At 71.4% G+C, this 40,988-nt stretch carries 43 protein-coding genes, 3 tRNA genes, 1 rRNA gene and 1 riboswitch; of the genes, 23 read left to right on the top strand and 24 right to left on the bottom strand.

The features are described 5' to 3' along the window. Window positions 1–197: 197 nt before the first annotated feature. Window positions 198–314 (top strand): 5S ribosomal RNA (rrf, locus tag CPCC7001_RS07275). Between the two features lie 194 nt (window positions 315–508). On the opposite strand, the gene mtnC is transcribed toward rrf, so the two are convergent. The 4 genes from mtnC to CPCC7001_RS07255 form a co-directional block, all read right to left on the bottom strand. Further along, a complete protein-coding gene (mtnC, locus tag CPCC7001_RS07270) occupies window positions 509–1,270 on the bottom strand; it encodes an acireductone synthase (protein ID WP_006911547.1) in 762 nt (253 codons plus the stop codon). Further along, complete coding sequence (mtnB, locus tag CPCC7001_RS07265) at window positions 1,267–1,878, bottom strand: methylthioribulose 1-phosphate dehydratase (protein ID WP_050757091.1); 612 nt, start codon at window positions 1,876–1,878, stop codon at window positions 1,267–1,269. The genes mtnC and mtnB overlap by 4 nt, the downstream gene beginning before the upstream one ends. A gap of 107 nt (window positions 1,879–1,985) precedes the next feature. Continuing rightward, complete coding sequence (locus tag CPCC7001_RS07260) at window positions 1,986–2,834, bottom strand: DNA-formamidopyrimidine glycosylase (RefSeq protein WP_006909695.1); 849 nt, start codon at window positions 2,832–2,834, stop codon at window positions 1,986–1,988. 230 nt (window positions 2,835–3,064) lie between these two features. Then, on the bottom strand, window positions 3,065–3,274 hold the full coding sequence (locus tag CPCC7001_RS07255; RefSeq protein ID WP_006911758.1) for a photosystem I reaction center subunit IV: 210 nt from the start codon (window positions 3,272–3,274) through the stop codon (window positions 3,065–3,067). A gap of 152 nt (window positions 3,275–3,426) precedes the next feature. On the opposite strand from CPCC7001_RS07255, the gene CPCC7001_RS07250 reads away from it, so the two are divergent. Together CPCC7001_RS07250 and CPCC7001_RS07245 are read left to right on the top strand one after the other, a co-directional pair. Then, complete coding sequence (locus tag CPCC7001_RS07250) at window positions 3,427–4,467, top strand: hypothetical protein (RefSeq protein ID WP_006910730.1); 1,041 nt, start codon at window positions 3,427–3,429, stop codon at window positions 4,465–4,467. A 126-nt stretch (window positions 4,468–4,593) separates the two neighbouring features. After that, window positions 4,594–6,141 (top strand): ATP-dependent DNA helicase RecQ, encoded by a 1,548-nt coding sequence (locus CPCC7001_RS07245; RefSeq protein ID WP_369699359.1) that lies wholly within the window; start codon window positions 4,594–4,596, stop codon window positions 6,139–6,141. 1 nt (window position 6,142) lies between these two features. Here CPCC7001_RS07245 and CPCC7001_RS07240 read toward each other — a convergent pair whose 3' ends face one another. The 5 genes from CPCC7001_RS07240 to CPCC7001_RS07220 form a co-directional block, all read right to left on the bottom strand. Beyond that, on the bottom strand, window positions 6,143–7,708 hold the full coding sequence (locus CPCC7001_RS07240) for a LysM peptidoglycan-binding domain-containing protein (protein WP_006909421.1): 1,566 nt from the start codon (window positions 7,706–7,708) through the stop codon (window positions 6,143–6,145). A 74-nt stretch (window positions 7,709–7,782) separates the two neighbouring features. Then, entirely contained in the window at window positions 7,783–9,210 is a 1,428-nt protein-coding gene (locus CPCC7001_RS07235) for an aldehyde dehydrogenase family protein (RefSeq protein WP_006909506.1), read from the bottom strand. A gap of 54 nt (window positions 9,211–9,264) precedes the next feature. Beyond that, window positions 9,265–9,954, bottom strand: coding sequence for a methyltransferase domain-containing protein (locus CPCC7001_RS07230; protein ID WP_006909455.1), 690 nt, complete (start codon window positions 9,952–9,954; stop codon window positions 9,265–9,267). Between the two features lie 102 nt (window positions 9,955–10,056). Further along, window positions 10,057–10,128: transfer RNA gene (locus CPCC7001_RS07225), tRNA-Thr, on the bottom strand. A gap of 10 nt (window positions 10,129–10,138) precedes the next feature. Continuing rightward, window positions 10,139–10,220 (bottom strand) — tRNA-Tyr (locus CPCC7001_RS07220). A 55-nt stretch (window positions 10,221–10,275) separates the two neighbouring features. Here CPCC7001_RS07220 and aroQ point away from each other — a divergent pair. Both aroQ and CPCC7001_RS07210 read left to right on the top strand, forming a co-directional pair. Further along, complete coding sequence (aroQ, locus tag CPCC7001_RS07215; RefSeq protein ID WP_006911540.1) at window positions 10,276–10,719, top strand: type II 3-dehydroquinate dehydratase; 444 nt, start codon at window positions 10,276–10,278, stop codon at window positions 10,717–10,719. Beyond that, entirely contained in the window at window positions 10,716–11,336 is a 621-nt protein-coding gene (locus CPCC7001_RS07210) for a tRNA-(ms[2]io[6]A)-hydroxylase (RefSeq protein WP_006911607.1), read from the top strand. The genes aroQ and CPCC7001_RS07210 overlap by 4 nt, the downstream gene beginning before the upstream one ends. Before the next feature lie 16 nt (window positions 11,337–11,352). On the opposite strand, the gene CPCC7001_RS07205 is transcribed toward CPCC7001_RS07210, so the two are convergent. Further along, entirely contained in the window at window positions 11,353–11,928 is a 576-nt protein-coding gene (locus CPCC7001_RS07205) for an acireductone dioxygenase (RefSeq protein ID WP_006909954.1), read from the bottom strand. Here CPCC7001_RS07205 and cobI point away from each other — a divergent pair. Further along, window positions 11,927–12,694, top strand: coding sequence for a precorrin-2 C(20)-methyltransferase (gene cobI, locus CPCC7001_RS07200; protein ID WP_043368760.1), 768 nt, complete (start codon window positions 11,927–11,929; stop codon window positions 12,692–12,694). The two genes, CPCC7001_RS07205 and cobI, sit on opposite strands and share 2 nt — an antisense overlap. Window position 12,695: 1 nt before the next feature. Here cobI and dusB read toward each other — a convergent pair whose 3' ends face one another. Further along, a complete protein-coding gene (dusB, locus tag CPCC7001_RS07195; protein ID WP_006910840.1) occupies window positions 12,696–13,724 on the bottom strand; it encodes a tRNA dihydrouridine synthase DusB in 1,029 nt (342 codons plus the stop codon). Between the two features lie 24 nt (window positions 13,725–13,748). Here dusB and CPCC7001_RS07190 point away from each other — a divergent pair, with 24 nt between their 5' ends. The 7 genes from CPCC7001_RS07190 (at window position 13,749) to proC (ending at window position 19,090) form a co-directional block, all read left to right on the top strand. Continuing rightward, the gene (locus CPCC7001_RS07190; protein WP_006910229.1) at window positions 13,749–14,240 is read left to right on the top strand and encodes a DUF1823 family protein; all 492 of its coding nucleotides are present in this window, start codon (window positions 13,749–13,751) and stop codon (window positions 14,238–14,240) included. A 47-nt stretch (window positions 14,241–14,287) separates the two neighbouring features. After that, window positions 14,288–15,652: a ribosome biogenesis GTPase Der gene (der, locus tag CPCC7001_RS07185; RefSeq protein WP_043368758.1), complete on the top strand. Its 1,365-nt coding sequence runs from the start codon at window positions 14,288–14,290 to the stop codon at window positions 15,650–15,652. Window positions 15,653–15,663: 11 nt separating this feature from the next. Further along, a complete protein-coding gene (locus tag CPCC7001_RS07180; RefSeq protein WP_006910650.1) occupies window positions 15,664–16,611 on the top strand; it encodes a CbiQ family ECF transporter T component in 948 nt (315 codons plus the stop codon). A 23-nt stretch (window positions 16,612–16,634) separates the two neighbouring features. Next, on the top strand, window positions 16,635–16,901 hold the full coding sequence (locus CPCC7001_RS07175) for a PipX family protein (protein WP_006910746.1): 267 nt from the start codon (window positions 16,635–16,637) through the stop codon (window positions 16,899–16,901). Window positions 16,902–16,932: 31 nt separating this feature from the next. Continuing rightward, a complete protein-coding gene (locus CPCC7001_RS07170) occupies window positions 16,933–17,631 on the top strand; it encodes a YggS family pyridoxal phosphate-dependent enzyme (RefSeq protein ID WP_043368756.1) in 699 nt (232 codons plus the stop codon). A 23-nt stretch (window positions 17,632–17,654) separates the two neighbouring features. Then, window positions 17,655–18,206, top strand: coding sequence for a cell division protein SepF (locus CPCC7001_RS07165; protein ID WP_006911558.1), 552 nt, complete (start codon window positions 17,655–17,657; stop codon window positions 18,204–18,206). A 65-nt stretch (window positions 18,207–18,271) separates the two neighbouring features. Then, a complete protein-coding gene (gene proC / locus CPCC7001_RS07160) occupies window positions 18,272–19,090 on the top strand; it encodes a pyrroline-5-carboxylate reductase (protein WP_006910184.1) in 819 nt (272 codons plus the stop codon). Here proC and plsY read toward each other — a convergent pair. From plsY to CPCC7001_RS07135, 5 genes are all read right to left on the bottom strand, one after another. Then, on the bottom strand, window positions 19,087–19,761 hold the full coding sequence (plsY, locus tag CPCC7001_RS07155; RefSeq protein ID WP_006910222.1) for a glycerol-3-phosphate 1-O-acyltransferase PlsY: 675 nt from the start codon (window positions 19,759–19,761) through the stop codon (window positions 19,087–19,089). The genes proC and plsY overlap by 4 nt on opposite strands. A 34-nt stretch (window positions 19,762–19,795) precedes the next feature. Further along, window positions 19,796–20,758 (bottom strand): DUF3086 domain-containing protein, encoded by a 963-nt coding sequence (locus tag CPCC7001_RS07150; RefSeq protein ID WP_006911816.1) that lies wholly within the window; start codon window positions 20,756–20,758, stop codon window positions 19,796–19,798. Then, window positions 20,751–21,218 carry a DUF3119 family protein gene (locus tag CPCC7001_RS07145; protein WP_043368754.1) on the bottom strand — a complete coding sequence of 156 codons (468 nt, stop codon included), beginning with the start codon at window positions 21,216–21,218 and terminating at the stop codon, window positions 20,751–20,753. Before CPCC7001_RS07145 ends, CPCC7001_RS07150 begins: the two co-directional genes overlap by 8 nt. A 136-nt stretch (window positions 21,219–21,354) precedes the next feature. Next, on the bottom strand, window positions 21,355–22,131 hold the full coding sequence (locus CPCC7001_RS07140) for an ABC transporter permease (protein ID WP_006909917.1): 777 nt from the start codon (window positions 22,129–22,131) through the stop codon (window positions 21,355–21,357). Further along, on the bottom strand, window positions 22,128–23,534 hold the full coding sequence (locus CPCC7001_RS07135) for an MFS transporter (RefSeq protein ID WP_043369716.1): 1,407 nt from the start codon (window positions 23,532–23,534) through the stop codon (window positions 22,128–22,130). The genes CPCC7001_RS07140 and CPCC7001_RS07135 overlap by 4 nt, the downstream gene beginning before the upstream one ends. An 80-nt stretch (window positions 23,535–23,614) precedes the next feature. Here CPCC7001_RS07135 and CPCC7001_RS07130 point away from each other — a divergent pair. Then, a tRNA-Gly gene (locus CPCC7001_RS07130) sits at window positions 23,615–23,685 on the top strand. Here the strand turns inward: CPCC7001_RS07130 and CPCC7001_RS07125 are convergent. The 6 genes from CPCC7001_RS07125 to CPCC7001_RS07100 all read right to left on the bottom strand — a co-directional run bounded on the left by CPCC7001_RS07125 (window position 23,686) and on the right by CPCC7001_RS07100 (window position 29,408). Beyond that, complete coding sequence (locus CPCC7001_RS07125) at window positions 23,686–24,294, bottom strand: HupE/UreJ family protein (RefSeq protein ID WP_006909528.1); 609 nt, start codon at window positions 24,292–24,294, stop codon at window positions 23,686–23,688. Between the two features lie 27 nt (window positions 24,295–24,321). Further along, window positions 24,322–24,462, bottom strand: a riboswitch (cobalamin riboswitch). Then, window positions 24,453–25,448, bottom strand: coding sequence for an ArdC family protein (locus CPCC7001_RS07120; RefSeq protein ID WP_043368753.1), 996 nt, complete (start codon window positions 25,446–25,448; stop codon window positions 24,453–24,455). Its footprint overlaps the riboswitch before it by 10 nt. Window positions 25,449–25,489: 41 nt before the next feature. Continuing rightward, the gene (locus CPCC7001_RS07115; RefSeq protein WP_006911603.1) at window positions 25,490–26,053 is read right to left on the bottom strand and encodes a pyridoxamine 5'-phosphate oxidase family protein; all 564 of its coding nucleotides are present in this window, start codon (window positions 26,051–26,053) and stop codon (window positions 25,490–25,492) included. Beyond that, window positions 26,050–26,307, bottom strand: a complete 258-nt coding sequence (locus CPCC7001_RS15775; protein ID WP_006911239.1) for a hypothetical protein — start codon at window positions 26,305–26,307, stop codon at window positions 26,050–26,052. Before CPCC7001_RS15775 ends, CPCC7001_RS07115 begins: the two co-directional genes overlap by 4 nt. Before the next feature lie 41 nt (window positions 26,308–26,348). After that, window positions 26,349–28,538 (bottom strand): PhoX family phosphatase, encoded by a 2,190-nt coding sequence (locus CPCC7001_RS07105; protein WP_006909445.1) that lies wholly within the window; start codon window positions 28,536–28,538, stop codon window positions 26,349–26,351. 165 nt (window positions 28,539–28,703) lie between these two features. Continuing rightward, window positions 28,704–29,408: a DoxX family protein gene (locus CPCC7001_RS07100; RefSeq protein ID WP_006911249.1), complete on the bottom strand. Its 705-nt coding sequence runs from the start codon at window positions 29,406–29,408 to the stop codon at window positions 28,704–28,706. A gap of 192 nt (window positions 29,409–29,600) precedes the next feature. On the opposite strand from CPCC7001_RS07100, the gene CPCC7001_RS07095 reads away from it, so the two are divergent. Next, the gene (locus CPCC7001_RS07095) at window positions 29,601–29,813 is read left to right on the top strand and encodes a hypothetical protein (protein WP_006909497.1); all 213 of its coding nucleotides are present in this window, start codon (window positions 29,601–29,603) and stop codon (window positions 29,811–29,813) included. Window positions 29,814–29,870: 57 nt separating this feature from the next. Continuing rightward, window positions 29,871–30,017: a chlorophyll a/b-binding protein gene (locus CPCC7001_RS07090; protein ID WP_006909149.1), complete on the top strand. Its 147-nt coding sequence runs from the start codon at window positions 29,871–29,873 to the stop codon at window positions 30,015–30,017. Window positions 30,018–30,121: 104 nt separating this feature from the next. Here CPCC7001_RS07090 and CPCC7001_RS07085 read toward each other — a convergent pair whose 3' ends face one another. Beyond that, entirely contained in the window at window positions 30,122–32,191 is a 2,070-nt protein-coding gene (locus tag CPCC7001_RS07085; protein ID WP_006911234.1) for a glycogen-debranching protein, read from the bottom strand. 124 nt (window positions 32,192–32,315) lie between these two features. Here CPCC7001_RS07085 and CPCC7001_RS07080 point away from each other — a divergent pair, with 124 nt between their 5' ends. From CPCC7001_RS07080 to CPCC7001_RS07060, 5 genes are all read left to right on the top strand, one after another. Further along, window positions 32,316–33,029, top strand: a complete 714-nt coding sequence (locus CPCC7001_RS07080) for an MBL fold metallo-hydrolase (protein WP_006910089.1) — start codon at window positions 32,316–32,318, stop codon at window positions 33,027–33,029. Window positions 33,030–33,191: 162 nt separating this feature from the next. Beyond that, window positions 33,192–33,467 (top strand): HU family DNA-binding protein, encoded by a 276-nt coding sequence (locus CPCC7001_RS07075; protein WP_006911342.1) that lies wholly within the window; start codon window positions 33,192–33,194, stop codon window positions 33,465–33,467. Between the two features lie 51 nt (window positions 33,468–33,518). Continuing rightward, on the top strand, window positions 33,519–34,496 hold the full coding sequence (gluQRS, locus tag CPCC7001_RS07070) for a tRNA glutamyl-Q(34) synthetase GluQRS (RefSeq protein ID WP_043368752.1): 978 nt from the start codon (window positions 33,519–33,521) through the stop codon (window positions 34,494–34,496). A gap of 93 nt (window positions 34,497–34,589) precedes the next feature. Next, a complete protein-coding gene (locus CPCC7001_RS07065; RefSeq protein ID WP_043368750.1) occupies window positions 34,590–34,808 on the top strand; it encodes a hypothetical protein in 219 nt (72 codons plus the stop codon). Window positions 34,809–34,958: 150 nt separating this feature from the next. Next, window positions 34,959–37,775, top strand: a complete 2,817-nt coding sequence (locus CPCC7001_RS07060; protein ID WP_006911471.1) for a bifunctional acetate--CoA ligase family protein/GNAT family N-acetyltransferase — start codon at window positions 34,959–34,961, stop codon at window positions 37,773–37,775. Here the strand turns inward: CPCC7001_RS07060 and CPCC7001_RS07055 are convergent, their stop codons facing one another. Beyond that, window positions 37,776–38,720: a histone deacetylase gene (locus tag CPCC7001_RS07055; RefSeq protein WP_043368749.1), complete on the bottom strand. Its 945-nt coding sequence runs from the start codon at window positions 38,718–38,720 to the stop codon at window positions 37,776–37,778. Window positions 38,721–38,812: 92 nt separating this feature from the next. On the opposite strand from CPCC7001_RS07055, the gene CPCC7001_RS07050 reads away from it, so the two are divergent. After that, window positions 38,813–39,349 (top strand): NAD(P)H-dependent oxidoreductase subunit E, encoded by a 537-nt coding sequence (locus CPCC7001_RS07050; RefSeq protein WP_006910346.1) that lies wholly within the window; start codon window positions 38,813–38,815, stop codon window positions 39,347–39,349. An 8-nt stretch (window positions 39,350–39,357) separates the two neighbouring features. After that, window positions 39,358–40,988, top strand: a 1,631-nt coding sequence (locus CPCC7001_RS14435; RefSeq protein ID WP_304411993.1) for a NuoF family protein, incomplete at its 3' end; no start/stop codon positions are given.

Genomic DNA, 40,988 nt, shown 5'->3' with positions numbered 1-40,988 from the left:
TTGATTGCTTGAAATCCAGAGGATGCTGATCACAGAACCGAATCTGATTCCTGAAAGGTATGACCTGAAAGGGATGAGGGGTTGGGGATGGGATCAGGATCTAACCTATGCAGTTCTCAGGGTTCACGCCCAGGGTTCACGCTCAGGATTCAATCTGAGTGACGACCTGCTGAGTGACGATCTGAGAGAACGACTATCCTGGTGTCCATGGCGCAGTGGAACCACACCGATCCATCTCGAACTCGGTTGTGAAACGCTGCAGCGCCGACGATATTTGGGGGGTAGCCCCCTGAGAAAATAGGTCGATGCCAGGTAAAACTCTTTTTCTCGGCCACTTCACGACCACGGCGTGGTTGTGCGCCGATGGCATGGCTGCTCGGTGATGGATCAGTGATGGAAGGACCACGGGTGTGGCCGCCATCACGGTCCGTCTCAGGGTCCGCGCCAGGTCATCGGTACGGGCAGCGATGACAGCCACCTGCGGGTGGCTTTTTTTGTGACCGTTGGGTCAGCCTGGCCCTTGGGGGATCACAAGGTTGGCGTAGCTCTCCACGCGATCAAAGTCTTCAGCATCCCGAGCTGGATTGCCCGGGCGGGAGCTGAACAGCACCTGAAGGCCAGCCTGCCGGGCGGCAACACATTCCTCCAGTGCATCGCTGATGAACAGGATTCGCGAGGGTTCGGCGTCCATCGCATTGGCAATGCCGCTGTAGCTGGCCGGTTCCCGTTTGGCGCCGCTTCGGGTATCGAACCAGTGGCTGAAGCAGCCGCGCAGGTCGCCGCCGCTGCTGTGCCCATAGAGCAGCTGCTGCGCCTTCACGGACCCCGACGAATACACCGCCAGGACCAGACCCTGCTTCTTCCAGCGCTGCAGAGCCTGGGGCACGTCAGCAAACAGCGGTGCCCGGAGCACGCCTGCGGCGTAACCCTGCTCCCAGATCAACCCCTGCAGTTGCTTGAGGGCTGGGAGCTTTCTGTCGTGTCGGATGAGGAGCTGGAGATAGTCGATCACCAAGGCGTCGCTTTGGTGGCGAAGCCGCTGGGCCGCTGGGTCGGTGTCGATGGCCCAGGCGGCATCGGTCTCGGCCAACAGTGCCGTCACATGGCTGTCCTGGCGGTGCTCGCGGAGAAAGGTCTCCAGCTGGGCGGCGGCATAGGGGAACAGCTCCTCCGCCACGAAGCTCACGGGGCAGGTGGTGCCTTCGATGTCCAGGAGCAGGTGGGTGATGCCTTCGCAGGTGATCGGTGAGCCTGGGGGGGAGATGGTCATGGGTGCAGTTGCGGCCGGTTGAGCAACCCCTCCAGCAGCAGCTGCCGCCAGTGCTGCTCCAACAGGAACTCGTGGATCTCGAGATGGCGCCGTGCCTGGGCCAGATCCTGACCCCAGACGTAGAGCCCATGGCCCGCGATCAACAGCCCCATGGGTGCTTCGGCCAGAAGCGGCCTGGCCCTGGCGCTGAGGCTCCGGAGATCCTGGTCGTTGGCCAGCACCGGCACCTCCACCTCCATGGCGTGGGTGTGCACTCCTTCGATCCCCTTCAGCATCTCGAGGTCGCGGAGCCTCAGCCGGCCCACTCCCTCCCGCGCAGGCCCGTAATGCTGGGAAAGCAGCGTGCCGGCCTGGGAGTGGGTGTGCAGCACCGCACCTGCCGCCGTGGCCTCCACGATCGCCAGGTGCAGCAGGGTTTCGGCACTGGCCTTTCCCATGCCTTGGATCACGTCTCCACGCCCGTTCACCGTGATCAGGGCCGCGGGCGGCACCGTGCCCTTGTCCACCCCACTGGGGGCCATCAGCAGCGTCAGGGGATCGCGGCTGAGCACGCAGCTGAAGTTGCCGCCGGTGCCATCGCACCAGCCGCGGCGATGGATGGCCGCCATCGCCGCGCTCAAGGCGTGGGCCACAGCAGAGCGCTCTGGTGCGTCAGGGCTCAGGGAAAGCTGGGGATGCACGGATGTGGCCAAGAACAACGGGGCATGCCTGTGGCTCAATGCTGGCAGTTCGGGCACCAGTGGCTGCTGCGGCCCGCCAGCTTGTGGCGCTGGATCGGGGTGCCGCAGCGCCGGCAGGGCTCTCCACCGCGGCGGTACACCAGGGCGACCCCGCCGTAGTTGCCGTTGGTGCCGGTGAGATCGCGGAAGTCGCTGAAGGTGGTGCCCCCGGCTCCGATGCTGATCTCGAGCACCTCCACCAGGGCCTTCACGAGGCGGTCCAGCTGGTGCGGCCGCAGCTGGCCGGCGGGCGTGTGGGGGCGGATCCCCGCGGCGAACAGCGATTCGTCGGCGTAGATGTTGCCCACGCCCGCCACCACCGCCTGATCCAGCAGGGCGTTCTTGATCGGGCGGCTGGACCCGTTCAGCCGCCCTTCCAGGTACGAGGCGGTGAAGGCCGGACCGAGCGGCTCCGGGCCCAGGTGCCTCAGGCCGCCCATCACCATCTCCGGAGGCTCGCCTGGAGGGATCCACCACATCTGACCGAAGCTGCGGGTGTCCACGAAGCGCAGCTCCTGGCCCTGGTCGTTCCAGAGCTGCACACGTGTGTGGGCGCAGGAGGGCCTGGGGGCCTCGAGCCACAGGAACTGGCCCGTCATGCGCAGGTGCACCCCCCAGTGGCCGCCGTCGCGGCCGTCGCCACGCTGCAGCTGGCTGATCAGATACTTGCCGCGGCGCCGCCAGTGCTGCACGGTGCAGCCCTGGAGTGCGGCGGCGAAGGCCTCGGGGTCGTCGGGGCTGGCCACCGCCCTCGGTCTGTGCACCTGCACCCGCGCGATCGCGAATCCCTGGGTTCGCTGCTCCAGCCCCCGGCGCACCGTTTCGACCTCAGGCAGTTCCGGCACGGCGTGCGGCTGGGGATCGGGGCATCGTCGCGCAGCGGCGGCCGGATCGTCCTTCGGGGCCCATCCCTTCAACACAACAAGGCCCCGGCTGGATTCAGCCGGGGCCCTGGAGCTGCTCGGGGGAAGCTGAGGCAATCCGGGAGCGGAGATCTTCCGACCTGGTCGATGCCGTAGGCGGGAACTCGTATCAGGCTCGATCAGGCCCATGCCTCGGTCGGGCAGCTGAAGGATCAGGCCTTCTCGAGCTCGGCTTCGGCGAAGTTGTTGGTGTTGATGCCGCCCTCGGAGCCGCTGTAGCCGTTGTAGTTCACCTTGTCGAAGCGAACCACCACGGGGTAGCGGATGCCAGAGGTGTCGACCGAGGCGACGGTGCCGACTTCGTTGAACCAGTAGGACTCAGGGCGCTTGATGCGTACTTTGTCGCCGCGGGAGATGGCCATCGCTGCGCTGTGGATCGGAGGCTGCCGTAGGGAAGATACCCGCCTTCTCCGGGCCTGCCGGGGCCGGCGTCACGATTCGTCGCCCTTGTCCGGAGCCCGGGAGGGAGCCGGGTGCGTGGGAGCATCGGCGCTGTTGCCGCCGGCGAAGGCCCATGGCTTCCTCGGAGCTTTCCCCACCCCCCGCCCTTCACCTGGAGCTGCCGGATCCGGAGAGCGACACCATCAGCACGATGGAGTTCCTGGCCCGGCTGGAGGAGGCCTGGGCGGTGTGCGACCGCTTCGACCTGCAGACCGAGATCTGGCGCGGACGGATTCTGCGGGCCGTTCGGGACCGGGAGAAGCGGGGCGGCGAGGGGCGCGGCACGGGCTTTCTGCAGTGGCTGCGCGAACGGGAGATCAGCAAGACCCGCGCCTACACCCTGATCCAGCTGGCGGAGTCGGCCGACGATCTCGTGGGCGGGGGGCTACTGGAGGAGAGCAGCGTCAACAACTTCTCCAAGCGCGCCTTCCTGGAGACGGCCCAGTCGGACCCCGAGGTGCAGCAGATGATCTCGGAGGCGGCCAACGACGGCCAGCAGATCACCCGCAAGCAGGTGCGCCGCCTCAGCGATGAGTTCACCGCCGCCACCAGCCCGCTGCTGCCGGAGGAGATCCGGCAGCGCACCGCCGAGAACCTGCTGCCGCCGCGGGCCGTGGCTCCCCTGGTGAAGGAGCTGGCCAAGCTGCCGGAGGAGCAGCAGGAGGACCTGCGCCGGGTGCTGCGCGAGGAGCCCGAGCTCGATCGGGTGCGCGACGTGACCAGCACCGCCCGCTGGCTCAGCAAGGCGGCCGAGGCCGCGCTGGCGGTGCGGGCCTTCCAGCAGGGGGAGCTCGATTTCGAGCGGGCCCTGCAGGAGGCCCAGCGCCTCGATGCCCTCGGCCTGCTGGCGGATGCGGTGGGACAGGCCCAGGTGCTGGAGGCGGCCGTGCTGAAGCTCCACACCAGCTGGCGCCGCCTCGGCGGCCTGCAGGAGCGGCTGTGGGTGGAGAGCGGCAGCAGCACTCCCCATCTGCGGGAGCTGCTCACGGCCCTGCAGTCCCTCAGCGGCAGCGTGCTGCGGGTGTCCCTGGGCGAACTGGCCGGTGGCAAGCGGGTGCGGCTGCAGCTGGTGGAGGAGAGCCCCGAGCAGCTGCAGGCCCCGCCCCTGCCCTGAGGGCGCGGGGGCCCTCGCCCCAGCCCGGCCGACACCAGATCTGGGGGCCGCTATCCTCAGCCTGCGCTGGTGGTGGTGATTGTGGCCGATCCCGCGTTCCACCCGGTGTCCTTGCAGAGGGTGCCGCTGGAGCCCCCAGCGGAGTCTCCCCACGCCGATGGGGGTGCACCGAGCCTGCTGGAGGACGCCCTGCGGCGCCACTTCGGTTGGTCGGCCTTCCGGCCGGGCCAGCGTCCGGTGGTGGAGGCCCTGCTGGCCGGCCAGGACTGCCTGGCGGTGCTTCCCACCGGAGGTGGCAAGTCGCTCTGCTTCCAGCTGCCCGCCCTGGTGCGCCAGGGTCTGGTGCTGGTGGTGTCTCCCCTGGTGGCCCTGATGCAGGACCAGGTGATGCAGCTGCAGCGCCGGGGAATCCCGGCGGCCTGTCTGCACCGGGGACTGGGCGCCAGCGAGCGCAAGAGCCTCCATGGCGCCCTGCGCGACGGTCGCCTGCGCCTGCTCTATCTGGCGCCGGAACGGCTGCAGGTGGAGGCCACCCGCCAGTTGCTGGAGGAGGTGCTGGACACCGGCCGGCTGGTGGCCCTGGCGGTGGACGAGGCCCACTGCATCAGCGCCTGGGGCCATGACTTCCGCCCCGACTACCGGCGGCTGGGCCAGTTGCGGGCGCTCTGCCCGGGAGTGCCCCTGGTGGCCCTCAGCGCCACCGCTGCTCCGCGGGTGCGGGCCGACATCATCCGCCTGCTGCAGCTGCGCCGGCCCCTGGTGCAGGTGCGCTCCGCCCGCCGCACCAACCTCACCTATGCGATGCGCCGCCGTCCAGCCGATCCGTTGCCCGCGGTGCTGGACGCGGTGTCCCGTGCCCGTGGCGCGGTGCTGATCTATGCCCGGACGCGGCGGTCCGTGGAGCAGTGGGCCTCACGGCTGCTGGCGGCAGGACTGGAGGCCATCGCCTACCACGCGGGGCTGGATGCGGAGAGTCGGGTGCTGGCCCTGGAGCACTTTCAGCGTCAGCCCCGGCCGGTGCTGGTGGCCACGGTGGCCTTCGGCATGGGGGTGGACCGTCCGGACGTGGGCCTGGTGCTGCATCTGGATCTTCCCCCCAGCGCGGAGGGTTACCTGCAGGAGTCGGGCCGGGCGGGCCGGGACGGCCTGCCGGCCGAATGCCTGGTGCTGTTCGATCCTGCCGATCGCACCTCCCTGGGCTGGGCGATCCGCGGTGCGGCCGGAGGGGCGGCCTCCACCGGATCGCCCGAGGCTGACGGGGCCGCTCAGCAGCGGGTCGAGCTGGCCCAGCGGCAGCTGCGCCGGATGGAGGCGGTGGCCGAAGGCGACGCCTGCCGGGAGCAGGCCCTGCTGCTGGCGGTGGGGGAGCTGGTGCCCCCCTGCGGCCGCTGCGACCGCTGCCTGGAGGGAGGGCGCCGCCGCGACTGGTCCATGCGGGCCAGTCGGGTGCTGGCCTCCCTGGAGGACCGGGGTGGCCAGGACCTGCGCAGCCTGGCGGCGGACCTGGCCGATGGGGCGTCAACCCGGGAGCAGGAACGGTGGGCCTGGCTGGCGCGGCGGTTGGTGCAGGAGGAGCTGCTCAGCGAGAGCGACGACGGCGCCCAGCGGCTCTATCTGCGCCCGCGGGGCCGGCACTACCTGCGCCAGCCCTGGCCGCTGCGCTGGGTGGCCTGACTCAGCTGCCCTTGGCCTTGCAGAGATCGGTCACCAGCTTCTGCTCGTAGTCGCGCTCGGGGTCATCCCAGGTCTTCCACTGCCCCGACTGGCCCGTGGCGTTCACTTTGCGGGCACTGCAGTTGATGGCGAGATAGAGGGGCTCCCCCTCGCTGTTGAGGGTGGGCGCCACGTAGCTGCCTCCCATGGGCTGCCAGTTGGCCCAGTCCACCTGCAGCGGGCCGTAGCTGCGCCAGTCGTGGTTGCTCTCCTTGGAGGGCGCGGCGGGGGTGCTGCTGCTGACGGGTTTGGTGCTGACGGTGCGGCTGGCCACCGTGGTGACCCCTGAGCCCTTGCCGGGGCTGGTGGTCGCACGGGGGGTGGCCGACGTGCTCTTGGTGGATGGGGCCACTCCGCGGGTGGCCTGGGCGAGGCGGCCTGGCTCTGAGTCGGGCTCCCGTGCAGGGGTGGCTTTGGCCGTGGTGTCCACGCTGGGCTTGGGCTTGGGCTTGGGCTTGGGCTCGGCTTTCGGCTCGGGCTTGGGGGCCACCCTGGGTTCTGCAGCGGCCACCGAGGATGGCCTGGTGGCGGTGGCGGCCACTGGTTTCGCGGACTGCGCCGCGGTGGCTGAAGCAGCCTGGGTCGCAGGGGCTGGAGCGGTCTGGGCCGCAGCGGTGGTGGGCTTGGGCTGCGCCGCCACTGCCGGGGTGGTCGGGGCTGGGGTCGTTGTGGCGGGCGTTGCCGTGGGTTGCGGCGCCGGCCTGGAGGCGGGCTTCGGATCCGGCTTGGCCGCAGGTTTGGTGGCCGTGGGCTTCGCGGGCGGCGTTCCCACCAGCTTGAGGCGGGTACCCGCGTGCACCACGTCCGGATCCTCCACGTTGTTCAGGGCCACCAACCGCTCCACCGAGGTGCCATAGCGCTCGGCGATGGCACCCAGGCTCTCCCCAGGGCTCACCACATGCTCCTTGGCGGAGGCGGCCGAACGGGGTGCCGCCGCGCTGCCGGGCCGCGAAGGAATCCGCAGCCTCGAGCCGGCCAGCAAGAGATCGGGGTTGCTCAGGCCGTTGATCTGGATCAGCCGCTCCGGTGTGGTGTCGAAGCGGGTCGCGATGTCGGAGAGGGTTTCGCCGCTCTTCACGGTGTAGGGCGCAGTGGGCATCGCCCGCGCTGTGGTCGCGGCCGCTGCGGCGCTGCGAGCGCGGCCAGGAATCACCAGCCGCTGCCCCACCATCACCAGATCGGCATTGCCGAGGCCATTGGCCTGCTGGAGCTGACTCATGCTCACCCCTTCCCGCTCGGCGATTTCCGAGAGGGTCTCGCCGGGCTGCACGGTCACGCTGGCGCCTCGGCTGGTCGTGGTCCTGCGCGCACCTCCAGGAATCACCAGGGTCTGGCCGGCTTCCACATGGTCGGGATTGCTGATGCCATTGGCCTGCATCAGGCGGGTGAGGCTGACGCCATGCCGTTCGGCGATTTCCGAGAGGGTTTCGCCCGGGCGGACCGCCACCTGGGCATGAACGGGGGTCGGTGCCAGGGACGGGAGCGGCAAGGCCACCGCCAGGGCCAGGGCTGCGAGGGCGCGGCGCATGGGCGGTCCAGAGAGCTGCCGCCAAGGTAAGGGGTGCATCTGACTCGATCCAGCCCCCAGCGCCCTGATCGAAATCAGCCCAGCAGCCGCTTCACCAGGCCGAGCTTGCCGGCATAGGGGGGGTAGCGCACAGGCAGGTCGAGCCAGAAGGGGCGGCTCAGCACGCTGCGCCGATGGGAGAAGGTGTCGAAGCCCGCCCGGCCGTGATAGCGGCCCAGGCCGCTCTCCCCCACGCCCCCGAACGCGAGGGCCGTGACCCCGGCCTGCATCACCACGTCATTGACACAGACACTGCCGGAGCTGGTGGCGTTCAGCACCCGCTCGCGGGCTTCGCTGGAGCGGCTGAAGAGATAGAGGGCCAGGGGCTTGGGACGGGAGCGCACCTGGCGGATGGCTCCGTCCAGGTGCTCCACCGTGAGCACCGGCAGCAGGGGGCCGAACAACTCGTCCTCCATGAGGGGATCGTCGGGATCGTCCACGGCCAGCAGGGTGGGAGCGATGCGCCGCCGCTCGGGATCGCACTGGCCGCCATGGAGGATCTGGCCGCGCCGGCGGGCCCCTTCCAGCAGCTCCGCCAGGCGGGCGTACTGGGCCTCATTGACGATGGTGCCCAGGTCGGGTGAAGCCAGCGGATCAGGCCCGTAGAACCGCGTGAGCTCCTGGGAGAGGCCCTCCACCAGCGCCTGCCGCACCGGGGCCTCCACCAGCAGATGGTCCGGAGCGATGCAGGTCTGCCCGGCATTGAGGCCCTTGCCCCAGGCCAGCCGCCGGGCCGTGACCGCCAGGTCAGCGTCGGCGAGCACGATGGCGGGGCTCTTGCCTCCCAGTTCCAGAGTCACCGGCGTGAGGTGGCGCGCCGCGGCCGCCATCACCAGCCGGCCCACCCGGCCGCCGCCGGTGAACAGGATGTGGTCGAAGCGGTTCTCCAGCAGGGCGGCGGCCGTGGCCCCATCCCCGGTCACCACCTGCACCACGGCGGCGGGGAAGTGCTCGGCCACGGCCCTCGCCAGCAGGGCCGCTGTGCGGGGGGCATGTTCGGAGGGCTTGAGCACCACCGTGTTTCCCGCCGCCAGGGCGCTCACCAGGGGGTGCAGACACAGCTGGGCCGGGTAGTTCCAGGGGCCGATGATCAGCACGCAGCCGAGGGGTTCCGGCTGCACCCAGGCCCGGCCGGGGCGCAGGGGCAGATCCACCGGCACCCGGCTGGGCGCCATCCAGCGGCGCAGGTGCCGTCGGGTGTGGCGCAGTTCCTGCCGCACGGCCACCAGCTCGAACTGGGCCTCCATGGCGGGTTTGCCCAGGTCGGCGGCCAGCGCCTCGCGGATGGCCTGCTCCTGGCTGTCGAGCAGCTGCCCGAGCCGTTCGAGCTGCTCGAGCCGCCAGGCGAGGCTCCTGGTGGCCCCTTCGCTCACCGGTTCACGCATCACCGCGATCGGCACGCTGAGCAGCGCGCTCGGGGCGGCGGCGGGGCTGTCCACGGTCACGGGGTTGGAAGCTGGCATGGGGGCAGTCTCACGGATCTGCGGGGGCGACTGCGGCCCCGCCGCAGCCCGCGCTCAGCCGGCGGGGCGCCGGCTGATCACCGCGAAGAAGGGATCGCCGTGGCCGCCCAGCCAGCCCAGCGGCCCCCGGGCCCGGGTGGCCTCGGCGATCAGCTCGGGCGGATCCCAGCCCTGGGCGAGCAGCACCCGCGCCACGTAGGCCAGGTGGTCGCGATCGCCGCCATCGGTCCAGATCTGGGGTGCCTTCTGAAAGAACATCCGGTTGGAGAACGCCACGATCACCTGACCGTGGGGACGCACGACCCGCAGCAGCTCGGCAGCCACGGCCTCGGGCTGTTGCAGGTACTGCCAGCCGGCCACGATCAGGGCGGCATCCACGCTGGCTGTGTCGAGCGGAAGCCGCTGGTGCTGGTTCAGGTCCTGCACCCAGTGGCTGTCCAGGCGGGGGTTGGCCTCCAGCTCACGCCCGTTGAGGCCGTGGCCGATCACCCGGTCGTAGCGGATCTCTTCGGGCAGGTGGCTCACCCAGCTGCTCATCAGGTCGAGCACCGTGGCGCAGGGGGGAATCCGCTCGCGGTAGAGCTGGGTGAGCCGGGTGCGGAAGGCTTCGTCCAGGTGCTGGACGAAGCGTGGTTCCGCATAGAAGAGGGCGTCGTCACCGGCATCGAGCTTGAAGCGCTCCGCGTCGCTGAGCACCGGCACTGCCAGGGCCGGCCTGGACCCGGATCCATCGGAGAGCGCCATGGCCGCGGCAGCGAAGGCGGCTGCAGTGTGGCGCGCCGGTGGAGCCGAACGCGGCCATCCCTGAGCCGAGTGCCGCGGCCCCGGGGTGCCGCCGGAGAGAAGAGCCCTTGACGAGACTTGAACTCGTGACCTCTCCCTTACCAAGGGAGTGCTCTACCGCTGAGCTACAAGGGCGTGTGGTGGATGGGCCGGGTTGGATTTGAACCAACGTAGGCAGAGCCAGCGGATTTACAGTCCGCCCCCATTAACCACTCGGGCACCGACCCGAACCACACCGCACGAACTTACCAGCCGACCACCCCGGCCCCTGACGCCCTTTCAATGCAGCTGCTCGCCCTCCACGGCCCCAACCTCAATCTCCTGGGTCTGCGCGAGCCCGGCCTCTACGGCAGCGCCACGCTGGAGCAGATCGACGCTTCCCTCGCCGAACGGGCCGCCGCTTTGGGGGTGGATCTGGCCTGCTTCCAGAGCAACCACGAAGGGGCCCTGGTGGACCGCATCCACCAGGCCCGCGGCCAGGTGGACGGCATCCTCATCAATGCGGCCGCGTACACCCACACCTCGGTGGCGATCCGTGATGCCCTGCTGGCGGTGGCCATCCCCTATGTGGAAGTGCATCTGAGCAACGTTCATGCCCGCGAAACCTTTCGCCATCACTCCCACCTGGCCGACAAGGCGGTGGGGGTGATCTGCGGCTTCGGGGCCGGCAGCTACCGTCTCGCCCTCGAGGGCCTGGTGGCCCACCTGCGCGCCATGGCGTCATGACCCTCTCCGCTCCGGCGGCGCCCGGGAGCGGCGTCGCCCGCATCCGCTGGCTGGCCCGCCCGAGCAGCGCGGCCTGGCTGGAGCAGGCGCTGGCCCATCCCGAGCTGGTGCTGATCGACCATGCCCACTGCGAGCGCAAGGCGGCCGGCGCCGCGCTGCAGCTGATGTTCCGCTACCCCGGCGATCACGCTCTGGCGGCCGTGCTCAGCCCCCTGGCCCGGGAGGAGCTGGAGCACTTCGAGCAACTGCTGGCCCTGTTGCAGCGCCGGGGCATCGCCCTGCGCCCGCTGGCGGCCCCTCCCTACGGGGCTGAGCTGGCCCGCGCCGTGCGGCGCCAGGAGCCGGAGCGCAGGCTCGACAGCTTCCTGGTGGCCGGTCTGATCGAGGCCCGCAGCCATGAGCGCATGGCCCTGCTGGCCGAGCACAGCCCTGACGCCGAACTCAGGGCCCTCTATGGCGCCCTGCTGGCCAGTGAAGCCCGCCATTTCGGCCTCTACTGGGTGCTGTGCGAGCAGCGCTGGCCACGGCAGCGTGTGCAGGAGCGGCTGGAGCAGCTGGCTGCGCTGGAGGCCTCACTGCTGGCCAGCCTCCACCCCCAACCGCGCATGCACAGCTGACATCCCCGTTGCACCCTCAGCCGGCCGTGGCGGTGAGGGCATCCAGCAGCGGATAGCGCTCGGCGATGGCATCGCCGGTGAAGCGGGCCACCCAGCCCTCGGGATTATGGAAGAAGCGCAGGGCGCAGAACCGGGGCTCCGGCCCCATGTCGAACCAGTGGCGGGTGCCGGCCGGCACGGCGATCCAGTCGCCGGCTTCGCAGAGCACCTGCAGCACCTCCTCGCCGATGTGGAGGCAGAAGAGGCCGCAGCCCTCCACGAAGAAACGCACTTCGTCCTCGGCGTGGATGTGCTCGGCCAGGAACTTCTGCCGCAGGGCCCCGCGCTCCGGATGGTCGGGCGTGAGGCGGATGGCATCCACGCTCGGGTAGGCGCCGCCCTCCTGCACCCGCGCCACCTCGTCGGCGTAGGCCGAGAGGATGGAGGCCTGCTCGGCACCGGCCTCGAGGCGGGCCCGGGCCGGCCAGCGCTGGAAGCGGATGCCGCGCGCGGCCAGCTCGGCGGCGATGCGCTGCGGATCGCTGCTGCGCAGCAGCGGTTCGGGCGGATCCTGCGGGGTGGCAGGGTGCCGGTAGAGGGCCAACAACGTCATGGCGTCCGCGCCGCTTGCTCCAACCTTAGAAACGGCCCCGCCCGGACTCGTGCTGGTGGGGGTGGGGCCGGGGGATCCCGACCTGCTCACAGTGGCGGCGGTGCGGGCCCTGCAGGCCGCGGCGGTGGTGGCCTTCCCGGTGGCCCGGGAGGGCGGGGAGGGGATGGCCGCCGCCATCGCCGCCCCCTGGCTGGGGGAGCACCAGCGCCGCCTGCCGCTGCTGTTTCCGATGGTGGCCGAGGCCGCTCCCCGGCTCGCGGCCTGGCAGGCCGCGGCCGACACCCTCGCCGCCGAGGTGGCGGCCGGCCAGGCGGTGGTGCTGCTCTGCGAGGGCGACGTGTCGCTGTTCGCCAGCAGCAGCTATGTGCTGCTGGCCCTGCGCCGACGCCACCCGGCCTGCCCGGTGCGGCTCATTCCGGGGATCCCGGCGGTGGCCGCGGCGGCGGCGGCCGGCGCCTGGCCCCTGGCACTGCAGCAGGAGGGGCTGCTGATCCGCCCCACCCCCGACACGGAGGCCGAACTGGCGGTGCTGCTGGCGGCCTCGGCCGCCTCGGCCACGGTGCTGGCCCTGCTCAAGCTGGGCCAGCGCTGGCGCTGGGTGCGGCCGCTGCTGGAGCGTCGCGGCCTGCTGCAGCAGGCCCTCTTCGCCCAGCGGGTGGGCTGGCCCGACCAGCGGCTGGCTTGCGCCGATGCGGTGCCGGCGGCGGAGCAGCCCTACTTCTCGCTGCTGCTGATCCGGCAGAGCTGGCCGGCGGTGCTGCCCTAGGTCAGAGCGACTGCCGGGCCCGCTCCAGCAGCGCCAGGGCTTCCGCCGGGGTGGGGGCCCGCATCAGGTCGTGGCGCAGCTGGGGAGCGCCGGGAAAACCTGTGCAGGTCCAGCCCATGTGCTTGCGGGCGATCAGCAGACCGTGGTCGCCCTTGGCGGCCACCAGGGCCTGCAGCTGTTCGGCGGCCAGGGCGATGCGCTCGGCCGCTCCCGGGGTGGGTGGAATCGGCTGGCCGCTTAGGGCGGCGTCGATCTGGCCCACCAGCCACGGGGCGCCCATGCTGCCCCGCCCCACCATCAGACCGTCGCAGCCGGTGGCCGCCAGGCAGTGCAGGGCGCCCTCCGGGGTGTTCACATCGCCGTTGGCGACCACCGGGATGGTCAGAGCCCGTTTCACGGCGGCGATCGCCCCCCAGTCGGCCCGGCCCCGGAAGCCCTGCTCGCGGGTGCGGCCGTGCAGGGTGAGCAGCTGGGCGCCGGCGTCCTGCAGCTGGCGGCACCAACTCACCGGATCGGCATCGCTGCCGCACCAGCCCAGGCGGGTCTTCACCGTGACCGGGATGGCTACGGCCGCTGCCACCGCCTCCACGATGCGGGCGGCCAGGTGGGGGTCGCGGATCAGACCACTGCCGCCGCCCTTGCGGGCGATCTTCTTCACCGGGCAGCCCATGTTGATGTCGATCAGGAAGGCACCCGCGGCTTCGGCGCGGCGGGCGGCATCGGCCATGGCGGCGGGGCGGTGGTCGAACAACTGCACCCCGATCGGCCCGCTCTCGCTGCCCAGCTCCTCCACCTTCTGCACCCCGTGCCCCAGCTCCAGGCTGGTGGCGTTCACCATCTCGGTGAACAGCAGGGCATCGGGGGCCCAGCGCCGCACCAGGCTTCGGAAGATGCGATCGCTCACTCCGGCCAGGGGCGACTGCAGCACCCGGCAGCGCAGCTGCCGCGGCGTGCCGCGGCCGTCGAGCACCAGCGGATCGCGGCGCAGGGAGGCGGACAGCCCCAGGGGCGTGGCGTGGCTGGCAATCATTGGGGCTGATTCTCGGATGAGGCCGTGCTTTCCCCTGCCACCCCCGCCGAAGCCGCCCCCGGGGCCGGGCCCTGGCCCCTCAGCCGGGCGCTGCTGGAGGCGGTGCTGGCCGACCGCACCAGCGACCGCTTCGTGTGCGAGCTGATCTGGCCGCGCCTGGGTTACGGGCTCGATGGTTCCGGCACCTGGAGCGCGGGCCCGGCGACGGAGGCCAGCTGGCGGGAGTCGTTCCCCACAGAACCGCAGTTCATCGCCGAGCGGCCGGCCAGCGTGGCGCTCACCCGCTCGATCCCCAAGGAACACAAGCAGTTGCTCAAGGAGCAGCTGGGCTTCGCGGGCTACCGGATCGGAGGCCTCTATCCGCGCCGCACCCGCCGCGCCACCGCCGTGAACTGGCTGCTGGCCCACCTGGCCGCCCGGGGGGAGCCGCTGCCGGAGCAGGGTCCGCTGCCGCCGCTGCTGCCCGAGCCGGCCGATCCGGTGGCCGGCCACCCCGGCGACCTGCCGGTCGCCTGAGCCCTGCTCTGTAGGGTCAAGACACGACAGACGTTGCGATAACTCCTTTGGCCTTACCGGTCGTCGCCATCATCGGCCGCCCCAACGTGGGCAAGTCCACCCTGGTGAACCGGCTCTGCCGCAGCCGCGAGGCCATCGTGCACGACCAGCCCGGCGTGACCCGCGACCGCACCTACCAGGAGGGCTTCTGGGGGGATCGCACCTTCCGGGTGGTGGACACCGGCGGGCTGGTGTTCGACGACGACAGTGAATTCCTGCCCGAGATCCGCGAGCAGGCCAACCTGGCCCTGGCCGAGGCCTCGGTGGCCCTGGTGATCGTGGACGGCCAGCAGGGCTGCACCGCCGCCGACGAGGCGATCGCCGCCTGGCTGCGGGGCCAGAACGTGCCGGTGCTGCTGGCGGTGAACAAGTGCGAGTCGCCCGAGGCCGGCCTGGCCATGGCGGCCGAATTCTGGGGCCTGGGGCTGGGGGAGCCCCATCCGATCTCCGCCATCCACGGTGCCGGCACCGGCGATCTGCTCGATCAGGTGATCGGCCATCTCCCGCCCACCCAGGACGAGGAGGGGGAGGAGCCGATCCAGCTGGCGATCATCGGCCGCCCCAACGTGGGGAAATCCAGCCTGCTCAATGCGGTGTGCGGCGAGAACCGGGCGATCGTGAGCCCGATCCGCGGCACCACCCGCGACACGATCGACACCACGATCGAGCGGGAGGGCAAGACCTGGAAACTGCTGGACACCGCCGGCATCCGCCGCCGCCGTTCGGTGAACTACGGGCCGGAGTTCTTCGGCATCAACCGCAGCTTCAAGGCGATCGAGCGCAGCGATGTGTGCGTGCTGGTGATCGATGCCCTCGACGGCGTCACCGAACAGGATCAGCGGCTCGCCGGTCGCATCGAGGAGGACGGGCGTGCCTGCGTGGTGGTGGTGAACAAGTGGGACGCCATTGAAAAGGACAGCCACACCATGCCGGCGATGGAGAAGGAGCTCCGCGCCAAGCTCTACTTTCTCGACTGGGCGCCGATGCTGTTCACCTCGGCCCTCAGCGGCCAGCGGGTGCAGGCCATCTTCCCCCTGGCGCTGCTGGCCGTGGAGCAGCACCGCCGCCGGGTCACCACCTCGGTGGTGAATGAGGTGCTCACCGAGGCCCTCAGCTGGCGCACGCCTCCCACCAGCCGCGGCGGCCGTCAGGGGCGCCTTTACTACGGCACCCAGGTGGCGGTTCGGCCGCCCAGCTTCACCCTGTTCGTGAACGACCCGAAGCTGTTCGGCGACACCTACCGCCGCTATGTGGAGCGCCAGATCCGGGAGGGGCTGGGCTTCGAGGGCACGCCGATCAAGCTGTTCTGGCGGGGCAAGCAGCAGCGCGATGCCGAGCGCGACCTCGCCCGCCAGCAGAATCGCGGCCGCTGAGCGTCCTGCCGGTGGACATCCTGCGCCAGATGCCGATCGGCCAGTTCGTGGCCGAGGACCCCGGGGCGGGCCGCCGCAGCTGGCTGCGGGCCCTGGATCCCCGCCTCAAGCTGGCCTGGACCGTGGCCTTCCTGGTGACCCCGATCCTGGCCGGGCCGATCTGGCGGCTGAGCCTGGTAGGGCTGCTGCTGCTGATCACCGCGGTGTGCGGCCTGCCCTGGCGGCTGTGGCGCCGCAGCCTGCCCCTGCTGCTGGTGCTGGCCCTGCTGGTGGGCGGGCTGGCGGCATTGCTGCCCGCCGGCAGCGTGGCGCCGGCCCCGCTGGAGCGTCCCCCCGCGGAGGTGCGGCTGGTGACGGGCTCACCGCTGGAGGCACCGCCGGAGCGGTCTGGCCTCCCCTGGGATCTGGTGCGCTGGGGACCGGTGGAGCTGGGGCCCATCGAGCTGGGTCCGCTGGTGATCAGCCGCCGCTCGGCCGAGCTCGGCCTCAACGGTGCCACCCTGCTGTTCACCCTGGTGCACAGCGCCAATCTGCTGCTGCTCAGCACGCCCCCCGAGCAGTTGGTGTGGTCGTTCAGCTGGGTGCTGGCGCCGCTGGCCCGCCTGGGCTGGCCGGTGGAGCGGCTCGGATTCACCCTGCTGCTCTCCCTGCGGTTCCTGCCGCTGGTGCAGGAGGAGCTGCAGAACCTGCTGCGGGCCCTGGCCACCCGGGCGGTGAACCTGCGGCGCCTGGGCTGGCGCCCGTCCCTCGGGCTGGTGCTGGTGGTGGGTGAGCGGCTGCTGGCCAACCTGCTGCTGCGGGCCGAACAGGGGGCTGAGGCCCTGCTGGCCCGCGGCGGCACCTGGCAGGCGGCCGAACAGCTGCACCGCCCCGGCCGTCCGTACCGGCTCGGCAATCTGCTCGGCGCGGTTGTGCTGGCGATCCTGCTGGTGCTCCGTTGGAAAGTCGGTGCTCTTTAATACCCCACAGATCCCGCGGCTGAGTGACCACCGAGCGCTACCTCAACCACCCCACCTTCGGGATGCTCTACAGGGTCGCCCCTGTGGCGGAAGGGCGCGATCTGTACGCCACGCTGTATGCCCAGCGCATCTTCTTTGTGGTGACCCTGCAGCCGAGGGGGGCCAGCTTCGAGGTGGTTCCCCTGATGGATGCCCGCCACTACGCCGAGCAGAACCTGGCCCGGGTCCGGCGCGACGGGCCCGAGGCCCAGGCTCACTGGCGACAGCTCTTTGACCAGACCTTCATCTGATCGTCCGGCCCCGGAAGCCGCAGCTGCTCGGTTGCCGGATTCGGAGAACCGTGGCCTGGCAGCCCGCTTGGAGGCGATCCGTGCCCAGCTGCCGCCCAGCTGCCGGCTGCTGGCGGTGAGCAAGGGCCATCCCGCCGCCGCCATCCGCGCCGCCGTGGCGGCCGGGCAGCGCAGCTTCGGGGAGAGCCGGCTCCAGGAGGCCATGGCCAAGCAGGACGCTCTGGCCGATCTGGGTCCGCTCGACTGGCATTTCATCGGCCGGCTGCAGGCCAACAAGGCCCGCGGGGTGCTGCGCCGTTTCGGCACCATCCACTCGCTGGACAGCGTGGCCCTGGCCCAGCGCCTGGCCCGCATCGCCGCCGAGGAGGAGCGCAGCCCGGCCGTGCTGTTCCAGGTGAAGTTCCGCCCCGACCCCGCCAAGACCGGCTTCGAGCCCGAGGCCCTGCGGGCCCGCTGGCAGGAGCTGTCCGCTCTGCCGGCCCTGCGGCCTGTCGGGCTGATGACCATCGCCCCCATGGGGCTGGAGGCTGCTGAACGACGGGCCCTGTTCCAGGAGTGCGCCGCCCTGGCGGCCGAGCTGGGTCTGCCGGAGCGTTCGATGGGCATGAGTGGCGACTGGCCCGAGGCCGTGACCGCCGGCAGCACCTGGGTGCGGCTGGGCAGCAGCCTCTTTGGTGACCGCCCATCCCAGAATCTTGCGATCCCTGACGTGGGACGCTATTCAGGATGAAAGCACCCCAAGAGGATCGCTCCGTGTCGTTGTTCTCCCGTCTGCGTGCCGTCGTCTCCGGCGATGACTACCTCGATGGGGACTACGACGAAGAGCTGGATTACGCCGGCGAGGAGATGCAGGACCCCGCCCCGCCCACCAGTCGGAGCAGTGCGCTTGCCCTCAGCTCCGATTTCTCCACGGACGATCCCTTTGCCGGCACCAACGTGATCGGCATGCCGGGGCTCTCCACCTCCGCGGCGGAGGTGACCCTGATGGAGCCCCGCAGCTTCGATGAGATGCCGCGCGCGATCCAGGCCCTGCGCGAGCGCAAGACCGTGATCCTCAATCTCACGATGATGGAGCCCGACCAGGCCCAGCGCGCGGTGGATTTCGTGGCCGGTGGCACCTTCGCCATCGACGGCCACCAGGAGCGGGTGGGGGAGAGCATCTTCCTGTTCGCCCCCAGCTGCGTCACGGTCACCACCGCTGGTGGTGAGGAGATGTCGTCGCCCACCACGGTGTCGCGGGATCTGGGTCACGAGCAGGAAGCAGCCCCGTCCCCGGCCTGGGGCCGGCAGGACACCGCGATCTGAATTCCGATCTGAACCCTGATCTGAACGCCCGCTCCCCATCCCCGTCCGCCCCTGCGGGCACGGCCGTGTTGCCATCCTTCGGTGTGATCGGGCTCGGGCGCATGGCCCAGGCTTTGCTTGTGCCCCTGATCCAGGCGGGCCTGGTGGATCCCGGCGGGGTGCGGGCCGTGGTGGCCAGCCCCGCCTCGGCCGAGCGGCTCTCGGCGCTGTACGGCCTGGCCGTGGCCACCGACCCCAGGGAAGCCTGGATGGCGCCTGTGGTGCTGCTGGCGGTGAAACCCCAGCAGCTGGCGGCGGCGGCCGCCGCCGCGGCGGCGGCGGCGCCGGTGGGCTGCACCGGTGTGCTCGTATCGGTGCTGGCCGGTGTCCCGCTGGCGCGGTTGCAGCGGCTGTTCCCGGGCTGGCGCTGCGTGCGGGCCGTGCCCAACACCCCCTGCCTGGTGGGGCAGGGCCTCACCGGCCTCAGCCTGGCGTCTGAGGTGAGCACCTCGGAGGGGGATCTGATCCAGAGCCTGTTCGCCCAGGTGGGCGAGGTGCACCGACTGCCGGAATCCCAGCTGGATGCCTTCCTGGCGCTCACCTCCTCGGGCCCCGCCTTCGTGGCCCTGGTTGCCGAGGCGATGGCCGATGGGGCCGTGGCGGCGGGTCTGCCGCGGCTGCTGGCCCAGCACCTGGCCCACCGCACCCTGGCGGGCAGTGCCGCCCTGCTGCAGGGGCAGGAGCTCCATCCCGCCCAGCTCAAGGACATGGTGAGTTCGCCGGCGGGCACCACCATCGCCGGCCTGCGCCAGCTGGAGCGTGCCGGCCTGCGTTCAGCCCTGATCGAGGCGGTGCTGGCGGCGGCTGAACGCAGCCGGGAGCTCGGCGCCGACCGCGTGCCCTAGCGGCTGCCCGCCTTGTCCCCCAGCCGGGGTTCGGTGCCGGCCAGCAGCCGGGCCAGGTTGCTGCGATGACGCCAGATCACCAGCCCGCTCGTGAGCAGCGCCAGCACCAGGTAGGGCCAGCGCACGCCCAGCCCCTGGCTCTGGAACCAGCCGAGCATCAGCAGCGGCAGCGCCACCGCGCCCACCACGCTCGAGAGCGACACGATGCGGCTGAGGGTGAGGGTGGTGAGGAACACGCCGAAGCAGGCCAGGCCCACGGGCCAGGCCAGGCCCAGCAGCATGCCGAGGGCCGTGGCCACAGCCTTGCCGCCGCGCCAGCCGAGCCAAGCGGGCCAGGTGTGGCCCGCCAGGGCGGCGAGGCCCGCCGCCACCACACCGCTGTCGATCGCCCAGCCCGTGGGCCCCAGGGGCTGGCCCAGCGGTTCCAGCACCGCCTTGGCCAGGAGCACGGCGGCGGTGCCCTTGAGCACGTCCACCAGAAACACCACCAGGGCCGGACCCTTGCCCACCACGCGCAGCACGTTGGTGGCCCCGGTGGAGCCGGACCCCTCCTGGCGGATGTCCAGGCCCTTCCACCACCGCCCCGCCAGATAGCCGCTGGGGATGGAGCCCAGCAGGTAGCCCGCCAGCAGCAGCGGCAGCACCAGGGTCAGCAGGGGGGGCAGGGCCATGGAACGCAGGGAGGGAGGTGGATGGAGCTCGAGGTCAGTAGAGCTCTTCGTCGTCGATCAGCTCCCCCGGCCCCGGTGCGAAGGCGAGCCAGAGGGGGAACTGGAGGATCGGGATGTCCACCACCTGCTCGGCCGCGTCGACCACGATGAAGGGCAGCTCGCCCCGCTCCTCCAGCCGGTCGGCCCGTTCGATCAGGGCGTCAGGCCGCTCGAACAGCACGATGCCGCTGGTGGGGCCGAAGTCCTCCCGTTCCAGGCCGAGGCTGTCCTGCAGGATGCGGCGCCACTCGCCGAGCCGCTCGGGCTGGCTGGCCAGCACCAGGGTCTGGAACCGGTCGCCGTACAGCTCCCCCAGGATCGCCACGGCGGCGGCCGTGACCAGGGCGTTGCGGCTGCGGCTGCCGCTGCTGGGCTGGGCCCCCCGGCCGCCCTGTTCGAGAAACCAGCTGTCCAGGCTGGCGGCGGCACCGGTCTCCAGGCTGCGGCGCAGCTTCCACGGGTCGGCGTAGAAGTCGGGCTGGCCCTGGAAGGCCGCCAGCCGTTCCCGGATCAGGGCCTCATCGGCGCTGAACAGCCCGGCGGCGGCCACCGGCTGCGCCGGCGCAGGCTCCCCCGCTGCCTGGGCCGCGGCATCGAGGGCCGACGGGGCCACCAGCACCTGCTGGGGCACCAGCTCCACCTGCTCGGCGGCCACCGCCAGGTCCTGCAGGGCCCCCACCAGGTAGTCCTGGAAGCCCTTGAGGCGCCGGGCCACGCCATCGGCCTGGCCGGCGAAACTGCTGCTGATCTCGCGGTTGATCTGATCCCGGCGGGCCTCCAGCTGCCTGATCTCCTCCTCCAGCTGGGTTCGCTGCTGACGCAGCTCCGCCAGGGCCAGCTGCTGCCAGTCCGTGTCGGGAGCCTGGCCAGCAGTGCTGCCGGGATGGTCGGTGCTGGTGTCGGCGGGTGGGCCGGCTTCGCCGGTGGGGGCCGGCTGGGGGATGGGCTCGTCAGGCATCGGGGGCAGGGAGGTGGCTCAGATGACGGTCGAGTTGCTGGCGCAGGGCCTTGGCATCAAACAACAGCGGCAGCAGGTGCGGGCTCTGCTCTTCGCGGAAATAGAACACCACCGGCAATCCCGGCCAGAACAGACGCCAGTTCTTCCAGGCGCTGTAGGGGAACCGGCGCAGCAGCACGGCCTGGCGCCACACCACCAGGGCCTCCTCCTGGAATTCCAGCCGCAGCAGGGCGGTCTGCACCACCAGGAACAGTCCGAGCAGGCTCACCGCCAGGCTCAGCCAGAGGGCCCCGGCCCACAGAGGTGTCAGACCGAGGCAGGCCAGGCCGACCCCCACCACCCCCAGGGCCACGCCGTAGTGGGCCGGCAGGGTGCCGTCCTCAGCGGCAGGCTGCGGCGCAGCCCGGTTCGGGAGGTCGGCAGCGGTGGCATCCGAAGGGGAGGTTGGAGGGTTCGTCATGGTGGGGAGCAACGGGGACGGGGCATCAGTGATCTGGCATCGGGCTCGGTGCATCAGAGGCCGGACATCGGCGGCCATAGATCAAGGGCCGTGGTTCAGGGAAGAGCAGCAACCGAACCCCATCAACCAAACACCATCAACCAAACAGCACCTTGGTGAGCAGGGCATCCATCAGCGCCACCGTGACCAGGATCATCACCACGGCGCCGGTGGTGCTGGTGCCCACCTCCTTGGGGCCGCCCCGGGTGGTGAGCCCCCAGCCGCAGGCGATCACGGCGATCTGCAGGCCGAACACCAGGGCCTTCACCAGCATGAACGGGAGATCCTCCGGCTGCATCCAGGTGCGCACCGAGGTCCAGAACACGCTGGGGGGAATGTTGTAGAGCAGCGAGCTGCTGAGCTGCCCCGACCAGATCCCCACACCGAAGAACAGCAGGCACTGCACCGGCGCCATCACCACCATCGCCAGCACCCGGGGCACCACCAGGTACTGCACCGGATCGGTGCGCAGCATGGTGATGGCGTCGATCTGCTCGGTCACCTTCATGGTGCCGAGCTGGGCGGCATAGGCGGTGGCCACCTTGCCGGTGAGCAGGGTGGCGGTGAGCAGGGGGGCGATCTCGCGGGAGAGGCCCAGGGCCAGCAGGCCACCCACGGCGGCATTCGCGCCCTGCTTGGAGAGCTCGGCCACCACCTGGATGTTGAACACGGTGCCGGCTGCCAGGGCCGTGATCACCACGATCAGGAAGCTGCCAGGCCCGGCCTCCAGCAGCTCCTGCATCAGGTCGTTGAGACCGATGCGGCCCCGGGCGATGGCGCTGATTGCCTGGCCGCCGATCATGCAACTCACGCTCAGCCGCTGCAGCCAGCGGGGCAGGCGAAGCGGCCTGAACTGAGTGAAGGAGCGGCTCATGCGGACCGGGGCAGACGGCGGGGCCAGTGGCGCATCACCACCAGGCCCAGCACCACCAGCAGTGCCGGGATCAGGCCCATGCACAGCCGGATGGTCGCCAGGGCGCTGGCGGGTTGCTCCGGGTTGGGCAGGGCCTCGTTATAGCCACTGGCGGTGAGCAGAACCCCGAGCAGGGCGATCACCACGCTGATGCACACCTTCTGGGCCAGCACCATCCAGGCGCTGTACTGGCCGGCGGGTTTCTCCGGATCGGCATCGATCGCATCGGGCAGCAGCGACCACGGGATCAGGTAGGCGGTGGAGGCGCCGATGCCGGCGACCACGATCGTGCCCAGCAGCAGCAGCATCTTGATGGCATTGCCCGGCCAGGCCAACGCCCCGAGGGTGCTGTCCAGGGGCTGGAGCAGCATCACCAGCAGGCAGGCGGCGATCCAGAGGCCACCGCCGTAGCGCAGGGCCGTGAGGCGGCCGCACCGGTGGGACACCGCGGTCCAGAGCCAGAGGCCGCCCAGGGAGCTCACCAGGAACGGCAGGAGGATCAGCTTGCTGATGCCCTCGGGCACCTCCATCACCACCGGCAGGAAGAACAGCGACACCGCCTGCATCAGCTGCAGGGAGCACCAGAGCAGGAGATAGAGCCCCAGCACCATGCCGAAGCGGCCGTTGCGCAGCACCCGCCGCAGCAGCCGCCGGGTGGTGCCCGTGGACCGTTCCGGCCGCTGGCACTGCCGGGCCGCCGGCATCAGCCCCCAGCCGCAGAGGAGGGCGGAGGCCGTGATGATCAGCCCCGCCACCAGGCCCACCGGCAGATAGCTGCTGGCGTCGCTGAGGTTGCGCACCAGCACGCCGGCCAGGAGCGCCGCGGTGACCGTGGCCAGGATCGAACCGGTGAAGCGGGCCGTGTTGAGCCGCGTGCGCAGCGACACGTCGGTGGTGAGCTCCGCGGCCAGGGCCGTGTAGGGGAGGTTGACGCAGGTGTAGAGGCTGTTGGCCACCACCGAGATCAGCAGGAAGATGGTGAACTTGGTCCACACGTTCTGCCAGGGAGGCAGCCACCACATGGCGGCCATGGCCACCCCGAGGGGGGCCGCACTCCAGAGGATCCAGGGGAGCCGCGGCCCCCAGCGGCTGTAGGTCTTGTCGCTGAGCCAGCCCACGATGGGGTCGTTCACGGCGTCCCAGAGGCGGCCCAGCCCGTAGGCCAGACCGGCCAGCCAGGGGGGCAGGCCGGCGGCCACATAGAACCGCAGCAGGTAGAAGCCGATCAGGGAGGCCCCCATGCCGGTGCCCGCATCGCCGAGGCCGTAGGCCCAGAGCAGACGCTGACGGGCTCCGCCGCGCAGGTCGGCCGCATCCGTGGGGGGCGCCGATGCCGGAGGCGCTTCGCGAGCGGTGGGCGCCAAGGGCTTGGGGGAGGAGCGTTCAGGACGCAGGCCATAATGACCGAGCCCCACAGGGGCAGCGACAGTACGTCTGTACTGCTGCGGGCGTAGTTTAGTGGTAAAACCTCAGCCTTCCAAGCTGATGATGCGGGTTCGATTCCCGCCGCCCGCTTCAGCGAGCCACCAGCCCCAGCGGCGCCAGCACCATCCAGCCGCCGTACACGGCCAGCAGCAGCGCGATCGCCGTCGTCCAGCCGGCGGGCAGGCGGCGCAGCAGCAGACAGCTGCCGCCGCTGACCAGCAGGGACGCGGAGAAGGATCCGGCCCACCACAGGGCGGAGGCCGCACCGGCGGGGGCTTCCTGGCCGTGGAGCATGGCGTGCACCGCCACGGCCGCGGCGATCAGCGATCCGCAGGCTCCCAGGGCGGGAGCCTTGCTGGACCTGTGGCCGCTCAGCACCATGAAGGCCACGGCGGGCACCGCCGCGGCGGCCAGCACCTCGGCGGCGGGCAGCCCCCCGCCGGTGGCCCCGAACACAGCGCCGATCAGGGCGCCGGCCAGTCCCCAGATCAGCAGCTGGGAGGAGATGTAGGAGGCCGCCGCGCCCACCCCGATCAGCAGCAGCAGGTGGTCGGTGCCGGCCAGGGGGTGCAGGAAACCGGACGCCAGCCCTCCGCTGGCGACGCTGTGGGCCTGGGCCGGCTGGCCCGCCAGCAGCGCCATGGCGGTGGCCAGGGCCGCCAGCACGCCCAGGGAACGGGTGCTCTGGAACTGAGGCATGGATTCTCCCGGTGTCCGCGCCGGGCAGAAAGGAACAGGTGGAACGGCGAGCGTTCTGACTCGGGAGCCGGGCTCCCTCACAGCTGCGGGACAGTGCCGGACTTGCACCGGGCTTTCCTCCTTGACTTCCTGGGGTGAACCGCGGAAACCGTTCCCGCTCATTCTGCGCGGCAGTGGGCAACCTGGCTGTTTCCCGCCGGTTCTTCCCCGGATTCCCGTGCTTTGGGCGGCGAAACGGGGTCGGGCGCGATCAGATCGGCGGCCCACCGGGCCTCGGCCAGTACCTGAACCAGCACCTGCGGACGTTCCCGCAGCAGGCCAATCCAGTGGCTGAGGTAAGCGGCATGGTGCTCCACCTGGCTGCCGATCTCGAGCCGATCCCCCAGCAGCACGGCACCCAGCTCGGCCACCAGCTCCTCGCGGGCATAGGCCCTTGAGCCGAAGCGGCCCGAGAGGTCGCGGCTCAGGCGGCTGGGATGGCCCGTGGAGTGGATGGCTTCGTGGGCCCAGGTGGCGTAGAAGGCACTGGCGCTGCTGAAGGCACCGCGCTCGGGCAGCTGGATCCGATCCAGCTGGGGCAGGTAGGCGGCCCGATCACCGCCATGGCTCACCGGCACCGCCCAGCCCCCGAGCGCCGCCTCGGCGCCGGCCAGCCGTTCGGGTTCGGGCCGTTGATCGAGTCCTTCGCAGAAGCGTCGCTGCGCGATCAGGGCCACCAGGTCGTCGCCCACCAGATCAGCGGCATTGAACACCGCCACGGGGCGAAAGCGGATCCAGGCCTGCTGGGCGGGGGCGGCGCCTGTGTCGGCGTCGGCATGGGCATCGCCGTCAGCGGCGTGGAGAGGTTCTTGAAGCCGGGCCGGCGACAGCTGGGGGCGGAGCACGTGCACGGCCTTGGATCCGCGCCGGGGGACCAGGCCGCGGGCGCGGGCTTCGGCGAAGCCGCACCAGTAGGGCAGCCGCGAGCCCCGTCCGTGCATCCCCAGGGTGAGCAGGATCGGATTGGCGCCGCGGTAGCGGCGGCCCGACAGCAGGTTCACGTGGTGGCCGCCGCCGTTGGCGTCCCACGGGCGCCGCCACGGTGTGGTGCCGGCCTCCATCAGGGCGATCAGGGAGGCCACCAGCGTGTGCTCTGCGGAGGAAACGGAGGGCATGGGCGGCCGGGCGAACTGGGATCCCAGTGCCACCTGCCGGCTCAGGGATTGAGCGGCTCTTCCCTCCAGGCCTGGTGGCGCCGCCAGCGGCGGCGGCGATGGGGGTGCCCCACCAGCTCCAGCAGCTCCACCTGCTCGAGCGGAATCCGCACCAGCTGGAATTGCGGCGGCATCGGGGCGTCGTCGGCCAGTTCCGTCGGGAAGGCCGCTCCAGGATCCAGCGGTTCCCCCGGCGGGGGCCAGCCCCAGAGCGCGCGGCCGGCGGGACTCAGAGCCCGCCAGTGCCGCTGCCGCTCCTGCAGATCCAGCGGGGCCGGCAGGTCCATCACCGCACCGCGCAGCCGGAACTGGCAGCGGGCCCGGCTCAGCAGCCAGCAGAGTTCCACCGCCGGCTGGTGGCGGAGCTCCATGGCCTTGGCGCTGCGGCCATCGGTGAGCAGATCGAGTGTGGCGCCATCGGCCCAGCCCCGGAACACCAGGGTGCGCACCCGTGGGGTGCCGTCGGCGGCCACGTTGGCGAGCTGGAGCCAGCGGGCTGCCGGGGAGCGGCCCTCGCGCTGGCGGGCCCCCTTGAGCAGGGGGCGCCAGGGGGGCAGGTCGCTCACGCGCTCTGGGGCTGGCGGCGCTGGAACGCGATGGCCGCGGCCCCGGCGGCTGCAGCGCCCAGGGCACCGCCCACGGCCAGGAACGCCAGGGTCTGCAGGGCCAGAAGCAGCAGCCCGATGGCCGACGCGGTCTTGATGCGGATCTGGGCCTTGATCAGCAGGGTGAGCAGGAGCAGCACCGTGGCCTGCAGCCCGGCGATCTTGGCCACCAGGGCCGGGCCGCCGAACGGGCAGAGGGGACAGGGAGGGAGCATGGTCGGGGAGCAGCGGATCCATGCTGGCGGCAACGGCCCGCCTACGGCAGCAATGGCCCGCCCGTCGAGCGGCGGATCGCCACGATCCCGGGCCGGGGTGGCCGGTCCGGCACGCCGGAGGGCCAGTTCGAGCCCCTGGGCACCGATCGCTCCTGCACGAAGGGGCTGCCGCTGCGATCCACCAGGCGGGTGCGCACGCTGTCGGCGGCATGGCCCCTGCGGGTGCCGCTCACCTCGCCGGGGTGCTGCACGGCCAGGAAGAGCGTGTGCTCCGGCTCGTCGAAGCAAGGGCCGGTGAGCTCGCACTCCATGGGGCCTGTGGCGAAGCAGAGGGCCTCGCCCCGGGCCGGCCCGCGCTTGGGCAGCACCCAGCAGCTGTTGTTGCCGAAGGGATCGCCGCTGGCCAGGCGCGAGGAGCGGTCGGTCATGATCCACACGTTGCCGGAGCGGTCCACCTCCAGGTTGTCGGGGTTGGCGAAGCCCAGGCCGCCCTGCCAGGGCGGACCGCCCACGGCCACCATCCGCCAGCGGAAGCCATTGCTCCGCGTCGGCCGTGGCGGGTTGTCGTGGGCAGGGGTGACGTCCGTGAGCCGCATCACCCAGCCGTGGGGCCAGGTGGGCTCGCCCGAGGGGCCAAAGAAGATGGCGGGATCGGCCCGCCCCACCGGCTCCTCGCCCCCCCCGGCCGTGAAGGCGATCAGCAGATCGCCCGTGGTGGGGTCGATCACGGTGTCCTCCGGGCGGGCCGTGGCGGTGGCGCCCACGGCGTTGGCGGCGAGATGGGCGTCGATCAGGATCGCGCCGAGCCTCGCTTCGCCCTCGCCGGGGTAGAGGTCGGCCAGCGTGGCGTACTGCCGGAGGTAGCCCTTTACCTCCCCGTCCGTGGCGAGGGCGATGGCGCCGGGCAGGCGGCGGTCGGGGTGGGGCAGCAGGGTGGGCTGGTCCAGCGTCCAGCGCCGGTAGTGGCTCGGCCGTGGTGGGTCGAGGCGGGTGCCGGGCTGCAGCGGAATCCAGTGGCCGCGGCCATCGGGGCTGAAGCGGGCCACGTCCAGCCGTCCCTGGGCGAACAGCCCGGAGTTGGCCGGATCCTCCGGGTCCTCGATCCGGGCGTCGCTGACGAAGCGGTAGAGGTGGCCGCCGTGCCGGTCGCAGCCGGAATACACCACCAGGGGCTGGCCGGCCTGGGCCTTCACCGCCACTGCCTCGTGGCGGAAGCGCCCCAGAGCCGTATGTTTCACCGGTGGCCGCTGGGGCCGGCGCGGATCCACCTCCACGATCCAGCCGTATTTGTTGCCGGCCAGTCGGAATGGATTGCCCAGGCCGCTCAGGCGCCGGCCATCCCAGCGGAAGGGCAGCCGTGAGGGATCGGGCGAGGAGCCGTCGGCGTACACCTCCTCGCACACCTCGTTCTGCACGTTCTCCTCGGCGCTCAGCACCGTGCCCCAGGGGGTGGTGCCGCCGGCGCAGTTGGCGAAGGTGCCGATGATCCGATCGCCGAGGCCATCGTCGTAGCCGAGGCGCCGGGGGGCGCGGAACACCGCCGCCGCCGGCCCGCTGGCCCGCAGGCGCTGGGCGGGATCCTCCCGCCCGCTCAGGCCGGAGATGCGGCGATCGAAGCGTCCGGGTTGCCGCCGCCAGCGTCCGTCCGGTTCCCGCCGCAGCTCCGCCACGCCGATGCCCAGCTCCTCCAGGGCCACCGCGGCCACGGTGCGCACCATCGCCAGCAGGGGATCGGCAGCGCCGAGAGCCGTGGCGTCCACGCTACCGTCCCGGTCCGCCAGGGCGGCCCGCAGCGGCTCCAGCGGCAGGCTGAGTCCGCGGGCCTCATCCAGCCCCTCCGCCCAGGGTCTGGCGCTGATGTACTCGAAGTTCACCGTGAGCAGGGCCGCGTCGGGCCCCAGCGCCAGGAACGCCAGGTGATCGTTGTTGTACCCGAACGTCCCCGTCCCGAGGGCATCACCCCACACGGCCAGCAGGTCGGCCCTGTAGCCCTCAGGTACCACCAGCCGGTCCTGCAGGCTTGCCCGGCCGTATTGGCGGCGCTGCTGGGCGGCCGGCAGGCCGTCACCTGGGAGCGGCAGGGGCGTGGGAACCGGCCGGAAGGGGAGGGCTCGGGTGGCGCCCCTCCCCGGGGCTGGCCCGGCGGTCGTGAGGCTGCGGGACCGGGCCATCGCCCGGGTGGCCGTGCCGGTGCCAAGGCCCAGCAACACCAGCAGGGCGCGGCGGTTCATGGCTGGGGCTGGCAAGGGAGAGTGCCGCGAGCGGTTCACATGAAGAAGGGCGCCCCGTGTCGAGCGCCCTTGGGCCTGTTGCAGGGCTCGCGCTGCCCCGGTCTTGGCCTCTGATTCAGTGATAGATCCGTTCGGCCGGCCTGTCAGTACGGCTAGCCGACCCCTTCAGACCCCACCGATCTGGGCCAGGGAGGGCGCGACGGCCTGCTCGGAGGTGGAGCCGGTGTGCTGGGGAGGCTCAACCTCGGGAGCCTGAACCTCGGGAGCCTGGAGCAGTTCGGCGGTGATGGCACCGTCGAAGGAGAAACGGCCAGGACCCAGCAGCAGCAGGGCCAGGCTGGCGCCCAGGTAGAGCACCACCAGCTCCAGCACGTAGATGTTGAGGCCGGCCGTGAGGATGTGGTGGTAGGCCGCCACGCTCATGGTGCCGGCGATGGCGAGGGCCCCGAGGGGGGTGAGGAGGCCCAGGATCAGCAGCCAGCTGCCCATCACCTCGGACAGGCCGGCCACCCAGGCGAGCACGAGGGGAAAGGGGAGGTGGAGCGGGGCCACGTAGGTGTCGGCGAAGGCCTGAGGATTGCCGAGCTTGTCCTGGCCGTGATGAATCATCATCAGGCCGATCGCCACGCGCAGGATCAACAGGCCGGCATCGGCGAGGGTGCCGCGCTGGAGCACGTAGCGCCCGAGCAGGCCGCGCACGGCCGGGCGCTGCACCAGCTGGGTGAGCGGACCGGCGGCTGGACCGGCTGAGAGCACGGCGTTGCCGGCCCGGGAGGCATCCAGGTCGGAGCGGTTCAGGCGCAGGAACCACAGCGCCAGACAGGCCGCCGCGAAGCCGGCGAGACCTTCCAGCAGTTGAAGGGTGGACATCGACCGCGAAGGGGAGGAATGGTGTGTGAGAACTCTGGCAAGCCACGTAACGGAACGTGAAGCTGTTCCTGAACGGCGTTCCGCCTCGGGGCGGCCGTGCGGCGCCAGCCCGGATGGACGCTGCCTGGGTGCACCGGCCATCGCCCCGGCGCAAAAAGCCGTGGCACAATGTTTACACTTCGTAACAGCACCATGACCGTCGGAGAGCTCTTCCTGGAGTCGGTGTCCACCGGGGTGATCACGCCGTCCGAACTGAGCTGGCTGGCCCAGCGTCAGAACCTGTTTTCCCGGGTGGAGGAGGCCGCGGCCGTTCGCCTCGGCCGGCTTCTTGACCAGGGCGTGATCCAGCTGGGCTGCCGCCTGGCCCAGCGTCCAGGCTCAGCGCGATCCTTTTCTGCAGGCTGACCCCAGATCCGCTCCAGGCAGTTAGGATTTCTTCACGTTTCGCAATCCCGCGCAACCATGTCTGACAGCACCACCTCCCGCTTCGGTTTCGTCGCCTTCGCCGAGACCTGGAATGGCCGCCTCGCCATGCTCGGTTTCACCATCGGTCTGGCCACCGAACTGCTCACCGGCCAGGGCATCCTCGGCCAGATCGGCCTCGGCTGATCCACCCAGGTCCAGCCGCTTCGCAGCCACCCGCGGCGGTGTCCCTTTCGGGGCACCGCCGTTTTTGATGGGCCGGGCGCGATGCTCGGCTCGAGGCGACCGTCTCAGGGCAGCGCCACCCCCGCCAGCCGCCGCCGCGCCACCAGCAGCACCAGGCTGCGGCTCTCCAGCGGAATGCCACCAGGCGACCAGCGCTGGGGTGCAGCCGGCAGGTCCTCGCCGGGGGGCAGGCCGGTGTCGATCACCCGCATCCATCCCGAGGTGGACACCGGCAGATCGAAGTGAACTGCCTTGCTGTAGGCGTTCATCGCGCACCAGAGCAGGGGGCCGTCGATGCTGTCGTTGACGCTCCAGGCCACCGTGTGGGACCAGCCGGCCCAGTCCGGCCGGCCGATCTCCACCCCGTGCCACTGGCGCCAGCGGTGCACCGGGTCGTCCTGACGGCGCTGGGGTCGATCCGGCAGCGGAAATTCCGGGTTGATCAGATCTACCAGCTGGCGGCGCAGGGCCAGGAGCCTGCGCACGAACAGGCGCAGAGCCAGATCGTGCTTGTCCGGCTGCCAGTGCATCCAGCCCAGGGGATTGTTCTGGCACCAGGTGTTGTTGTTGCCCCCCTGGCTGCGTCGCACCTCATCGCCCATCAGCAGCATGGGAACCCCGGGGGACAGCAGCAGGCTGCTGAGCAGGTTGCGCAGCTGACGCTCCCGCAGGCTGGTGATCGCGTGGTCGGTGCTGGGACCCTCCACACCGTGGTTCCAGCTGTTGTTGTGGTTGTCGCCGTCGCGGTTGTCCTCCCCGTTGGCCAGGTTGTGTTTGCCGTTGAAACTCACCAGATCCGCCAGCGTGAAGCCGTCGTGGGCGGTGAGGAAGGTGATGGCCTGGCCCGGATGCACCGGCACGTGGTGGTAGAGGTCGGGGCTGCCGCTGAGCCGCTGGCCCACGGCCCAGGCGCAGTTCTCATCCCCTTTCCAGAAGCGGCGCAGGTCGTCGCGGAAGCGGCCGTTCCAGGTGGCCACGCGCCGGGCCGGGAAGTCGGCCAGCTTGTAGAGGCCGCCGCAGTCCCAGGGTTCGCTGATCAGCTTGAGATCGGCCAGGTCGGGGTCGGCCTCCATCGCCTCGAACAGGGGCGGCGCGGCCAGGGGAGCGAGGTTGTCGCCACGACTGAGGGCGATGCCCAGATCGAAGCGGAAGCCGTCCACCCCCAGCTCCACGGCCCAGCAGCGCAGCGACTCGAGGATCAGCCGCCGCACCAGCGGACGGTTGGCGGCGATGGTGTTGCCGCAGCCGCTCACGTCCTGGTAGTCGCCCAGGGCGTTCTGCTGGTAGTAGAGCCGGTCGCAGAAGCCGCGCCAGCTCAGGGTGGGACCGTTCTGGTTGCCCTCGCTGGTGTGGTTGTAGACCACGTCCAGCAGCACCTCGATGCCGGCCTGGTGGCAGGCCGTCACCAGCTGGCGCACCTGGTCGCGGCCGCTGAGGGGATCGTCGCCCACCAGGTACTCGGGATGGGGGGCCATCCAGCTCACCGGGCTGTAGCCCCAGTGGTTGAACCGCCCGGCCGGGGCATCGCTGGGATCGAAGGCCATCACCGGCAGCAGCTCGATCGCGGTGATGCCCAGCTCCTTCAGGGCCGGCAGGGCCTCGATCAGCCCCAGCAACGTGCCCTGGCGCTCCCGGCTCACCGGGCAGCCTGCCCCCTGGGTGAAGCCGCCCACATGCAGCTCGTAGATCACGCTCCGCTGCCAGCTGTGGCGCGGTCGCGGCGCCGCCTCGAAATCGAAGCGGTCGCGCTCGGTCACCACCCCCTTGAGGCAGTGGGCCGCGTTCGGCGCCGCCCCCACCGCCGCGCTGCGGCGGTAAGTGCCCCAGCCGGCGATCGCCCGGGCACAGGGATCGAGCAGCACCTTCGAGGGGTTGAAGCTGTGGCCCCCGGGCTGCAGCGGCCCGAACACCCGGTAGCCGTAGCAGGTGCCCAGCCCCAGGCCTTCCACCTCCACGTGCCAGTGGTCACCGGAGCGGTGGGTGGGACCGAGTTTCACCACCCGGAAGGGCTCGCTGGCCTCGCCGTGGCTGAAGAGCAGCAGCTCCAGGCTGGTGGCCAGCGGCGCCACCACCGAGAAATTCACCCCACGGCTGGTGAGGGAAGCCCCGAGGGGCCAGGGGCGGCCCGGATGCACCGTTCCCGCGGCCGGGTGGGCGGCGGCACCCCCTGGTGGCGGGGCCGGCTGCGCCGGTGCCGAGATGGATGGGGCTGACAACGGCTCCGGTCAGTGCGCCCACAAACTAGACATCACCGTCTTGTTGGCCCAGGTGTCCGTGCTCGCCCATGCTCCGGAGGCCGGCCGTCCACCGCTGGCCGTGCTGCCGGGGCTCTGGCTGTTCGCCCCCAGCCGCGACAGCCAGGGGGGCAGCAGCTGGTTGCTGGAGGGCGACCGCTCCGGCCTGGGCTTCGATCTGCTGATCGACTGCCCCGGCTACAGCCAGGCCAACCTCGACTGGCTGGCCGGGCGTGGCGGGGACGGGCTGCTCGTGCTCACCAGCCGGGAGGGCCACGGCCGCTGCCGGCGCTGGCAGCAGGCCCTGGGCTGGCCGGTGCTGGTGCAGGAGCAGGAGGCCTACCTGCTGCCGGGGGTGGAGCGGCTGCAGCGTTTCGGCGCCGGCCACGATCTGGCTGCCGGCGTTCGCCTGCTCTGGACCCCGGGGTCGACGCCCGGTGCCTGCGTGCTGCACGTGGGCCAGCAGGACCTCGATGTGTTGTTCTGCGGCCGGCTGCTGGCTCCCGTGGGCGTGGGGGCCGTGGCGCCGCTGCGCACCGCCCGCACCTTTCACTGGCCTCGGCAGCTGCGCAGCCTGGCCACGCTGCGCCAGTGGCTGCCGCCGGACTCACCCCGCTGGATCGCCTGTGGCGGCGGGCTCGGAGCCCTGCGCGGCGAGAAACTGGTTCCGCGGGGCGCCGCCGTGCTGGAGGCCCTCGATCTGGGCCCTCCGGCTGCCGCTGGCAGCGGGGCGCCATAACCCCCGCACACCCGCGTTGGGGTAATCCGGCACCAAAACCGTTGCAGCAGCGAGCTTCTTGGTTGCAGTCCCGGGGTGTGGCCCATACCATTGGCGCGCTGATGCCCCGCACGGCGCCCCCGCCGCCGCTTCGATCGCGCCCCAGAGGCTTACCCCGCTCCCATGAACAAAGCTGACCTCGTCAACCTCGTGGCCGCCCGCACCGAGCTGACCAAGACCGACGTCTCCCAGGTCGTCGACGCTGCCATCGAGACCATCATCGATTCGGTGGTGGAAGGAAAAAAGGTGTCCATCCTCGGTTTCGGTTCCTTCGAACCGCGCGAGCGTTCCGCCCGTCAGGGCCTCAACCCCAAGACCGGCGAGAAGATCAAGATCCCGGCCAAGCGGGTTCCGGCCTTCACCGCCGGCAAGATGTTCAAGGATCGCGTGCAGGGCTGAGCCTCTCCTGATCCGCCCGACGGCACCAGCGGCCCCCGGGCCGCTTTTTTCATGCCTTCCTGTCTGTCCGTGCCTCCCGCCGCGCTTCCTGCCCATGTGCAGCAGCAGATCCAGGCCGGTCTGGATCGGCGGTCGCGGGGGTACCGGGGCCGGTTCGCCCCTTCCCCCACCGGCTCCCTGCACCGCGGCAACCTGCGCACGGCCCTGCTGAGCTGGCTGGAAGCCCGGCTGGCCGGCGGCACCTGGCTGCTGCGGCTCGACGACCTCGACACCCCCCGCAACCGCGCCGGAGCCGAAGAGGAGATCCTGCACGACCTGCGCTGGCTGGGCCTTCACTGGGATGGGCCGCTGTGGCGCCAGAGCGAGCGCCGGGGGCTCTACGGCACGGTGCTCTCGGCCCTGCGCCGGGATGGCCGCCTTTACCCCTGCCGCTGCAGCCGGCGGCTGCTGGCCGACGTGTCCGCCCCCCACGGCGGTTGGGCCGTGTATCCAGGGTTCTGCCGCACCGTTGCGCCCCGGTGGGGGCCGGAACAGGGCCGCCTGCCCAGCTGGCGGCTGCGGCTGCCGCCGGGGCGGATCCGCTGGCGGGAGCATGGGCGGCTGGGGCTGCATGCGGCTCCGGGAGACCTGGACGCCGCCAGCGCGGTGGGGGATGTGGTGCTGCGCCGGGCCGACGGGTTTCTGGCGTACCACCTCGCCACGGCGGTGGATGAGCTCACGCTCGGCATCAGCGCTGTGGTTCGGGGGGCCGACCTCTGGCGTTCCACGGCCGCCCAGGTGGCGGTGATGGCCCAGCTGGGAGCGGACCCTCCTGTGTACGCCCATGGGCCGCTCTGGTGTGATCCGGCCTCAGGCCAGCGGCTGAGCAAGCGCGAGGGGGCCGAGGGACTGGCGGGTCTGCGGCAGCGGGGGCTGGATGCGGCCGGGGTGATCGGCCTGCTGGCCGCCAGTGTCGACCTGGTGCCGCCGGGCTCCCGCCTCAGCGCCCCGGAACTGCTGCAGGAGCTGCGCAGCCGGCCGGCCGCTTGAAGCCAATAGAGGCTTAAGGAAGGTTTCGGGAATGGTGTGTGCAAATCCGCGCACACTGGTGATGCACCCTGTCGGTCCCAACGGGCCGCGCTGATGAACACCGAAGCCAGGCTGGCCCCTCTCGAGTCCGTGCATGCCCCCCGCCGGGCCGAGCGGAGCTGCAGCCACTGCGGCGGCAGCGGCATCCTGCGCCTCGACGACCAGCGCTTCCGCACCTGCCTGGAGTGCCTCGGTCAGGGTCGGCTGCCCGTGCCGACCCCACGTCCCACCGTGACTCCGATCAGCGCCGCGATGTCGTCTTCTGCTGCCTGATGAAGAAGGCGGCGGCCGCCACCACCACGGCCAGGGGTACAGCCGTCAGCAGCAGCAGGATCACAGCCGTCCAATCGGTGTACATCGTCACGGGTCAGGGAGTTCCATCATTCCAGCCTGCTGGTCCCAGCCCGCTGTTGTCAGTCCGCCATGTCCGACGCCCGGGGCCGCAGCACCGATCCCACCTATGACATCCTCCGCAGTGAGCGCCAGCCCCTGTCCTCCCTGTTCCGGCCAGCCTGCGTGGCGGTGGTGGGGGCCAGCGAGCGGCCGGGCAGCGTGGGGCGCACCCAGCTCTGGAACCTGATCCGCTCACCCTTCGGCGGCACGGTGTATCCGGTGAACCCGCATCGGCACAGCGTGCTGGGGGTGCGCTGCTGCGCCGGCGTGGCCGAGATCCCCGAGCCGGTGGATCTGGCCCTGATCGCCACCCCGGCGCCCACGGTGCCCGCCCGCCTGGAGGAGTGCGCTGCCGCGGGGGTGAAGGCGGCGATCGTGATCTCGGCGGGCTTCCGGGAGGTGGGGGCGGAGGGCGTGGCGCTCGAGAGTCGGCTGCGCCAGATCCTGCGGGGGTCGGGGATGCGGCTGCTCGGCCCCAACTGCCTGGGGCTGATGAATCCCCGCCTCGGGCTCAACGCCACCTTCGCCTCGGGCATGGCGGCGCCGGGCCATGTGGGCTTTCTGAGCCAGTCCGGCGCCATCTGCACGGCGGTACTCGACTGGAGCCATCGCCAGGGGGTGGGCTTCAGCGCCTTCGTGTCGATGGGCTCGATGCTCGATGTGGGCTGGGGCGATCTGATCACCTACCTGGGGGACGACCCCGCCACCCGCAGCATCGTGGTGTACATGGAAGCCGTGGGCGACGCCCGGGCCTTCCTGTCGGCGGCGCGGGAGGTGGCCCTCACCAAGCCGATCGTGCTGATCAAGGGCGGCCGAACCGACGAGGCCGCCCGGGCCGCGGCCTCGCACACCGGCTCGCTGGCCGGCAGCGACGCGGTGCTGGAGGCGGCGCTGCGGCGCTGCGGGGTGCTGCGGGTGGACCGGCTCTCGGATCTCTTCGATCTGGCCGACGTGCTCGCCAAGCAGCCGAAGGTGCCCAGCGGTCCGCGCCTGGCGATCGTGACCAACGCTGGCGGGCCGGGGGTGCTCGCCACCGATGCCCTGGTGCTCAGCGGTGGCCAGCTGGCCCAGCTCTCGAGCGCCGGTGTGGAGGCCCTCGATGCGGTGCTGCCGGGCCAGTGGAGCCATGGCAATCCCATCGACATCCTGGGTGACGCCGATCCCGAGCGCTACGCCAGCGCCATCCGCATCGCCCTGGATGATCCCGGCAGCGACGGGCTGCTGGTGATCCTCACGCCCCAGGCGATGACCGATCCCACCACCACGGCCCAGCGCCTGCGGGAGCTGGCGGAGGGGAGCCACAAGCCCCTGATCGCCAGCTGGATGGGGGGCGACGAGGTGGCCAGTGGCGCGGCGATCCTCAACGCGGCCGGGATCGCCACCAATCCCTACCCCGATGCCGCCGCCCGGCTGTTCGTGTCCCTCTGGACCTTCGGCTACAACCTGCGCGGCCTCTACGAGACCCCGGTGCTGCTGCCGGAGTCGGATCAGGAGATGGACCAGGAGGCTGCGCTGGCGCCGGGCGACGGCGAGGCGCCAGGCCCGGGCGCTGGGGCCCGGCTGCTGCGCCAGGCCCAGGAGGAGGGCCGCGAGCTGCTCAGCGAGGCCGAGGCCAAGCAGGTGCTCGCCGCTGCGGGCATCCCGGTGCTGGAGACCCGGCTGGCCGCAACGGCGGCCGAGGCCTGCGCGGCCGCCGAGGCGATCGGCTACCCGGTGGTGCTGAAGCTGAACAGCCGCACCATCACCCACAAGAGCGATGTGGGGGGCGTGTGGCTGGATCTGGCCAGTCCCGCCGCCGTGACGGCGGCCTTCGATGCCATGGCCCGCCGCATCCCTGAGCAGTTCGGCCCCCAGGCCTTCGACGGCGTGAGCGTGCAGCCGATGCTGCAGCGGCAGGGCAGCCTGGAGCTGATCGCGGGCAGCAGCCTCGATCCCCAGTTCGGCCCTGTCATCCTGTTCGGCAGCGGCGGCACCCTCGTGGAGGTGTCGCGGGACAGCGCGGTGGGTCTGCCGCCCCTGAACACCACCCTGGCGCGGCGGCTGATGGAGCAGACCCGCGTGTTCCGGGCGCTGCAGGGGGTGCGGGGCGGCCCGCCGGCGGATCTGGAGGGCCTGGAACGGCTGCTGGTGCGCCTCAGCCGGCTCGTGCTGGAGCAGCCCGCCATCCGCGAGATCGACATCAACCCGCTGCTGGTGCGGCCGGGTGATGCCCGCCAGCCCCTAGTGGCGGTGGATGCGCGCATCGTGATCCATCCGGTGGCCGGTGCCAGCTGTCATCTGCCCCGGCCGGCGATCCGCCCCTATCCGAGTCAGTACGTGCGCCACTGGCACCTGCAGGACGGCACCCCGGTGACGATCCGGCCGATCCGTCCGGAGGATGAGCCGCTGCTGGTGGCCTTCCACCGCACGCTGTCGGAGGAGAGCGTGTATTTCCGCTACTTCCACATGATGGCCCTGAGCCACCGCACCGCCCACGAGCGGCTGCTGCGCATCTGCTTCACCGATTACGAGCGGGAGCTGGCCCTGGTGGTGGACCGGCGCGATCCCGACTCCGGTGAGCACCGCATCCTGGCCGTGGGGCGGCTCAGCCGGCTGCACGGCTGCAACGAGGCCGAGTTCGCGATGCTGATCAGCGACCCCTACCAGCGCCAGGGTCTGGGCACCGAGTTGCTGGCCCAGCTGCTGCACATCGGCCGCGAGGAGGGGGTGGACCGGGTGAAGGCGGAGATCCTGCATGAGAACCGGGCCATGCAGCGGGTGTGCGGCAAGCTCGGCTTCAGCCAGCGCTCCACCCCCGAGGCGGTCGAGGCCTGGATCGACCTGGCCGCGGCATCTCCCAGGACCTGATCAGCCCGCCAGCAGCGCCTCCACGTGGGCGGCGGCACTGCCGGCCAGGCCCGCCAGTCCGTAGCCGCCTTCCAGCACCGACACCAGCTTCCCGCCGGCGTGCCGCCGGGCGATGGCCAGGCAGAAGCGGGTGAGGTCGCCGTAGTCGCCATCCGTCAGCTGGAAGCTACCCAGGGGATCGCCCCGGTGGCCGTCGAAGCCCGCCGACACCAGCACCAGTTCGGGCCGGAACCGATCGGCGACGGGCTCCACTGCCGCGGCCAGGGCCCCCAGCACGGCGGCACCGTCGGTGCCGGGCGGCAACGGGCAGTTCACGGTGAAACCCAGCCCAGGCCCGGCGCCCCGTTCCGAGGCGGCGCCGCTGCCCGGGTAGTTGCCCCATTCGTGGGTGCTGGCATAGAGCACGCTGGCGTCACGCCAGAAGATGGCCTGGGTGCCGTTGCCGTGGTGCAGGTCCCAGTCGAGGATCAGCACCCGCTCGAGGCCGTGGATCACCTGGGCGTGCCTGGCGGCCAGGGCCACGTTGTTGAAGATGCAGAAGCCCATGCCGCGGGCAGCTTCCGCATGGTGCCCGGGCGGCCGCACCACGGCGAAGGCCTGGGTCACGGCGCCGGTGAGCACGGCATCCACCGCCGCCAGGCTGCCGCCGGCCGCCAGCCGGGCCACATCCTCCGAGGCCTCGCCGATGGCGGTGTCGCCGGTGGAGAGCACGGCGGCGCCGTAGGCCACCTCGCGCCGCACCGTCTGCAGGTAGGCGAGCGTGTGGCAGCGGAGCAGCTCGGCATCGGTGGCGGGCCGCGCCGCCAGCGCTGTGCACCGCTGGCGCAGGCCACGCCGTTCCAGCTCACCGCTGATCGCCTCCAGCCGCTGCGGGCACTCGGGATGTCCGGGCCCCGTGTCGTGCAGCCGGAAGGCCGGATCGATCACCAGTGCCGTGGCCCCCACCCGTTGCCACCTCCAGACATCCCTCTCCCCACAATCGCTGACAGCGGTCGCGGCGCTGGCTAGGGAAGGAGTAGCTCCCTGAGGCGCCAGCCATGCCCGCGCCCCCGACCCTGGCCGAGCTGCCGCCCCAGGCGGTGGAGCGCACCACGCGGCTGATCCGCCAGCAGCGCGGCCGCGCCGATGCCCTGATCGAGGTGCTGCACCAGGTGCAGGAGCTCTACGGCTACCTGCCGCCGGGAGCCCTGGAGCAGGTGGCGCGGGAGCTGAAGCTGCCCCTGGCCCGGGTGCACGGGGTGGCCAGCTTCTACCACCTGTTCCGGCTGGAGGCGCCCACCGCCCACCGCTGCGCGGTGTGCCTCGGCACCGCCTGTTTCGTGAAGGGGGGCGGAGAGCTGGCCGCGCGCCTGGAGCAGCGCCTCGGGCTCCAGCTCGACGATCCCGCCGGCAATGGCAACTGGGCCCTCGAGCACGTGAGCTGCCTGGGGGCCTGCGGCCAGGCCCCGGTGCTGGTGGTGGACGGGCAGATGGAGCCGCGCCTGCCGATGGACGACCCGGCGGCGCTGGACGGGCGCCTGGCGGCCCTGGGGCTGACGGCCTCTGCGGAGGCTGGCTCCGGCGGAGGGGTGTGATGAGTGGCATGTCCCAGCTGCATCTGCGCTGCTGCGCCGCCAGCGGCTGCCGCTCTGCCGGGGCCGAGGCCCTGCGCTCGGCCCTGCTCGCCGCCAGGGATCAGCTGGGTGGCGCCGCCGACGCAGTGACGATCAAGCCGGTGGGCTGCCTGCGGCTGTGCGGCCGCGGCCCCCTGGTGGCGCTCGACCGCACGGGTGAAGCTCCCGGCACCGCCAGCACCGAGCTCTACGCCGACCTCACCCCCGCGCAGGCCCCCGCCCTGCTGGAGGCGGCCACCGGCCTGGCCACCGCTGTTGCGGATGGGCTGGCCGCCCAGCGTCTCGATCCCGCCCACCCCTTCTTCGCCCTGCAGAAGGCGGTGGTGCTGGAGAGCTGCGGCGTGGTGAACCCCGAGTCGATCGACGATGCCCTGGCCCACGGCAGCTACGCCCAGCTCAAGCGGGTGCTGCTGGAGTGCACCCCTGAGCAGGTGCGCGATCAGGTGAAGCGCAGCGGCCTGCGCGGCCGCGGCGGTGCGGGCTATCCCACTGGCCTGAAGTGGGACACGGTGGCCCTGCAGCCGCCCGGGCCCCGCACGGTGGTGTGCAACGCCGACGAGGGCGACCCCGGCGCCTTCATGGACCGCAGCGTCCTGGAGAGCGATCCCCACCGGCTGATCGAGGGCATGGCCATCGCCGCGTTCGCGGTGGGGGCCGACCAGGGCTACGTGTATGTGCGGGCCGAGTACCCGCTGGCGATCGAGCGCCTGCGGCTGGCCCTCAGGCAGGCCCGCAGCAAGGGGCTGCTGGGGAACGGGATCGCCGGCAGCTCCTTCAACCTGCGCCTGGAGGTGCGGGTGGGGGCCGGCGCCTACGTGTGCGGCGAGGAAACGGCCCTGCTGGCCTCGATCCAGGGACAGCGCGGCACGCCGCGGCCGCGGCCGCCGTTCCCCGCCCAGGTGGGTCTGTGGGGTGCGCCCACCCTGATCAACAACGTGGAAACCCTGGCCTCGATTCCGGTGATCCTGCGGGAGGGGGGCGACTGGTATGCGGCCATGGGCACCGAGGGCAGCAAGGGCACCAAGGTGTTCGCCCTCTCCGGGGCGGTGGAGCGCACGGGGCTGGTGGAGGTGCCGATGGGCACCAGCCTGCGCACGGTGGTGCAGACCATCGGCGGCGGCGTGCCCGGCGGCGAGGGGCCCGACGGCGGTGTGAAGGCGGTGCAGACCGGCGGCCCCTCCGGCGGCTGCATCCCCGCCCACCTGCTCGACACCCCGGTGGACTACGAAAGCCTGCGCGCCCTGGGCTCGATGATGGGCTCGGGCGGGCTGGTGGTGATGGGTGAGCGCACCGCCATGCCGGAGGTGGCGCGCCACTTCATGCGCTTCAGCGTCAACGAGAGCTGCGGCAAGTGCGTGCCCTGCCGAGCCGGCACGGTGCAGCTGCTGCAGCTGCTGGATCGCTTCGTGGAGCGGCGCGCCTCGCTGGGTGATCTGGAGCGGCTCGAGGCGCTGTGCGGCATGGTGGGCGCCACCAGCCTCTGCGGCCTGGGCCAGGCGGCTCCCAATCCGGTGCTCAGCACCCTGCGCTACTTCCGCCAGGAGTACCAGGCGGCCTGCCGCGAGCCGGCCCAGTGCGAGCCGCTCGATGCCTGTCTGCT

Origin of the sequence: Cyanobium sp. PCC 7001, from assembly GCF_000155635.1 — a bacterium.
Lineage (GTDB): Bacteria > Cyanobacteriota > Cyanobacteriia > PCC-6307 > Cyanobiaceae > NIES-981.
This window is presented reverse-complemented; position numbering and strand designations above follow the sequence as displayed.

Bases quoted from the DNA above. Each gene is read 5' to 3' on its own strand.
- cobI (WP_043368760.1), top strand. From the start codon at position 11,927: ATGGCGTCCGCGCCGCTTGCTCCAACCTTAGAAACGGCCCCGCCCGGA.
- CPCC7001_RS07235 (WP_006909506.1), bottom strand. From the start codon at position 9,210: ATGCCAGCTTCCAACCCCGTGACCGTGGACAGCCCCGCCGCCGCCCCG.
- CPCC7001_RS07060 (WP_006911471.1), top strand. From the start codon at position 34,959: ATGTCCGACGCCCGGGGCCGCAGCACCGATCCCACCTATGACATCCTC.
- CPCC7001_RS07255 (WP_006911758.1), bottom strand. From the start codon at position 3,274: ATGGCCATCTCCCGCGGCGACAAAGTACGCATCAAGCGCCCTGAGTCC.
- aroQ (WP_006911540.1), top strand. From the start codon at position 10,276: ATGCAGCTGCTCGCCCTCCACGGCCCCAACCTCAATCTCCTGGGTCTG.
- CPCC7001_RS07140 (WP_006909917.1), bottom strand. From the start codon at position 22,131: ATGAGCCGCTCCTTCACTCAGTTCAGGCCGCTTCGCCTGCCCCGCTGG.
- CPCC7001_RS07210 (WP_006911607.1), top strand. From the start codon at position 10,716: ATGACCCTCTCCGCTCCGGCGGCGCCCGGGAGCGGCGTCGCCCGCATC.
- CPCC7001_RS07120 (WP_043368753.1), bottom strand. From the start codon at position 25,448: ATGCCCTCCGTTTCCTCCGCAGAGCACACGCTGGTGGCCTCCCTGATC.
- CPCC7001_RS07105 (WP_006909445.1), bottom strand. From the start codon at position 28,538: ATGAACCGCCGCGCCCTGCTGGTGTTGCTGGGCCTTGGCACCGGCACG.
- CPCC7001_RS07050 (WP_006910346.1), top strand. From the start codon at position 38,813: ATGCCCGCGCCCCCGACCCTGGCCGAGCTGCCGCCCCAGGCGGTGGAG.
- CPCC7001_RS07100 (WP_006911249.1), bottom strand. From the start codon at position 29,408: ATGTCCACCCTTCAACTGCTGGAAGGTCTCGCCGGCTTCGCGGCGGCC.
- CPCC7001_RS07095 (WP_006909497.1), top strand. From the start codon at position 29,601: ATGACCGTCGGAGAGCTCTTCCTGGAGTCGGTGTCCACCGGGGTGATC.
- mtnC (WP_006911547.1), bottom strand. From the start codon at position 1,270: ATGACCATCTCCCCCCCAGGCTCACCGATCACCTGCGAAGGCATCACC.
- dusB (WP_006910840.1), bottom strand. From the start codon at position 13,724: ATGATTGCCAGCCACGCCACGCCCCTGGGGCTGTCCGCCTCCCTGCGC.
- CPCC7001_RS07230 (WP_006909455.1), bottom strand. From the start codon at position 9,954: ATGGCGCTCTCCGATGGATCCGGGTCCAGGCCGGCCCTGGCAGTGCCG.
- gluQRS (WP_043368752.1), top strand. From the start codon at position 33,519: ATGCCTTCCTGTCTGTCCGTGCCTCCCGCCGCGCTTCCTGCCCATGTG.
- CPCC7001_RS07240 (WP_006909421.1), bottom strand. From the start codon at position 7,708: ATGCGCCGCGCCCTCGCAGCCCTGGCCCTGGCGGTGGCCTTGCCGCTC.
- CPCC7001_RS07065 (WP_043368750.1), top strand. From the start codon at position 34,590: ATGAACACCGAAGCCAGGCTGGCCCCTCTCGAGTCCGTGCATGCCCCC.
- CPCC7001_RS07145 (WP_043368754.1), bottom strand. From the start codon at position 21,218: ATGACGAACCCTCCAACCTCCCCTTCGGATGCCACCGCTGCCGACCTC.
- CPCC7001_RS07125 (WP_006909528.1), bottom strand. From the start codon at position 24,294: ATGCCTCAGTTCCAGAGCACCCGTTCCCTGGGCGTGCTGGCGGCCCTG.
- CPCC7001_RS07205 (WP_006909954.1), bottom strand. From the start codon at position 11,928: ATGACGTTGTTGGCCCTCTACCGGCACCCTGCCACCCCGCAGGATCCG.
- CPCC7001_RS15775 (WP_006911239.1), bottom strand. From the start codon at position 26,307: ATGCTCCCTCCCTGTCCCCTCTGCCCGTTCGGCGGCCCGGCCCTGGTG.
- mtnB (WP_050757091.1), bottom strand. From the start codon at position 1,878: ATGGCGGCCATCCATCGCCGCGGCTGGTGCGATGGCACCGGCGGCAAC.
- plsY (WP_006910222.1), bottom strand. From the start codon at position 19,761: ATGGCCCTGCCCCCCCTGCTGACCCTGGTGCTGCCGCTGCTGCTGGCG.
- CPCC7001_RS07250 (WP_006910730.1), top strand. From the start codon at position 3,427: ATGGCTTCCTCGGAGCTTTCCCCACCCCCCGCCCTTCACCTGGAGCTG.
- CPCC7001_RS07150 (WP_006911816.1), bottom strand. From the start codon at position 20,758: ATGCCTGACGAGCCCATCCCCCAGCCGGCCCCCACCGGCGAAGCCGGC.
- CPCC7001_RS07090 (WP_006909149.1), top strand. From the start codon at position 29,871: ATGTCTGACAGCACCACCTCCCGCTTCGGTTTCGTCGCCTTCGCCGAG.
- CPCC7001_RS07075 (WP_006911342.1), top strand. From the start codon at position 33,192: ATGAACAAAGCTGACCTCGTCAACCTCGTGGCCGCCCGCACCGAGCTG.